Raw genomic sequence first — 54,958 nt, forward strand, 5'->3', positions numbered from 1 at the left:
GGCAACCGCCCAAGGACTGCATCCACCACACCGATCGCGGATCGCAATATTGTTCTCATGATTATCAGAAGATCCTGCGCCAGCACGGCTTTAAGGTGTCCATGAGCGGCAAGGGTAATTGTTACGACAATGCTGCCGTCGAAACCTTCTTTAAGACGATCAAGGCGGAGCTGATCTGGCGGCATCCTTGGGAGACACGGCGGAAGGCTGAGATGGCAATCTTCGAATACATCAACGGGTTCTACAATCCACGACGCCGTCACTCAGCACTGGGCTGGATAAGCCCGGTCGCTTTCGAACGGAAGGTGGCTTAAACGAGCACTTGGAGCGGCACGAAAGCGTGACAAGACCAATTCAACAGGTCAGAATGGAAGAACCCGGACGTGTTTTTCCACTCGCCATCTGCGGTTTTGTAAGCGCGGGTAATATCGACGGAGTATGACCCGTTATTTTTCCAGATGGTGGCGGTGGTCAGGCCCAGTTTGATTTTATGGGCGGGAAGATTGGACATGTTATGTCTCCTGAATTGATCGTGTGATTTTGGATGTGAGAAAGGCGCGGGATGCCATTTGACCCCGCGCCCTGTTGGAAGCCGTCCGGCCCCAAAATCCCGCGCGGCGCTGCCAACCCCAACGCGGGCAAAACTCATGCGGCGCTGTAGCCGCTGGTGCTGCCGTGGCGACGACCGTTGGCCCATTCCAAGAGATCGCTACGACGGTAGCGCACAGACCGGCCCGATTTATAGAACTTGGGGCCATAGCCGGTGACGCGCCATTTCTGGATGGTGCGGACACTCTGGCACAAGAAATCTGCGGTGGTTTTCTCGTCAATAAAGCCGTTCAGGTAGTCTTGAGCGGCGGTGTTGGCATCGGGGGTCATTTCAGGGTTGAGCATCATTTTGTTCCGTTGTTGGATTTGATGCTCCAGTCTTCGCTCAACTGATTTCCTCTAAATACTCCTATAAAAACGCAAGGAATTTATAGTTTGGAGGAATTCCTTAAGGTATTGAAAGAATGTGAAAAATGCTTCTGCATGGTTTTGTCTGAGATTTCCTCAGCTGGCACGCTGAGGTTCGGAACATTCTGTTTCAGCCATGCTCGGACCTTTGGGTAGTGGGATTGTTGGGAGGCGTCGACGTCGATTTCCCCGGCCTTTTGCAGGGCTGTGAATGCGGCCTTGATAGCGGGTCCAACTGTGGGGCGGCCAGCCGCTGGCGGGGTGGTATGATCCTCATTGCCTACGTTGAGAACGGTGTCGCGTAGCTGTCGCGAGACAACACGGATTTCAATAAACTCAAGCCCTTGAGACGACAGGTCGGCCTTGTCCCATTGAATACGACCGTTCCAATAGGATGCTGGGATCTCGACGGACTGGCTGTCCATTTTGCGGGGTGGCTCGAACCCATACCCAAACAGATTGCCCTGTTTCAGATGATACAAGATGAACCTGCGCATTCGATCATCCCATTCGGCCCGCGCGGACAGGATCTTTTGCGGTCCTTCCAGAATTTCTTGCACGACACTCGGGCCGTATCGCCCCTCTGCTTTCAAGTTGTCTACGGATGCTGCCATCGCGTCGATGGCAGATACTTTATGCAGGCGCTGGTATTCTTCCTTGTCGGCTTTGGGGGCGAAGGAATAGGGCGCTTGGTTCAGGCGAACGTCGCGTTGCCAAAGTGCCAGAATGGGCGTGGTCATGATGGTCTCTTATGTCTTTGTTCAAATGTCTGTCAGAGCGTTTCGGCAATAGGATACATAGGCAAATAGCCTTGGTGCGCGGCCTCATTCATCCTACGTAATGTAATGTAACGCGTGAAGCACACGGCAGGGTGGAAAATATCCCCTACGTATACGTAACGTACCACCACGACGTAACCTATGGATCGGGCGCAGGCTCCGCGCTGTAGGTATCGTTACGTATCGCTAGACGGCCCGCAACCTCGGACGTCCAATATCCCCGACCAGAGACCCCAAGCGCGCGGCGTTTTCTTCTGCGGCCTGTCGGACCGGATCATCCGCCAGATGCGCATAGCGCATGGTTGTCTGGATCTGGGTATGGCCCAGCAACCGCCCGACCATCTGGATCGGCATTCCGGCAGAGACCGCATTAGACGCATAGGTATGGCGCAGGTCATGAATGCGGACGCCACAGAGGCCCGTCCGGTCACGAATGCGCCGCCATGGGTGTTGCAGGTCGGTGGCATATTGGCCGGGGAGTTTCCCTTCGATCACATAAGGGTTGCCGGGGCTGCGCGGCAGGCGGGCCAGCACATCCCGCGCCGGTTGGGGCAGTGGGATGCGCCGCGCGCCGGTCTTACTGTCCGGCAGTTCCATGCCGTTGGCGGTGATATAGTCCCATTTCAGGGTCTGGATCTCACCCAATCGGCAACCGGTCAGGATCAGCAGGCGGAAGGCGGCGACCATATGCGGCGTTTCGCTGCCTTCGCGTTCCGCCTCGGTCAGAACCTGCCCCAGCCGTTGCAGTTCCTGCTGGCTGAGAAAGCGTTCTCGCTTCACCTCGCGATACTTCGGGACGTGGCGGCAGGGATTTGAGCCATCCGGGCGCAGGCCCCAGATCTCAGCCAGATTGAACATCTTCGACAGAACGCCCAGCGTCCGGTTCGCCTGATAGGGCTTATCACGGAATTTGTGGTGCAACTCGGCAATGTCCCGGCGCTCGACGTCTACGACCTTAAAGCTTCCCAGTGCGGGTGCGATAAACAGGTCGATGGCGCGTCGATATTCCTTTTGGGTGGAAGGCTTGCAGCGTTCTTTGGCGTGGGCCTCAAAGAAGCGCTCACAAAGCGCAGCCACGGTGGGGGCCTTGCGGTGCTGCGATATTTCCTCGGCAGGGTTCTCACCCTTTGCGACTTGTCCCATGATCTCCTTGGCCAGCTTACGGGCTTCATCCACGGTGATCTTGCCGTGCCGTCCAACCGAGACACGCCGGGTTCTGCCGCCCTTGCGATATTGCGCCTGATAGGTCTTCGCGCCGGAAGGCATAACCCGGACACCAAAGCCCGCAATCTGGCTGTCCCAGAGAAAGTAATCCTTCGCCTCCGGCATGAGGGCTTCAACGGTTCGCTTGGTCAGTTTGGGCATGCCCGGTCTCCTCTCTGCTTCGCTTCCGTGGAAGCACTGTGGAAGCAAATGAACGCATATCTTGGCGTAAGAGGTAGAAGTCGGTGAAGTTTGGCGTCAATGAAAAACGAGTGATACCAATAAGATAGGGTAGGTGGGCGCAAGTCGTGGCAGACCGTGCAGATCGCCCTAAGCGCTCTCATAACCTGAAGGTCGTAGGTTCAAATCCTACTCCCGCAACCAAATCACAACAATAATGCAACAACATTGCGCCCGCACCAGCGGGTGCTCTACGTGTTCGAACGCATAACACCGTAAGCACTGTTGCAGCATCTTGCGTTAGACTGCGCAAGGACCCACGCGTAGGGCCCGACTGGTGCGACGGCGACAGGATCAGGTGGCAGACGGTTGGGGGCATGGTCTGACGTTAGGTCTCAACGCCTGGCGGCGCGCTGTGGCATCGGCGCCGCTGGCAACGCGCGCTGTCTGTGAAGTGCTTTTGCATCGGAACCGGTTCTGTTAACGTTGGCTTAACAAAAAACCGCCGCAGGCAGGCAGTCGAGCATATGCAAACAGGCTTTCGAGGCACCTATGTCATTTCGTGGGGGCAGACTGAGATTGACGGTCTGCCGGGGGCACCGGTGTCTGCAGTGGCGGCCGGTGCCAGCTGGCGATGGGGGGGAGCACCGTTGCGCGTTGACGGGCCTGGGAATATTTTGCAGCTGGAGCAAAGCGACGGAGAGCGTGATTTGCGGCGCAGCGCGGCGCGCAGCGTTCGCCGGTTGGTGGGGCTGGCGATAGATCCTAAGGCTGACGAAACGGATTCGCAGGCTGCGGAGCCGGAGACCGGGACGGTGCTGCGGGATCGCCATTTTGTGGTCACGGACGGGTTGCGCAATTACACTGTCACCCTGATCGAGGTGGGGCAGGGTCAGCGTCCCCTGCTGATGTTCGTGGATTGCCATCCGCCGCAGGACACGGATCTCTGGATTGTGGATGTGCGGCTTGAGGGCTGCGAGCGGGCTGGCGTGACATTCCATACCGGGGTGATCTGTTTTACGCCCGGCACGATTTTGCGCACCCCTGCAGGTGTGGTGCCGGTCGAACACTTGCAGGAAGGGGATTGGATTCAGACCCGCGACAGCGGTGCCCAGCAGATCCAGTGGATCGGTGCGCGGCGGATGACTGGCGCGCGCCTGTTTGTGACGCCTGAACTGCGTCCGGTGCGGATCAGGGGCGGCGCGCTTGGCATGCAGCGGCCAGATGCCGATCTTCTGGTCTCGCCCAGTCACCGCGTGTTGTTGCGTGGGCCGCATGTGCAGAGCCTGTTCAACACGTCCGAGGTGCTGGTTGCGGCGCGTGATCTGATCAACGGGCGCGATATTGCCGTCGATACCCAGTTGCGTGAGGTCACCTATATCCATCTGTTGCTGTCGGATCATCAGGTTCTTTGGGCGAATGGGGTGGAGACAGAGAGTTTTCATCCAGCCCAGGCCGCGCTGAGTGCGCTGCGCTGTGAAGACCGGACGCGCCTGTTGCAGGTGCTGCCGGATCTGGAGGTGGATCCGATGCGATATGGCGATTTTGCACGGCGCAATCTCAGCCAGCCGGAGGCGGCAATCCTGCGTCACGCAGCCGCCTGATCCGTTGCGGATCCAAAGGTGCAGAACCTTGGATATTGCCCGGTTTTTCGGAGCAGGACATAGCGTAGGAAAAGCTGGTTGACTCTCTCCAGCCCTCGTCTATACACGCGGCTTCATTGGTGTTGGTGGCTCCCGCAAGGGAATGCCTGTCATGCCCGAGGCGCGCGAGTGAGTGCAACGCGGAGCAAGAGGACAACGCCCTTCGATGCAGCCATTTGGTTGCGATATAAACTGAAGGAGATCAGCCGTGACCAAACGCACGTCTGCCAAGTACAAAATTGACCGCCGTATGGGCGAAAACATCTGGGGTCGTCCGAAGTCGCCGGTGAACCGTCGTGAATACGGCCCCGGCCAGCACGGTCAGCGCCGCAAGGGCAAGCTGTCCGATTTCGGTATCCAGCTGCGCGCCAAGCAGAAGCTGAAAGGTTACTACGGCGACCTGACCGAGAAGCAGTTCCGCCGCATCTACTCCGAAGCTGAGCGTGTAAAAGGCGACACCGGTGAAAATCTCATTGGTCTGCTGGAGCGCCGCCTGGACGCGGTTGTCTACCGCGCCAAGTTTGTCGCAACCGTTTTTGCGGCTCGTCAGTTCGTGAACCACGGTCACGTTCTGGTCAACGGCAAGCGCGTGAACATCCCCTCCTACCGCGTGAAGGAAGGCGATGTGATCGAGGTTCGTGAGAAGTCCAAGCAAATGACCGCGCTGCTGGAAGCTGTTCAGCTGGCCGAGCGTGACGTGCCTGACTACGTTGAAGCCGACCACTCCAAAATGACCGCCACTTTCGTGCGCGCACCGGGCCTCTCCGACGTGCCGTACCCGGTTGTCATGGAACCAAACCTGGTCGTGGAATTCTACGCCAAGAACTAAGTCCTGTTCCAACCGGACGAGACAGAGAAGGGGCTGCCATCGGGCGGCCCCTTTTTTCGTTCTTGGGGCTGTGCTGTGTTTTTGGCTGTCTCGTGGTCGCGTTGCCGGGCTTGCGCCATTGGCATTAGCGATTGTCAGCTGCCCCCCCACAGACCTATCCTGTCCCCAGAGGCCCGTTCAGAGGCCATGGAACAGGAAGGTAGATGATGAAGATGACCCGTATTCTGGGGTTGGCTGCGATGGCGGCTGTGACGGCAACATTGACATGGGCCGCCCCTCTGCGCCTGACACCGGCGGATCCGCAGCCCCGAGGGCTGAAGCCCGGTCTGTCGGTGCGCTATGCCTATCCCGATGATGTGAAAACCCTGCGCAGCGCAGCCAAGGCGCTGGAGGCCGGTGCAGAAGCCGGTCCGCCGCTCAAAGGGCTGGACTATCGCGATACCAGCATTGGGCAGAAGGCGCTGACCTCGAAACGTTCTGAAAATGTCGCGGCGGATATTCGCGGCTATGTGCGGTTTGATGCGCCGGGCATTTATACCATCGATTTTCTGACCAATGACGGGATGCGCGCGGTGATCGGCGGCAAGGTTGTCGGCAAGTTCGATGGCCGCCAGACCTGTCAGGAGACCTTTGCCCAGAAGGTGGAGGTGCCCAAGGCGGGCTGGTATCCGCTACAGGTGCTGTATTTCCAGCGGCTGAACACCTCTTGCCTGCACATGCGGATGGGACCGGAAGGCAGCCGTGTAACCTGGATGCCGAACAAGGCCTTTGGCAGGTAACAGAGGGCGGCGATCATGATGCCACAGGGGGTGTGCCCGCCGTTACAATGGCAGCGGGCGCCCCTCTGCGATGGCTTCCATCGCGAAATATGAGGTGACGCTGTCCAGCTCGACCCCTTCGATCAGGCGCTGGTAGACTTTGTCGTAACTCGCCATATCCTCGGTCACGACCTTGAGCTGGTAGTCATAGTCCCCGCCAATACGGTGAAAATCCACCACCTCAGGGATGGTCAGCACATGGCGGCGGAAGGTCTGCAGCCAGTCCGCCGAATGATGCCGTGTGCGCAGCATCACAAATACCACCAGATCCAGCCCCAGCTGTTTGCGATCGAGCCGGGCGGTGGTGCCTTGCATCAGCCCGCTTTCCCCGAGGGTTTTTAGCCGTCGCCAGCAGGCGTTCTGCGACAGGCCGACCTTCTCTGCCAGATCGCGTTGAGAGAGGCTTGCGTCGCGCTGCAGCGCGCGCAGCAGGGCAAGATCTATGTGGTCCAGCTTATGCGTCATGGCGCCATCATAGGCAGGGGGCAAACGGGAGTTCAATCGCTCAGTGTTGCGGTGTAGCCCGGAACCGCAACACTGCAACCGAAAGCGGGACGTCTTGCCGCTTTCCCATTGCGGTCAAGGCGGTTATTACGAAGCGGCATCTAAGGAGCATCTATCATGACCCACATCGCGCCGCAGCCTGGCATTCTGGATATCGCTCTCTATGAGGGTGGGGCTGCCCATGTGAAGGGGATGAGCAATGTGACCAAGCTCTCCTCCAATGAAAACCCGCTTGGGCCAAGCCCGAAAGCCATTGAGGCAATGCAGGCGGCGGTTTCCGAGATGCATCGATATCCAAGCTCGGATCACAGTGGCCTGCGACAGGCCATTGGCGAGATCTACGGCCTGCCGATGGAACAGATCATCTGCGGTGCCGGCAGTGACGAGATCATCACCTTTCTCTGTCAGGCCTATGCGGGTCCGGGAGATGAGGTTCTGTTCACCGAGCATGGTTTTGCCATGTATCGCATCAGCGCACTTGCCGCCGGGGCGACACCGGTTGAGGTGGCGGAGCGCGATCGTGTTACGGATGTGGACGCGTTGTTGGCTGGATGCACCGAACGCACGCGGCTGGTGTTCATCGCCAATCCGAACAACCCCACAGGCACCATGATCGGCATGGCTGATCTGGCGCGTCTCGCCGATGGTCTGCCCAAGGGCGCGCTTCTGGTGCTGGATGGAGCCTATGCGGAATATGTCGAAGGGTATGACGCCGGTGCCGCGCTGGTCGCCAACCGCGACAATGTCGTGATGACGCGCACTTTCTCCAAGATCTACGGGCTGGGTGGCGCGCGGGTTGGCTGGGGCTATGCGCCGAAGCCGATCATCGAGGTGCTGAACCGGGTGCGGGGGCCATTTAACCTCTCCTCTACGGCGCTGGCTGGGGCAGAGGCAGCGGTGCGCGATACCGACTATACGGAGCACTGCCGTAAGGAAAACGCCAAATGGCGCACATGGCTGGCGGAGGCGCTGGCGGAACTGGGGGTGCCCTCTGATACCTCTTGTGCCAACTTCATTCTGGCGCGTTTCGCCAGCCCGGAAGAGGCCGGCGCCTGTGACGCATTTCTTCAGTCGCGCGGACTGATTGTGCGTCGGGTGACAGGCTATAAACTGCCTGCTGCTTTGCGGATTACCGTCGGGGATGAGACCGCCTGCAACGCGTTGGTTGCGGCGATGAAAGTGTTCAAGGATGGCCCAGCATGAGCGCGCCGATCTACAACCGCATCGCGCTGATTGGTCTTGGCCTGATTGCCTCCTCCATGGCGCATGCCATTCGCCGTGGCGGGCTGGCAAGCGAGATCACCGGCTATGCCCGCAGCGCTGAGACCCGCGACACCGCCCGCCGGATCAACCTGTGTGATCGTGTCTGCGATACGGCTGCGGAGGCGGCGCAGGACGCTGATCTGATCGTGCTCTGTGTGCCCGTGGGGGCGATGGATGCTGTGATGGCGGACATTGCGCCGGTGCTGAAACCCGGTGCCACGGTTTCCGACGTGGGGTCGGTCAAACGCCATGTGATCGACGCGGTGCAGCCGCATATCCCTGAGGGCGTGCATTTTGTGCCCGCGCACCCATTGGCCGGGACGGAACATTCCGGACCCGAGGCGGGATTTGCCGAGCTTTATGACAATCGCTGGTGCTTGCTGGTCCCGGTGGAAGGCAGCGATCGCGCGCCGGTGGATCGCTTGCGGCAGCTCTGGGAGGGGATGGGCGCCAATGTTGATGAGATGGATGCCGATCACCATGATCTGGTTCTGGCTGTCACCTCCCACGCGCCGCATCTGATCGCTTATACAATGGTTGGGGTCGCTGACGATCTGCGTCGGGTGACCGACAGTGAGGTGATCAAATATTCGGCTGCGGGGTTTCGGGACTTTACCCGGATTGCGGCCTCCGATCCGACCATGTGGCGCGATGTCTTCCTGACCAACAAGGAGGCGACTCTGGAGATTTTGGGCCGTTTCACGGAGGAACTGTTTGCCCTGCAACGGGCGATCCGCACCGGGGACGGCGAACATCTGCACCAGTATTTCACCCGCACCCGCGCCATCCGCCGCGGCATTATCGAGGCGGGGCAGGATACGGCCGCACCGAACTTCGGCCGCGAGACCAAGTCATGAGACGCGGCTGGACGGCTGGGCTGAGGGCCCTCTCAATCGCAGGTGGGCTGACCGCTCTGATCGCGGCCAGCGCCGGTGCTACGGCAGCCAATGCACCGGAAACCTCCCTGCGGCCCAATGCGCGCCCCGATCTAGTGTCGGGCGCGACGGTGACAGCTGCTGCGCTATCCGTTGCTGCGGAGCTGCGGCCTCAATCGCGTCCGCAGTCGGAGCAGGCTATCGCCCTGGCCGCGCTGAGCCTGCCGCTTGTGCCCGCAGGGCCCGACGCCTCTCTGCGTCCACATTTGCGGCCCGGTGATCTGGCGGAAAAAATCCTGTTCGGCAAACGCAAACGCCGCAAGACCTCTGTCTGCGGCGATATCGATATTCAGGGCAGCAAGGTTGGTACCGTGCCCGGTCGGCTGAACGGCTGCGGGGCTAAGAATGCCGTGCGCGTCCGCTCGGTCGCCGGGGTGACGCTCAGCCAGCAGTCGGTGATGACCTGCGACACCGCGCGTGCGCTCAAGAAATGGGTCGAACGCGATGTGATCAAAGCCTTTGGCCGCCGCGACAAAGTGGTCTCTCTGCGGGTGGCGGCGCATTATTCCTGCCGCACCCGCAACAATCGGCCAGGCGCAAAGATTTCCGAACACGGTCGTGGCAAGGCGATTGATATCTCAGGCTTTGTACTGGAAAGCGGTAAGGTGATTACCGTGCTGAAAGGCTGGACCGCGCGCGCCACGCGGAAGGGGCTGCGCAAGATGTGGAAAGGTGCCTGTGGTCCGTTTGGCACCGTTCTGGGGCCGCTGTCAGATCGCTACCATCTGGACCATTTCCATCTGGATGTGGCGCGCCATCGCGGCGGCCCATACTGCCGTTAACGCAGGACCAGACGTGGCGCCGGGCCAATTGGCAGCGGCCCGAGCGCGACATAGCCGGATTTGAGCGTCAGCGGCAGATCAAGGTCCCGGTGATTTCCGCCAAGACCGGCGAAGATCTGCAGCACCTGTTCGATGCCTGCGCGTGCGCGGGGCGGCAGGTTGCCTGCTGTCTCTGCCAATTGCAGAATGTCCTGCCAGTTCTCGACCTGCAGTGCGAGGTCGCCCTCCGGCAGGCCGGTTTCATCAAGGCTGATTTCACCAGTGGCTTTGATCCGCATCGGTCCCCAGCTGGCTTCGGCGAGATGGAGTTTGATGTGGCGGGGTTGCGGGCGCCGCAGTTCAATCGCATTGCGGTCCCAGCGTGTATCGAAGGTGACCGTCATCTCGGCAATGACTGTGTCCAGCCGTTCGGGCAGCCCCTCTGTTGCGGCAAGACGCTGGCGCAGGAGCGGATGTGGAGCCAGGCCGACCGCATCTGCGCGGATCTGGTAGCGGTTTGACGCGTCGGTCTGGGTCATATCCAGCTGAAAGGCCTGCGCGCCAAGATCGGTGTTGCCATCACTGCGTACCGTCCAGGGGTCGGCGGTGATGTGTAGCTGTTCCAACTCCCGTGCAGATCCGGGGGCCAGCCGCAAATCGGCCTGTAGCCCGTTTGCCTGAAGGATCGCCGTCTCATCGAAATATGACAGCCGCTGTGGTGTCTGTGGCAGATGCAGCGTCAGCGTGCCGGGCCAGAGTGCCAGGCTGCGGATATCCAGCCAGTCGGCGCGCCATGCGGTGCCGGTGCCCGGGTCAGCGAGGGTGGGGGTGGTGATGCGATGATGATGATAAAGCGGAAAGCCCGAGGTGCGCAGCGCCCCGTAGTCGGCCTGCCAGCCCTGTCGCCGCTGCTCGGCAAACCACTCGTCGAGCCCCTGACGCAGGCCCCAGCCCGCGATGGCCCAGTAGAGGCTCCAGCTGCAGACCATGATCAGCAGCAGTTTTGTCCATCGGATCATCATTCGGCCTCTTTTCTGGACGTGGGATTTGATGTTTATAGACCGCGATCGAAAAAGGGCCAGCGTCATGACCATGTGGGTATTTGGATACGGATCTTTGTTGTGGAACCCGGGCTTTCCGGTGGCCCGCCGCGAAGTGGCTACTCTGCCGGGCTATGCCCGATCCTTCTGCATGAAATCCATCCATCATCGCGGCAGTGAGGAGAAGCCGGGTCTGGTTCTGGCACTGGACGCGATAGATGGCGCCGCCTGCACGGGGATCGCGCTGGCGGTCGAGACCGGCCACGAAGAACAGACATTGCTGGAACTGCGGGCACGGGAGCTGATCTCCTCGGCCTATGTGGAAAAAGATCTGACTGTCCAGTTGGCCAGTGGTGGTGAGGTGACGGCCGTCACCTATGTGATTGACCCGGATCACAATCAATACTGCGGTGGCATCAGTCTGGAAACTCAGGCGCGGATCATAGCGGAGGCGGTTGGCGGGCGTGGTCCCAATACCGAATACCTCTTCAATACTGCGGAGCATCTGGCCGAGATCGGGTTGCGCGATGCTGATTTGGATTGGCTGTCAGCGCGTGTGCGGGACCTTGCATCATAAAGCCTTGGCTCTTCTGAGGTTTTGCCTATAGGCTCCGGTTCTGCAAGAACACCAAAAAAGTGTCAGGAGCCACAGCTATGGCGCAGCCAGACCGCGAAAGCAGACCGCAGTTTTCCCAACCGGTACGCCAGATCATCATGATGCTGATTGCCCTCGGGCTGTCGGGGTTTGGGGCGTTCGTGGCGCTGCCGCGGGTCTTGCCGGTGTTCGAGGCCAACCCCTGGCTCAACGGCTTTATCGGTCTGGTGTTTGTCTTTGGTGTGATGGCCTGTTTCTGGCAGGTGCTGCAGCTGATCGGGTCGGTGCGCTGGATCGAGGCGTTCGCTGCCGGGGTCGCCAGAGAGGATGTTCGTCCGCCGTCGATGCTGGCGCCGCTGGCCTCTCTGCTGCGCTCACGCGGGGCGCGGATGCAGCTGGGGTCTTCTTCGACCCGGTCGATCCTGGATTCCGTTGCCACCCGCATCGACGAAGAACGCGAGATCACACGCTACATCGTGAACCTGCTGATTTTCCTTGGCCTTTTGGGGACATTCTACGGCCTGGCCACCACAGTACCTGCGGTGGTGGACACCATTCGCAGCCTTGCTCCGCAGGAGGGAGAAGAGGGTATTGCGGTATTCAATCGCCTGATGACCGGGCTGGAGGCGCAGCTGGGCGGTATGGGCGTTGCCTTTGCCTCCTCATTGCTGGGCTTGGCGGGATCGCTGATCGTTGGCTTGTTGGAGCTGTTTGCGGGCCATGGTCAGAACCGCTTCTACCGGGAACTTGAGGAATGGCTTTCCTCCTTCACCCGGGTCAGTTTTTCCTCTGGCGAGGAAACGGGGGGTGGTGAGAACAGCGCGCTTGCCGGGGTGCTGGACAGTATGACCGAGCAAATGGATGCGCTGCAGGCGATGTTTGTGCAATCCTCTGAAGGGCGCGCCGGGGTGGATCAGAAGCTATCCGCGCTGGTGGATGCGATCACCGACATGAACCGGCGGCAGGATCAGTCCGAAGGCACGGCGCGCGCGCTTGAGCGGGTGGCCGTCGGGCAGGAGGCCCTGACCGAGCTGATGCGCGCTCAGGGGGATGTCGGTCTGGACGCCGAAAGCCGGATGCGGCTGCGCTCCATCGATGTGCAGATGTTGCGCATTCTTGAGGAAATCTCGGCCGGTCGTCAGGAAAGCCTTGCCGAGTTGCGCAAAGATATCGACCTCTTGGTCAAAGCCTTTGCCAGACCGCGTGGATTGGGCCGCAGCGCGCGCGGATCCGAGGATTAAGCCATGGCCCTGTCACGTCGCACCGGACAGCGTTTTCAGGCCTCAATCTGGCCGGGATTTGTGGATGCGATGACCGGGTTGCTGCTGGTCCTGATGTTCCTCCTGACCATTTTCATGGTGGTCCAATTTGTCCTGCGGGAGACGATTTCCGGGCAGGAAAGCCAGCTGGATGAGCTGGCAGCGGAGGTGGGGGCGCTGGCCGATGCGCTGGGCCTCGAAGAGCGAGCGAACAGCCAGTTACAGGCCCGGCTCGGTGCGCTGTCGGCCACGCTTGGGACCACCCAGGGTGCGTTGGAAACTGCGGAAGCAGAGCTTGCAGTAGCGCAGGGCGAGATCAGTGATTTTGAGGCACAGGTCGCCCAGTTGCTGCTGCAACAGCAGGAAGCCAACGCCACCATCAGTGATCTGACCGCGCAGCGCGCGGCGTTGCAGGCGGCGCAGAGCGATCTGGAAGGAGAGCGGGACGCGCTGTCGCAGGCTCTTGCGGTCAGTCGCGATGAAATCGATGCCCAGACTGAGGTCGCGCGCCTTGCCGCAGCCAGGCGGGAGGCACTGGAAGCGCTTGTCGCCGATCTCGAAGGGCAGGCGTCTGAGGCAACCGCAGCAGTCTCGCAGTTGGAAGCTGACCTAACCGACGCTGAGGCGGCGCGGCTTGCCGAGGCGGCTGCCGCGGAGGCGCTGCGTGATCGGCTGAAGACGGCAGACGCGGAATTAACGGCGATGACACTGGCGCTGGAAGAACAGCGTCAGGCCGCTGAAGATACGCTGACTTTGCTGGCGGCGGCGGAAACCGCCAAGGGGCAACTGGATGCGCAGCTGGCGGACGTGCTGGAGGCGCTGGATGTCGCAAAGGCCGCAAACGCGGACCGCGACGCATTGGCCGAGCGTCTCACGCGTGTTCTGGCGCAGTTGGAAACCACGCAGACCAGCGCCGATGCACAGGTCGCCGCCTTGCAGGCAGAGCTGGATCAGTTGCGTGAGAGCCGGGACGCGGCAAAATCCGAGCTGGAAAATACATCAGCAGCGCAGGCCGAGACAGAACAGCGTCTGCTGGACGCTTTGTCTCAGCTGGAGCAGGCTAGTGCCGCCGCCGCCGACCGGGAGGTGCTGCAACAACGTCTGCTGGCAGCGCTGACGGAGGGCGAAGAGCGGGCTGTGGAAACCGCAGAGCTGGCCAGCCTCGCCGAACAGCGTGCAGCCCTGCTGGCGCAGGCCCGTGCGAGCCTCAGTACGGAGCAGGCGGTTTCGGAGGAAGCGCAGCGACAGACGGCACTGCTGAACCAGCAGGTTGCGGCCCTGCGAGAGCAGCTCGGCGGGTTGCAGACGCTGCTGGATGACTACAAGGCCCGTGACGCCGCACAATCGGTGCAGATGCAGAACCTCGGCCAGGATCTGAATGCCGCACTGGCGCGGGCCGCCGCAGAGGAACGCCGCCGCCGTCTGCTTGAAGAGAGCGAGCGCAAGCGACTGGAAACCGAAGCAGAGCAGCTGAGCAGCAAGGCCCAGGATCTGGAGCAATACCGGTCGGAATTCTTCGGCCGCCTGCGAGATGTTCTGGGCAATCAGGAGGGGGTCCGGATTGAGGGGGACCGCTTTGTCTTTGCCTCTGAGGTATTGTTTGCTCCTGGGAGCGCAGATCTGTCACCGGCCGGACGGGCGGAAATTGGCAAGGTCGCCGGTATCCTGCAGGCTGTTGCGGCGGCGATCCCGCCTGAGATCAACTGGATCATCCGTGTGGATGGTCACACCGATGACACACCGCTTGGTATCCATCCGAAATTTGCCGACAACTGGGAGCTAAGCCAGGGCCGCGCCTTGTCGGTTGTACGCTACATGGTGCAGGCGCTGGGCATTCCGCCCGAGCGCCTGTCTGCCAATGGGTTTGGTGAGTATCAGCCGGTGAACCCTGCGCCGACGGCGGTGGCCCGGGCGCAGAACCGGCGGATTGAGCTGAAGTTCACCGAGCGCTGACGGGGCTGTATTATCGCTTTGGCGGTCTGCTCACTGGTCCGGCAGCTGTTGGATCAGGCCGTTGTTTGCGCCGTGCCGACAGGCGGGAGATCAGCGTTTTGGCCTCAGTCGGTGGTTCCTGCTCAATCCGCCTGTAGTTGCTGCCATCCCGCTGACGCGTCAGCAGTCCACAGGAAATCATCGTCCGCCGCAGGGTCGCGGGATCCTTGAAATCATGTTCGGCCAGCAGGATCCTGTTCACCTCCGCCTCGCTTAGCAATGTGTCAGTCGGGAATACCGCCCACAGACCAAAGAGCGCCAGCGTCTGCACCCCTCGCCGGGAGGGCCAGCGCAGCAGTCGTCCTGAAGCGTCAAATTGGGTGAGTGTGCGTTCAATCAGCCGGTGGTCAGCGGGGGCGGCCGTGTTGGCCTGCGCCAAACGTCCGGCAGCGGCCTGAACGGCGCGCTGGTGTTGCAGGTTCTGAAATCCGGCGGCGCGTGCCAGCATATTCATCAGCGTCAGATGGGGCGGGCTGGCCTCCCCCAATTGACGGGCCAGAGCACGGGAGAAATGCGACAGGTCATCGACCTGTAAGGGGAGAGATTTGCGGGTCATATTGCATCCAATTGGCGCCCGTCCTGGTCGTTGGTCGCTGGCTTAACGACGCGGCGCCATCTGCAATGGAAACCGTTCGATTGGATGGCAGGTTTAGCTCTCCCTTGCAGGAGCAGCGACGCCTCGGTGTCTGCCGACCGTGGCCATAGACTAGCGCGTCACCAAGGCGAGGCCAAGAGGGCTTTGCCATGGCCCTCCCTCTATTCGACGGTCATGTCCTGCCGGTGGTCATCAATGACCTCTCCGTCACGCAGCAGCGTCGCAGTGGCGGTGTAGCGACCGGGTTGCAGCCCGGCACCGTGGATCCGTTTGCCGGCCGCGCGAAACAATTGTGCTTGGGTCTTTTCCAGCCGTTCAGTCTGCTCCAGAACGGGGCCATCCGGCCCGTCGATCCGCAGCATCAGCTGATCACCACTGCGCGAGCCGAAGGCATAGGCCCAGAACACCACTGCGCCTGATCCGGCGGGCAGAGGGGCCTGATCCGCTGTTCCGGCCTTGATGGCGGCGAATTTTGGGACATGATCGGCAAACCCACTGCCGAGAAAGCCGCCGGCCTGATAGGTGATGTCGTCCGCCCAGAGCGGCGCGCCTATGTCTGTGCCGCAGTTTTGCTCCATGCGGGGGCCAAACGGATCAACAGTTTTGCCATCCTTGCGCACTGAGAGGTGCAGATGCGGGAACTGGGTGTTGCCGGAAAGGCCGATCTCCCCCAGGGGGGTGCCTGCGGTGACCCTGTCGCCCGATTGCACAAGAATGGAGCCGCGTTTCATATGGCAGTATTGGGTTTCCCAACCTTCGCCATGGCGCAGCAGAACCCCGTTGCCGCATTCGCGCCCCTTAATGGCTGGATCGCCGGGGCCGGTGGAATAGCGATCTTCCATCCCGTCGCGGCTGCCGACCACGGTGCCATCCGCCGCGGCAAAGACAGTGACGCCGGCCTCCATGTCGCTGAGATAGGGCAGGGCGATATCCGTACCCTTGTGGCCGTCATAGGTGAGGGGATTGCAGGTGAAATCCTGTGTCGCCGGTCCGATGGCGCGGTCGACATATTGCTGGATCTGGCAGCTGTCGCCGAGGGTGCAATCGACCGGCCAGTCCAGAACGAGATCGCTCGCCGCGACGGGCGCGGCGAGCGAGGAGAGAAATGCCAGGGGCAGAAGACGCATTGGCTGTTACTCGGCCGTAAGCAGCGGCGGCCTGTCCCCCGAGATACGAGGCTTGGCCGGGCCTTCGATCCTGAGATCCAATTTGCCATCCTTGATGCCGACCTTGACCAGGCCCCCCTTGGAGAGTTTGCCAAACAGCAGCTCTTCCGCCAGCGGTTTCTTGATGTGCTCCTGAATGACACGGCCCAGAGGACGCGCGCCCATGCGGTCGTCGTAGCCTTTGTCAGCCAGCCATTCTGCCGCCTTGCGGGTGAGTTCGATCGAGACATTGCGGTCCATCAGCTGGGCTTCCAGTTGCAGGACAAATTTCTCGACCACCTGCAGGATCACATCCTTTGGCAGCGGTGCAAAGGAGATCACCGCGTCCAGACGGTTGCGGAACTCCGGGGTGAACGTGCGTTCGATGGCGGCTGTATCCTCGCCTTCGCGGCGGTCACGACCAAAGCCGATGGCGGCCTTTGCCTGCTCGGATGCGCCGGCATTCGAGGTCATGATCAGCACGACATTGCGGAAGTTCACGGTGCGGCCGTTGTGATCGGTCAGCTGGCCATTATCCATGACCTGCAACAGGATGTTGAACACATCCGGGTGCGCCTTCTCGATTTCATCCAGCAGCAGCACGCAGTGGGGATGCTGGTCAACACCATCGGTCAACAGCCCGCCCTGATCAAAACCGACATAGCCCGGAGGCGCGCCGATCAGGCGGGAAACCGCGTGTTTCTCCATATATTCCGACATGTCGAACCGCAGCAATTCCACGCCGAGCGTATCGGCGAGCTGTTTGGCCACTTCTGTTTTGCCGACACCGGTGGGGCCTGCAAAAAGATAGTTGCCAATGGGTTTTTCTGGCTCGCGCAGGCCCGCCCGCGCCAGTTTGATGGCGCTGGACAGGGCGTCGATCGCGGCGTCCTGACCAAACACCACACGTTTCAGCGAGCGTTCCAGATCCTTCAGCACTTCGGCGTCGTCCTTGGAGACATTCTTCGGCGGGATACGGGCGATCTTGGCGACAACCGCTTCGATCTCCTTCACACCGATGGTTTTGCGGCGTTTGCTTTCGACCACCAGATGCTGTGCGGCACCGGCCTCGTCGATGACGTCAATCGCCTTGTCCGGCAGTTTGCGATCATTGATGTAGCGGGCGGAGAGCTCCACCGCAGATTTGATCGCATCGCTGGTAAAGCGGATGCCGTGATGGTCCTCGAAATAGGGTTTCAGCCCTTTCAGGATCTCGATGGAATCCTCAACCGACGGTTCATTCACATCAATTTTCTGGAACCGGCGGGACAGCGCGCGGTCCTTCTCGAAGTGCTGTCGGAACTCCTTGTAGGTGGTGGAGCCCATGGTGCGCAGCTTGCCGCCCTGAAGCGCGGGCTTCAGCAGGTTGGAGGCATCCATCGCCCCGCCGGAGGTCGCCCCGGCGCCGATCACAGTGTGGATCTCATCGATGAACAGCACCGCGTCGGGGTGATCCTCCAGCTCGGTCACCACAGCTTTCAGACGTTCCTCAAAGTCACCGCGATAGCGGGTGCCTGCCAGCAGCGCGCCCATGTCGAGCGAGTAGATGGTGGTTTCCGACAGGACCTCAGGGGTTTCACCGGCGACAATCTTGCGTGCCAGACCTTCGGCGATGGCGGTTTTGCCAACGCCGGGATCGCCGACAAGAAGCGGATTGTTTTTGCGACGGCGGCACAGCACCTGAATGCAGCGCTCAACCTCGTGGCTGCGTCCGATCAGCGGATCAATGTCGCCCTCGCGTGATTTCTCATTGAGATCGACGCAGTATTTCGCCAGCGCGCTCTCTTTCTTGTCACCCTCGGTGGTAGGCTGGGGCTCATCCTCGACCTCCGGGGAGCCGGAGACCGGGCGGGATTCACCGAAGGCCGGATCCTTGGCCACGCCGTGAGCGATGAAATTCACCGCATCATAGCGGGTCATGTCCTGATCCTGCAGGAAGTAGGCCGCGTCGCTCTCACGCTCTGCGAAGATGGCCACCAGAACATTGGCGCCCGTGACTTCGGTACGGCCGGAGCTTTGAACGTGGATGGCCGCGCGTTGGATCACGCGCTGGAAGGCAGCGGTGGGAACCGCTTCTGAGCCGTCGATATCAGTGACCAGATTGGCGAGATCCTCATCGACAAATTCAACAAGGGTCGCGCGCAACTCGGTGAGGTCCACGCTGCAGGCGCGCATGACGCGCGCCGCCTCAGGCTCGTCCAGCAGGGCAAGCAGCAGGTGTTCCAGGGTTGCAAATTCATGACGCCGTTCGTTTGCCAGCGCAAGCGCGGCGTGAATGGCCTGTTCCAAAGTGCTCGAGAATGAAGGCACGGGCGTGCTCCTCTTGGTCTTGGGTTGGCGGTGAGGCTGCGGGACGGATGCCTAGCCTTCCACAGTCCAACCATGTCCTGATAGTATTAGAGTTTGGTTGATACGTGCCCGGCTTCAAGTTCTTTCTTGCAATTTCTTGTCACATTTATCGTGACTGTGCCGTGAAAAGGGGCCTGGCGCGGTCAAAACTTGTCCTTTCGCGCCCGGATTTCGGCAAACACCTCCGCAGCGGAGGCCCCCGTCATGCCAACCGCCTGTTTGAGGCTGTCGAGATGGGCCCGCAGGAAAGGGTTGGTGTCCAGCTCCTCCTGCAACTGCGAGGGCACGGTTGCTTCTCCTTTGGCACGGGCGGCATCGATGGCTTTGCAGCGGTGTTGCAGCGCGGCGTTGTCCGGCTCGATCGTAAGTGCGAAACGGGCATTGGACTGGGTGTATTCATGGCCGGAATAGACCGTTGTTTCTCCCGGCAGGGCTGAGAGTTTCTGCAGACTCTGCCACATCTGGTCCGGTGTCCCCTCAAACAAGCGACCACATCCCAGCGCCATCAGGCTGTCAGCGGTGAAGACTGCGGCTGCGCTGGGAATGTGAAAGGCGATATGTCCGATCGTATGTCCGGAAACATCCAGCACGCTGACTTCCTCGTCTAGGCAGGTGAAGCTGTCGCCTTCTGCCACTGCCAGATCCAGATCGGGCAGGCGGTGGACATCGGCGCTGGCACCGATGACCTGCGGATCATAGGCCGTTCGCAGATCCGCGACGCCGTCGATATGGTCCCAGTGATGATGCGTTAGCAGGATCTGGTCCAGCCCCCATCCGCGCCGCTCCAGTTCGGATCGGATGGCCGCGGCTTCTGGGGCATCCACAAGCGCAGTGCGACCGGTTTCGGCATTGTGCAGCAAAAAGGCATAGTTGTCGGAGAGACAAGGCAGGGTAACGATCTCAAGGGGCATGGTCATTCGCTTCTCGATAGGTAAACTGACGGCGACTGGCCTCAGATTGGCCCAAGCAACGGACGCCCGCAATGCATCTTGATGTTCAGGATCTGAGGAATTTCTATTATCGCAGCACCCTGGGGCGGGCGGCGCAGGCGTCGATCCGTGGGCGGCTGCTGGAGTTGTGGCCCGAAGCCGCAGGGCAAACGGTTGCCGGTTTTGGCTTTGCCGCGCCGTTGCTGCGCCCCTATCTGGCCGAGGCGCGACGGGTGATTGCGCTGATGCCGGGACCACAGGGGGTGATGCAGTGGCCTGCGGGAATGCCCAATGTCTCGGTTCTCTGTGCGGAGACCGCCTGGCCGATTGAAACCGGGCATGTGGATCGGCTGGTGCTGCTGCACGGGCTTGAGACCTCGGACCGGCCGTCGCATCTTCTGGAGGAATGCTGGCGGGTGCTTGGTCCCGGCGGGCGGGCCGTCTTTGTGGTGCCCAACCGTGCCGGTCTCTGGGCGCGCTCGGATGTGACGCCGTTCGGGTTTGGGCGGCCCTATACGCTGAGCCAGGTGGAAAATCAGCTGCGCCTGCATCAGTTCACCGTGGAGCGGCATTCTGCGGCGCTCTACCTGCCGCCCAGTCAGCGCCGGTTCTGGCTGAAGTCTGGCCCATTGTTCGAACGTATGGGGGACCGGTTGCCGGCGATGCTGGGGGGCGGAGTGTTTTTGGTCGAGGTTAGCAAACAGGTGCATTCTCAACGTGGTGAGATGACCCGGCTGCGCCCGCCCAGTCCGATCCGGGTTCTGGAAGGGCTGTCCAACCCGCTTCCAGAACCGGCCTGAGCCTGCGCGATGTCTCGGACGTGATCACCTTGGCCGGTTTTTGCCCCGGTTGACGGTGGGTCGTCAGCGCAGGACGCTGCGTCGCGGGTGCCCTGGGCTGGACAGACGGCGCAAAATCGGGCGGCCTCAAATAGGCAGGTCTTAATCTCGGCGCTGTGGGTGAGGTGACGTGACGGGAGCCCGCCCCGAGCGGTTGGCGGCTTGATTCCCCGCTGATGGTTCAAAATCGCGCTTTCAGCGCTCATTTTCGACGGTTTGGAGGTTTTTTCACCTGCAAGGCGCGTTTTTTGCTGATTTGGAATCGCAAAATTGACCCCTAAAGTTGGTTTTTTTGACGCATGTTCTGTCGTTTCATCGGGTGTTATCGTCTAATCGTTTGAAAACGCTTGGAACTTCCTTTTTCGCCTTGCCGTCCAAGGCAGTTGATAGGTTGCCAACGCTCTGCTACATCCACGCTGATTTTGACGCCCCACCAAATTGTGGGGAGACCTCACGCCCCCGGACGCCGCCTGCACTAGGTCAGCCAACCGGGGCCAATATCGGAAGGGTGGACGTGTCCGAACCAGCTTCGATCTCCGCAGGCATTGCCGCGCGCTATGCCACCGCGATCTTTGAGATCGCCGAAGAGAGCAAGGCGCTTGATAGCCTTGAAACCAGCATCAATGATCTGTCTGCCGCTTTGGCGGATAGCGAAGATCTCCGCGACCTGATCACGTCACCCCTGGTGTCGCGTCAGGAGCAGGGAACAGCGATCACCGCAATTGCCAAGAAAATGGGCCTGGACCCGGTTTTGAGCAATGCGCTGACGCTGATGGCCGAAAAGCGCCGCCTGTTTGTGGTGCCTGCGCTGCTTGACGCCCTGCGCGTACGCCTGGCTGAAACCCGTGGTGAGATTACCGCCGATGTCACATCGGCCAAGGCGCTGACCAAGACCCAGAGCGAAAAACTGGCCAAGACTTTGGCCGAGCGCACTGGCAAGAAGGTCGTGATCAATGCAACCGTCGATGAAAGCATCATTGGCGGTCTCGTCGTTAAAGTGGGCTCGAAGATGATCGACAACTCGATCCGCTCCAAGCTCAACTCCCTACAGAACGCAATGAAAGAGGTCGGATAAATGGGTATCCAAGCAGCAGAGATTTCTGCGATCCTGAAAGACCAGATCAAGAATTTTGGTCAAGAAGCTGAGGTGGCAGAGATTGGCCGCGTGCTGTCCGTTGGTGACGGTATCGCCCGTGTGTACGGTCTCGACAATGTCCAGGCCGGCGAGATGGTCGAATTCCCCGGCGGCATCATGGGCATGGCGCTGAACCTCGAAGCCGACAATGTCGGTATCGTTATCTTCGGCTCCGACCGTGACATCAAAGAAGGTGACACCGTCAAGCGCACCAACTCCATCGTGGACGTTCCCGCTGGCCCCGAGCTGCTGGGCCGCGTTGTCGATGGTCTGGGCAACCCGCTGGATGGCAAAGGCCCGATCAACGCCAAGGAGCGCAAGGTTGCTGACGTAAAAGCACCGGGCATCATCCCGCGTAAATCGGTTCACGAGCCGATGGCAACCGGCCTCAAGTCCGTTGACGCGATGATCCCGATCGGCCGTGGCCAGCGAGAGCTGATCATTGGTGACCGTCAGACCGGTAAAACTGCCGTTGCTCTGGACGCGATCCTGAACCAGAAAGTCTACAATGACGCCGCTGGTGATGATGAGTCCAAGAAACTGTACTGTGTTTATGTTGCGATCGGCCAGAAGCGCTCGACCGTGGCTCAGCTGGTGAAAAAGCTGGAAGAAACCGGTGCGATGGAATACTCGATCGTGGTTGCCGCAACCGCGTCCGAACCGGCTCCTATGCAGTTCCTGGCGCCTTACGCCGCGACCGCGATGGCCGAGTACTTCCGCGACAGCGGCAAGCACGCGCTGATCGTTTATGATGACCTCTCCAAGCAGGCCGTGGCTTACCGCCAGATGTCCCTGCTGCTGCGTCGTCCGCCGGGCCGTGAAGCCTATCCTGGTGACGTTTTCTACCTGCACTCCCGTCTGCTGGAGCGTTCCGCAAAGCTGAACGAAGAATTCGGTGCAGGCTCGCTGACCGCGCTGCCCGTGATCGAAACCCAGGGGGGCGATGTATCCGCGTTTATTCCGACCAACGTGATCTCGATCACCGACGGTCAGATCTTCCTGGAAACCGAACTGTTCTATCAGGGCATCCGTCCTGCTGTGAACACCGGTCTGTCAGTGTCGCGTGTGGGTTCCTCGGCGCAGACCAATGCAATGAAATCCGTTGCTGGTCCGGTTAAGCTGGAACTGGCGCAGTACCGCGAAATGGCAGCCTTTGCACAGTTCGGCTCCGATTTGGACGCCGCGACCCAGCAGCTGCTGAACCGTGGTGCCCGCCTGACCGAGCTGATGAAACAGCCGCAGTACGCACCGCTGACGAACGCCGAGATCGTTTGTGTGATCTTTGCAGGTACCAACGGTTACCTCGACAAAGTCGACGTGAAAGCAGTCGGCCGTTACGAGGCTGGCCTGCTGGCGCATCTGCGCAGCAAGCATCAGGACCTGCTTGACTGGATCACCACCGAAGATCCGAAGATCAAGGGTGACGCAGCCGACAAGATCAAAGCAGCTCTGGACGCGTTCGCAGCTGACTTCGCTTAAGGGGGGATCAGGCGTTGCCTAACCTTAAAGACCTTAAAAACAGGATCGCGTCGGTCAAGTCGACCCGCAAGATCACCAAGGCCATGCAGATGGTCGCGGCTGCAAAACTGCGCCGCGCCCAAGAGGCTGCCGAGGATGCGCGTCCCTACGCCGAACGGTTCAACGCCGTTATGGCCGGGCTGGCCGCATCTGTTGGTGGCAGCGATTCTGCACCCAAACTGCTTGCAGGCACCGGTAGCGACCAGGTTCATCTCCTGGTCGTGCTGACCGCCGAACGCGGGCTTTGCGGGGGCTTCAATTCCAATATCGCCAAGCTGGCGCGGGCCAAGGCCCAGGCGCTGGTCGCGGCGGGCAAGACTGTCAAGATCCTGACGGTCGGCAAAAAAGGCCGGGACGCAATGAAACGCGACCTTGGCGACTATTTTGTCGGCCACGTGGATCTGAGCGAAGTCAAACGCCTTGGCTACGCCAACGCGCAGGACATCGCAAAGGATGTTCTGGCCCGCTTCGACGCCGGGGATTTCGATGTTGCTACGCTCTTCTACGCGAAGTTCGTGAACGTTGTGACCCAGGTGCCGACTGCCCAGCAGGTGATCCCGGCGTCCTTTGATGCCAAGGAAGACGACGCTGCGACCAGCTCTGCCGTCTACGACTACGAGCCCAGCGAAGAAGCCATTCTGGCCGATCTGCTGCCGCGCGGTGTCGCAACGCAGATCTTTGCAGCGCTGCTGGAAAACGGGGCCTCCGAACAGGGTGCCCGGATGAGCGCGATGGACAACGCCACCCGCAACGCGGGCGAGATGATCGACAAGCTGACCATCGAGTTCAACCGCTCGCGTCAGGCCGTGATCACCAACGAGCTGATTGAAATTATTTCGGGCGCTGAGGCGCTCTAAAAGAAAACCGGAGACGAAACATGGCAAATGCAAAAGGCAAGGTGACCCAGATCATCGGCGCCGTTGTGGACGTGCAATTCGACGGCCACCTGCCGGCGATCTTGAACGCGCTGACCACCGACAACAATGGCAAGACACTGGTTCTGGAAGTTGCCCAGCACCTGGGTGAAAACACTGTCCGTACCATCGCGATGGACGCGACCGAAGGTCTGGTTCGTGGTCAGGCCGTCGCTGACACCGACGCACCGATCTCGATCCCCGTCGGCAACGCAACCTTGGGCCGGATCCTGAACGTTGTGGGTGAGCCCGTTGACGAACAGGGCCCTGTTGTGGCTGCGGAAACCCGCGCCATTCACCAGCCCGCGCCCGAGTTCAGCGACCAGTCCACCGAATCCGAAGTGCTGGTTACCGGCATCAAGGTGATCGACCTGCTGGCCCCCTACGCCAAGGGTGGTAAAATTGGTCTGTTCGGCGGCGCCGGCGTTGGCAAAACCGTTCTCATCATGGAACTGATCAACAACATCGCAAAAGTGCACTCGGGCTTCTCCGTGTTCGCGGGTGTTGGTGAGCGGACCCGTGAGGGCAACGACCTCTACCACGAGATGATCGAATCCAACGTTATCAAACCCGATAACCTGGAAGAGTCGCAGGTTGCTCTGGTCTATGGCCAGATGAACGAGCCTCCGGGTGCGCGTGCCCGTGTTGCTCTGACCGGTCTGACCCTGGCGGAACAGTTCCGTGACCAGTCCGGTACCGACGTTCTGTTCTTCGTCGACAACATCTTCCGCTTCACTCAGGCGGGTTCCGAGGTTTCGGCTCTGCTTGGCCGTATCCCTTCCGCTGTCGGCTACCAGCCGACACTGGCCACCGACATGGGTGCGATGCAGGAACGCATTACCTCCACCAAGAACGGTTCGATCACCTCGATCCAGGCTGTGTATGTTCCCGCGGACGACCTTACCGACCCGGCACCGGCAACCACCTTTGCCCACCTGGACGCGACCACCGTTCTTAACCGTTCGATCTCGGAACTGGGTATCTACCCGGCTGTTGACCCGCTCGACTCCACTTCGCGTCTGATGGACCCGTCCATCGTTGGCGAAGAGCACTATGCCGTGGCGTCCGATGTTCAGCAGATCCTCCAGCGCTACAAGTCGCTGCAGGACATCATCGCGATCCTTGGCATGGACGAACTGTCCGAAGAGGACAAGCTGACCGTGACCCGCGCACGTAAGATCCAGCGCTTCCTGTCCCAGCCGTTCGACGTTGCAAAGGTCTTCACCGGCGCAGACGGCAAGCAGGTTCCGCTTGAGGACACCATCAAGTCGTTCAAGGCCGTTGTGGCCGGCGAATACGATCACCTGCCTGAAGGCGCTTTCTACATGGTTGGCGGCATTGATGAAGTGATCGCAAAAGCCGAAAAAATGGCTGCTGACGCGGCCTAAGGAGGGCCCTGATGGCTGATACGATGCAATTCGACCTCGTGAGCCCGGAGCGCCGCCTGGCGTCGCTCCCGGTGACCGCGGTAATGATCCCCGGCGCGGAAGGCGACATGACGGCTATGGCCAATCATGCGCCGACCATCACCACGCTGCGTCCGGGTGTCCTGCGGGTCGAAAGCCCGCAAGGCACATCGGAATATCTGGTCACCGGTGGCTTTGCTGAAATCGGCGCTGACGGTCTGTCTGTCCTTGCTGAGAAGGCAATCCCCATGGACCAGCTGACACGCGCGCAACTGGACGAGCTGATTGAAGAGGCCCGCACGACCTACAAGACCGTGCAGGACACCGATCAACCGCATGGTCTCGTTGAGGATGCGGCCAAGCTGCTCGCCGATATGGAAGCCCTGGGCACCCATATGAGCCTCTGACCTGTCAGAACCATGGCACAAGAAATTGAACCGGCCCCTTGCGGGCCGGTTTTGTTTTTTGGCACTCTTGCGGCGTAGATAATGCAAAGAGCAAAAAAACAGGCCGGGCGCAGTCCCGGGGGCAGGCACGCAGTATGAAACGGGTACACAGCCCCAGGCTTGGGGTGGATCAGGGGGATATTGAGGTTTTCTCGGAGTTCGAGAACGGCGGCCCCATGTGGACGGGGGCCGGCCCGCGTGAGCGTCGTCGCAGCGTGCGGTTTTCCGAACCCTTTGCCGAGCTGCCTGTGGTGCATCTTTCCAGTTCGCTGATGGACATCGATTCCGGGGCCGCGCTCCGGGCTGAACTGGTCGCCGATACCATCACGACAGAGGGGTTTGATGTGGTGTTTCGCACCTGGAACGACAGCCGTATCGCGCGCATCCGCGCCTCCTGGCTGGCGATTGGCAGCTTGCCCTTTGCGGATGATTGGGACGTGCTTTAGACGGCTCTAGTCGCCGTCTCTGTCCCTTTCGTAACAGGCTGTGTCCGTGAACTGTGGTAACCAGTGCTCGCGGCGGCGGCACCAGACCTCATAGTCAGGCGTCAGGCCGTCTGTGTTGTCCAGGCTACCCAGATGCACCTCGATTTCATCCCCGGATTGGGCAAAGACTGACGACCCGCAAGTGCTGCAGAAAGAGCGGCCCTGATATTGGTGTGGGCTGCCTTCAATGCGTACCGCCTGCTTGGGAAAGATCGCGGCGGCATAAAACAATGCCCCGTGGTGTCTGCGGCAGTCCCGGCAATGGCAGATGCCAACCCTGAGCGGCGGACCAGATGTGGTGATCCTGACGGCCCCGCACAGGCAGCCACCCTGATAGTGTTTCATGCTGCTCTCTCCGGCTTTGGGATATGTGGCAGCCTAGCAATTCTACCGGTGCGATGACAGGGCAGGGGGTGCCACGAAAAACCCCACGCGCCGGGTGCCGGACGTGGGGTTTGATTTCTCAGCGTTTGTAGACGAGGCTTAGCCGTTGCGCGACAGCGACTCGTAGATTGGCACCAGTGTCTTGTCCTCAAACAGCGAGGACACCGAGGTGCCGTGCCAGATGTTGAGGATCGCCTGAGTGAACAGGGGGGCGGTCGGCAGGATGCGGATGTTCGGCGCGCCGAGCACCGCATCGGTCGGCTGAATGGTATCGGTCAGCACCAGCGATTTCATCACGGAATTGGTCACACGTTCCACGGCAGGACCGCTCATCACCCCGTGGGTGATATAGGCGTGGACTTCCTTGGCGCCATTGTCGAGCAGCACCTGCGCCGCCTTACAGAGAGTGCCGGCGGTGTCGCACATGTCATCGATGATCAGGCAGATCTTGTCGGTCACATCGCCGATCACAGTCATCTCGGCAACTTCACCCGCCTTTTCGCGGCGCTTGTCCACGATCGAGAGCGGTGCGTTGATGCGTTTGGCCAACTCGCGCGCGCGGGCCACGCCGCCGACGTCGGGCGAGACCACCATGATTTCGTCCATGCTGTCCTTGAACTGGTTCTTCACATCCAGTGCAAAGATCGGCGACGCATAAAGGTTGTCCACGGGAATATCAAAGAAGCCCTGAATCTGAGCGGCATGCAGATCCATGGTCAGCACTCGTTCGATGCCCGCTCCGGTCAGCATATTGGCAACCAGTTTGGCCGAAATCGGGGTGCGTGCCTTGGTGCGGCGATCCTGACGGGCGTAGCCGAAATACGGAATGACAGCAGTGATACGCTGGGCCGACGAGCGGCGCAGGGCGTCAGCGATGATCAGCAGCTCCATCAGGTTGTCATTGGCCGGGTTTGAGGTCGGCTGAATGATGAACATGTCCTCGCCGCGGACGTTCTCATAGACTTCGACGAAGATCTCGCCGTCGTTGAACCGTTCGACTCGGGCATCAACTAGGCCCTGATCGACACCGCGGTGCATCGACATGCGGCGGGTAATGGTTTCGGCAAGCGGAAGATTGGCGTTCCCAGCAATCAGCTTGGGTTCGTTCAAGGTCGGCATTGGCTGTTATCCCCAGGCAGCAATGGCAGTGTGACAGATTCGTGATGTTGAACCCCGCTTAGCATGGGCGTACCCTCGCGCCTAGATTTAATGCGGGAGAACAGGCCCATGGTGGCAAACGACAGAGCAGGGGAAACCTGCTGGGGTTGCAGGGAGGCGCGGGAAACAATGGCGTTGGTTGAGGGTGGCCTCATAGCCACAACGCGGTGGCAATAATGGTGGCGATTTCTACCGGGCTGGCGCAGCCCGTTGCCAGCCATGTTTTTGGATGTGGCCCCAGAAAGGTGGTGGCCGTTCATTGCTCGCTTGCTCACTCGGGTGCCTGGCGTGGATTGGCTACTATTCTGGAAGAACAGGTGACGGTCTCCAGCTTCGACATGTTGTCCCACGGCCGGAGCCCGGACTGGGATGGCAAAGGATTGCTGCAGCTGCGCAACGCAGAGGCAGGTCTGGCTCTGATTGAGGCCGAGAACCTCGCCAAAGAGGGTCCGCTTGATCTCATCGGTCATTCTTTTGGCGCCACTGTCGTTCTGGCAATGGCCCAGATGCGCCCGGATCTGGTGCGATCGCTGGTGATGGTTGAGCCGGTGTTCTTTTCGCTGGCGACCGCAGCGGAGACCAGCGATCCGGAGGCGCTGGAGGCGCTGCGCAGGGATCATATGACGGTGCGCGAGACATATCTGAACGGCGACGTTGAACATGCGACACGGCTGTTCAACCGGGCCTGGGGGGCGGGCCATCCAAAGTGGAACGACCTGCCCGAAAGCGCCCGGGATGCCATGGTGCGCAGTTTTCCAGCGGTGATGGCCTGCGATACACAGGTCTATGAGGATATGCTGGGGGTGCTGACACCGGAAAAGCTGGCGCGCGTGACGATGCCCTGTCTGCTGATTGATGGCGGCAAGAGCCAACCCATCATGCATGAGGTCATTCGTGCGCTGGCAGCACGGCTGCCGGATGTCACCTGCCGCCGGATTGACAGCGCCGGACATATGCTGCCGATCACCCATCCTGCTGAAACCGCAGCGTTGCTGCAGGGTTTCTGGCCGGAGGTGGCGCCAGCTGAGGCGTAAGATATCCATCACGTCCCTTGCTGGGCTGACAGACCATACAAAGCCGAGGCCGCACTGTGCCCCGGCTTTGCATTTTGAGGGTCATTGGGCGAGATTGTAGGCTCAGATATCGTTCACCGTGGTGACGGTTTCGCGAAAATAGTCAATCTTGCCATCCGCTTGATGCGACAGGATGAAGGTGACGCTTTCCACCATGCGGCCGCGAACCGCGTAGTGATAGCGTTGGTGAAAGCGGGTGTTGTACCAGCCATCGCCCAGATCCTGCGAGCTAAGTCCGACGATCTTTGTACCCTGTGGAAACACCTCCGGCCCCAGCCGGGACAGGATCACGCCAAAGCCTTCAATATCCGTGGCCTGTTGCCAGCTGACGTCGACACCATCGCTGTCGCGATAATGATCGATGCGGAAATCAATGTCCGCTGCGATGAAGCCCATCAGCGCCGGATCACCCGCTTCAAACAGCCGGAGGAGCTGCTCGATTGCAGGTTGCGATGTGGTATCGGTGCCGGGGGCGGTGGCCAGATTGGTTGCGGACATGGTGCTCTCCTGTTGGGTGTGGAAACAGGATCGCAAAGAATTCAGGTATAGGGAATTGCTCTTATCCCTATCCTTGCTATAGTTTTGATCTATGGATGATCTTACACCGCTTCGATATTTCCGTGCCGCCTATGAGCTGGGGACCTTCAGCGCCGCAGCCCGCGCCTGCGATGTACGCCAGCCGTCGGTCTCCGCTGCAATTGCCCGGCTTGAAGACCGCTATGACGGGCCGCTGTTTCACCGCAGCAGAGATGGGCTGACGCCAACAGCGCTTGGCCATGAACTGTACAGTCAGGCCGGGGGCGTTCTGGCACAGGTGAGCCAGCTAGAGGCGCGGCTGAAAGGTCATGTGGCGCGGGTGGTGCGGGTGTATTGCGCACCGGATGTGATGATGGCGCCGTTTGATGCCGGACTGGCCCGGATCCGCCGTGCGGTGCCGCGGGCGCAGTTCCAATTCACCGATGATGCGCTGCAGGCTGATCTGCAGTTTGTCGCTGAAAGCTGTCTGCCGCGTGGTTGCGGGTTTCACCCGCTTTGGCAGGAGCGTTACGGCCTGGCGCTTCACAGCGCCCATCCGCTGTTGGCGAAGGCGAAGCTGACCCTCGCGGATCTTGCCGGGGAGGCGCTGATTGCACGCCCTTACTGTCCCAGCGCGGATCGCTTTCTGACCGAGCTGGGACAGGAGGAGGCGCCGGTGGCCGGGCTGCGGATGGCGGCCAGCGCGATCCATGATGCCCAGCTGATGGATCTGGTGGCAGCCGGGTTGGGGGTTGCGCTTATGCCGATCTCTCATGGCGAGGCCCAGCGTGGCATCGTGTTGCGTGAGATTTCGGACGTTGACCCGGTGACGCGCGTGGTTGGTGTCGGTTACCGCAAGACCGGGTTTGCAGGCGACATGGCCCGGCATTTCCTGAACCGTGAGAGCGTCATGGACGCCATGCCTCTGGCCTCAGTGGCGGTAATCTGAAGGCGGCCTTTGGCACTGCCGCCCTCAGGAAATGCGCTAAAGAAGCGCCAGAAACGCGTCGATCTGATCGTCACCAACAGACCAGTCACAGACAAAGCGCGCTGTGACCGCTTCCTCTGCAGCGCCGTCCAGGGTTCCGTCCCACAGATGATAGACGGCGCCTGCATCGAACAGCCGCTGATGGGTCGCGCGGGGCAGCGCGGCAAAGATCATATTGGCCTGCGGATCGTGACTGAAGTGGGCCCCCGCATTGCGCAAGCCCGCAGCCAGACGCGCGGCTTTTGCATTGGCGGCGCTGGCGTTTCGCAGCCACAAATCATCGGTCAGATAGGCCAGCATCTGCGCCGACAGATAGCGGTGTTTGGAGAACAGATGCGCGCCGCGCTTGCGTCGGTATTCAAACTCCTGGGCCTCTGCCGGATCGAAGAAGATCACCGCCTCGACGCCCATACAGCCGTTCTTGGTGCCGCCAAAGGACACGACATCGACGCCTGCTTTCCACGTCATCTCTGCCGGGGTGCAGCCGAGAGAGACCAGCGCATTGGTAAAACGGGCCCCGTCCAGATGTACTGGCAGACCATAGGATTTGGACACATCACAGAGCGCGCGCAGCTCATCCAAAGTGTAGACCGTGCCGAATTCCGTCACCTGGGTGATCGAGACGGGACCGCGCTGCGGCCCGTGGACGCCTCGATTTTCCTCGCCCTCAAGGGCTTGGCGCAGATCGGCGGGGGTCATCTTGTCAGCATCGCTCACCAGCGTCAGCTTGGCGCCACCGGTGTAAAACTCAGGCCCGTTGCATTCATCGACATTGATATGTGCCTGTCGGGTGCAGAACAGCGTCTGCCAGGGCTGCGACAGCGTTGAGAGCGCCAGCACATTGGCGGCAGTGCCGGTTGCGACGAGGTAGACTGCAGCCTGTGGTGCTTCAAAGATCTCGCGAATGCGGGACGTGACCTTGGCCATCTCCTCATCGGCGCCATAGCCCATGGCATAGCCGGTGTTCGCAGCACTCAGAGCCGTGAGGATTTCAGGATTGGCCGGGCCGGAGTTGTCAGAGGCAAAATGCATTTAGAGCGGCTCCTCGATAATATGCTCTTCCCAGTCTTCTTCGGGCGTGTCGAATTCGGAGACCGTCCAGCCGCGCACCGAGACGCCGGCCTCATGCACACTGGCCGGATTACCGGTGATCAAGGGATGCCAGTCGGGCAGGGGCTTGCCCTCCCAAAGTAGGCGATAGGCGCAGGTCTGTGGCATCCAATAGGCGTGCGTGTCCAGATTGTCCGGTTTCAGAACGATACATTCCGGGACGAACTGGTGACGGTTTTCATAGTGGGCGCAGCGGCAGGTGGCATCATCCAGCAGGCGGCAGGCAACACGGGTCAGCGCAACCTCGCCACTGTCTTCGTCTTCCAGCTTGTTGAGACAACACTTGCCGCAGCCGTCACAAAGCGCCTCCCACTCACGGTTGTTCAGCTTCGCCAGCGGTTTCTTTTCCCAGAACCGTTTGGCCAGCCCGTTGCGATCAATACCGTCGCTCATAGGGTCGCCAAAAGGCTGCGTGCCTGTGTGCAATCCGCGTCCATCTGCGCCAGCAACCCGTCCAGCCCGTCGAAAGTCATTTCCGGGCGCAGGTATTCGACCAGGCCTACTGACAGTGTCGCCCCGTAGAGGTTGCCGGTGAAATCAAACAGAAAGGTTTCAATGTTGGGGTGGCTGCCATCGAACATCGGGCGCACCCCGACGGAGGCCGCCCCGTGGTAGCTGCCCTGATGGGGCCCATCGAGCACATCAACCAGCACGGCATAGACGCCAAAGGCAGGCTGATGCAGCCCATCGATCGACATGTTTGCAGTGGGATAGCCCAATTCACGACCGCGCTGTTCGCCGCCAATCACTTCACCCTCAATCCGGTGCCAATGGCCCAACATATTGGCCGCATCCCGCGGGCGTCCGTCACTCAATGCACGGCGAATTGCGGTGGACGACACGGTATCCTCGGAGTATTCCATCAGCGGAGCGATGGTCACACCAAACCCCATATCTTCGCCAAAGCGTTTGAGATCTTCGGCTGTGCCCGCACGCCCTTTGCCGAAACAGAAGTCAGAGCCGACAACCACGTGCCGCAGTCCCAGCCCGTCAGCGATGACTTTGCGCGCAAAAGCTTCGGGTGTGAGGCCAGACAAAGCCGCGTTGAAGTTCAACTGATAGAGGCGCTCGACCCCCAGTTTTTCCAGCCGAGAGGCGCGCGCCTCTGCTGACATTAGCCGGAATGGCTTGGCATCCGGGGCAAAGAACTCTCGTGGGTGCGGCTCAAATGTCATCACTCCCAGCGGTGCTTGCGGCTCCGCCTCGCGAGCCAGGTCGATGACCGATTGATGGCCGCGATGAACCCCGTCGAAATTGCCGATGGCGGCGACGGCTCCACGATCCTTTGGATCTACGAATTGAAAGTCACGGATAATGCGCATGGCCACTGCCTAGCCGCGCCGACGCGCGCTTGCAAGAGCCATGCCGCGGGTTGGTGCCGGTTGCTGCCGGGCAGCCTTGGCTCAATCAAATTTGCGAGAGGGCGCCATCACCATGGCCTCACCAATCAACACCTTCTTGCCGTCGACCATGCAGCGGCAATCCAGCTTGACCCGCCGCTTGTCGATTTCGATGCCGGTCACCTCGACCTCCGCCAGAACCAGATCGCCTGGGCGCACCGGGGCAAGGAACTTCAGCGACTGGCTCATGTAGATGGTGCCGTGGCCGGGCAGCTGCTCTCCGATCACCGCAGAGATCAGCCCGGCTGTGAGCATCCCATGGGCAATGCGCCCCTGAAACATCGTATCCTGGGCGTAATCCTCATCCAGATGTACAGGATTATGATCGGTCGAGACTTCGGCGAACATTTCGATGTCCTTATCGGTTACCTCTTTGCGAAGGTAACGCACCATCCCCATTTCGATGTCTTCGATGCAGATGGTTCCGCGTGGAAAATTGTCCAACATGTGCCTCTCCCGGTTGCCGTAGATTTGCGGCCGATTGTTTCCTGTGCGCAGCTTCAATGCGGGTCGGAAACAATCGGGCAAATATTTACTCGTTACGGCAACTTTATTACTTCGCAACTGCAGAAAATCAAGTGCTTTCTGACTTAGCGCAATTTGCCGATGGAATAGGTCGGCGCAGAACTTTCCTTTTCCAAGTATTGGGTTAGCGCAGTTTCGTCCGGCTGATGATCTGTTTTGGTCTCTTTTGCTGCAAGTCCACCTGTGATGAACAGTGAGTCCAGACCCTCTCCCATGGCGCCGGCGACATCTGTATGCGGCCCATCGCCGATTGCCAGAATGTCGCGATCAGCGATGTCCTGACCCAGTTCCGCCAGACGCCGCCGCGCCAGATCATAGATCGGGGGATGGGGTTTCCCGAAATAGAGGCTCTCACCACCCATTTCGGTATAAAGCCGGGCCAGCGCACCGGCGCACCATTCCCGGGTTTCGCCTCGGTCGACCACGATGTCGGGGTTTGCGCAGAGCAGCTTCAGCCCCATCTGCTTGGCATAAAGAAAGTCGGGCCGGTTCACGTCAGGGTCCGCTTGGGTGTCAAAAGGACCGCAGCAGACGATGCCCTCAGCCTCCCTGAGCGGCACCCGGACAACGTCAAGCGGATCGTCCAGCATTTTCAAGGGTTCGAAGAACCCGGCGTCGCGCTCCCATTCACCCATGAAATAGACTTTGTTTCCGACCGCGCCATTGAACATCGCCGCCCGCGCAGAGTCGCCCGAGGTGGCGATGGTGTCATAGGCATCGCCCGGCACACCAAAGTCGCCCAGCTGGGCCGCAACCCCTGCGCGCGGTTTGGGTGAGTTGGTCAGTAGCACAACAATCCCGCCGTCCTTGCGATAGGTCTGCAGCGCGGCCACCGCTTCGGGGTAGGCGGTGATTCCATTGTGAACGCAGCCCCACAGATCGACGAACAGGGCTTTGTATTGGTTTGAGACCTCTGCGAGTGAGGAAATGATCTGAGTCATGGGGCTGATCTTTCGCATGATTTTCCGGTGCCTAAAGCTATGGCAGAGCGTGCGGTATTTGACCAGATTGGCCCCATTTCCAGTTTTTTAACGACCGAGGCGTAGAACGAGAAAGAGTTTCAACCCTGAGGTGTGCTGTGATGTTTCGAACTATTTCCACAAAAACCCGATTTATGATTTCGGGGGCGGTATCGGTTTTCACGATCCTGGTGCTTGCTTTGATATCTGTTTACAGCCTCTGGCAGAGCGAACTGGAATTGGAACGTCAGATTGATGTGACCAAAACGGTGCGCCATGAGTTGAAAGTCGACCTGCTACACGAAGAGCTGAACGCGGAGGTGCTCTACCTTGTGCTGGCGGGGGATCACGCGACGGCTGCTGAGCGAGAGGAGTTGCGTGCAAGAGTTGTAGAGGTCGGTGAAGAAATGCGCGCCAACCTCGAATTGCTGAAACGGGACACGTTGCCACCGAAAGCTCTTGCTCAGGTTGAGGGAATGGTGCCCGAAGTGGATGCGTTTTTGACACAAGGTGTTGCTCTGGCTGAGTTGGCAATGACGGATAGGGTCGCAGCTGAAGCGGGCCTCGATGCGTTCGAGGAGAGCTACAAGGCGCTGAACACAAAACTACACCCTCTCAGCGATTGGATTGAGCAGGCAGCAATTGAAACAGCCAATTCCGCGCGAGCCCATGATATAATGCTTCTCTATACACTGTTGGGAACGTCCGTCCTGCTGGTCTTGATCACCATCTACAACGCCCGCAAGATGACCTTGAATATCGTGCGCCCAATTGGCCGCATGCGCGAGGCCCTGCGAGAAGTCGCCGAAGGGGATTTTGGCCTGAAGGTCGAAGCCCGCATGCGTGGAGATGACTTTGGTCAGATCGCCCATGACATCGACCGGGTATCGGGACGCGTCATCTACGAGTTGGAAAAACAGAATGCGCTGCGGGGCGAGAGCGAAAAGGTGATCGACCGGTTGCGTCAGGGCTTGCAGCGGCTCGCGGCGGGCGATTTCAGCGATCAGATCAACGAGAGCTTTGGTTCCGACTACGATCCGCTCAGGATCAACTACAACGAAACTGTAGATAAGCTGAACGAGGTTATGGCGCAGGTGGTCAAGGCAAGTGCAGCTATTCAGGCTCAGTCGGACGAAATCCGGAGCGGTGCCGAGGATATGTCTGCCCGCACGGAAAGCCAGGCGGCCACGCTGGAAGAAACGGCAGCTGCGCTGGAAGAGATGACCGTCAGTGTCAGTAACTCCGCGAAAAATGCCAAAGCGGTGGAAGGTGCGGTGGATTCCGCGCGCAAGGATGTTGAAAACAGTGGTCGGGTTGTCGAAGGTGCAATCGAAGCGATGAACGAGATTGAGCGATCCTCGGGTCAGATCTCCCAGATCATCGGCGTCATTGATGATATCGCCTTCCAGACCAACCTGCTCGCCCTGAACGCAGGTGTTGAGGCCGCCCGGGCCGGTGAGGTTGGCCGTGGCTTTGCGGTGGTGGCCTCCGAGGTGCGCGCATTGGCACAACGGTCCTCGGATGCGGCCAATGAAATCAAAACGCTGATCACAGCCAGCACCAGAACGGTCGAGGAGGGCGTTGAAAAGGTCGATAGCGCTGGCAAGGCCCTCTCGCAGGTTGTCGGCGAAGTGGTCAATATCGCCACCTTGGTTTCCGGAATATCATCGGAGTCCGGTGAGCAGGCGCAGGGGTTGAATGAGATCAATATCGGGGTTGCACAGCTGGACAATGTTACCCAGCAGAATGCTGCAATGGTTGAGGAATCCGGTGCGGCCATTCTGAAGATGAACAGCGAGACCTACGGTCTCAATCAGATCGTCAGTCAATTTATCCTGCTGTCATCCGATGGGGTTGAGGGCGGGTCCTCCTCTACGGCCAAACGCGCGGCGGCGGCGGTCGAGGCGGGCCATCCGGATGAGGAACGTTGGGAAGATTACAACGAGGTCTCCGCACATGGGTCCGTTTCAGGCGACGGCATCGATGACTGGAACAATCACGGTAAGTCATCACAGAAATCGGCGGCGCCGACAGGCGGTGATGGCTGGGCTGATGACGATGCAGTCGCCAATTTCGCATGACACTGATCGGACCAAGGCGCGCGGCTGACACTGCGCGCCTTGGTTGCGCCCTCCTGGGGTGCAGGCACTTCACATGACGCCGATGTGAACGTGGACGGGATCTGGTCGGTTCGAATGAGGCCGGTCTATGCGTAGCCTGGGATGGTGGTGTGTGAAAACCTGCGCACCATGGGAATCCCCGGCAGAGGTGTACGTCGCGGCGAGGACAGCTGGCGGAGTGCTTTGAGACGATGGCCCCTCTGCGGGGATCGTTCCAAAAAAACGAAAAATGCGAAGCTCGCTACAAGCTCCGCATTCTAAAAATCAGATTGCGGCAGCAGCAGACAGCTGCCTTAACCACAGTGCTTTCAGATCCAGCGACCTCAGATTGCCAGATTGGGGATAATCTGTTTCTTACGGCTCATCACGCCGGGCAGAACGACGGTATCGCCTTCGGCTGTGGCATCAAAGCTTTTGGAGGCGAGGGTGCGGACCAGATCATTGGGAACCAGCAGCGTGGCCTCTTCCTTTAGGATATCCACGACGAACAGCAGGACCTGATCAACACCGTCCTCTTCGGCCACAGATGTCATGGTCTCCATCAGCGACGCCTTGCGGTCCAGAACCACGGCGGGAGCGGTGGTTTCCAGAACGGAGACGCGGAACTTGGTGCCTTCGACCGCATATTCTTTTGAATCCATCCGCAGGAGTTCCGCGTCGGAAAAGGCCGAAACGTCGGATTTTGCGGCAAACATCTCGGCGGCATAGGCGGCGATATCCACGCCCAGATCTTCGGCCAGGCTATAGGCCACGGCCTTGTCTTCCTGGGTTGTGGTGGGGGAGCGGAACTCCAGCGTGTCGCTCAGGATGCAGGTCAGCATCGCGCCTTTGATTTCGCGCGGGGCCTGGGCCAGATCTGCGCCGATCATCTTCCACATGATGGTCGCGGTGCAGGCGACCGGCTCGATGCGGATGTTGATCGGGCTTTTTGTTTCCAGGCCGCCAACCAGTTTATGGTGATCAATGATCGCCTGGATATCGGCGCCGTTGATATTGGCGGGCAGTTCGGCGGGGTTGTTGGTGTCGACGATCACGACAGGCTGATCATCGCCGACGTCTGCGATGATCTCCGGCTTGTCCAGCCCCCAGTGCTGCAACATGAAGGCCGCCTCAGTGTTGGGTTCGCCCAGCAGTTTCGGCGCCGCTCCAACAGCTTTGATCTGGTTCAGATACCAAGACCAGATGATCGCGGAGCCGGTGGAGTCGGTGTCAGGGGATTTATGGCCGAAGACGAAGGTGGTCATGACATGTGTCCTATGCAAGTGCCGGAATTTTGCGCGTCTTATAGGCACGGGGAGGGGGCTTGTCACCCCGGGCCGGAGTCTGATCAAGGCGGCTATGTTGTTTGTGCAAATCTGTGCCGACGGGTCCCGGCCTAAGGCAACAGGCTGGCGATCGTGGCGAACTGCTTTTCCTTCGGCGCAGTCGCGGCTACCATCGTGCTATGGACCGCGAAGATCAGCTCTACCCGCCTGTAAAGGCCCTGTTCGAGAGCCAGGGTTACACCGTCAAAGGTGAGGTTGGTGCAGCTGATGTGGTTGCCTGTCGTGGTGATGAGCCGCCGGTCATCGTGGAGCTGAAACTGCGGTTTTCGCTGTCCCTGTTTCATCAGGCGATCACCCGGCTCGCGCTGAGCGATCTGGTCTATGTCGCGGTGCCCAAACCATCGGGACGTCAGGCGCGGCGAATGCTAAAGGACAATCTGTCGATGTGCAGGCGTCTGGGGCTGGGGCTGATTACGGTGCTGCCGGACGGGCGAACCGAGGTGCAGTGCGATCCGGGGCCATATGCGCCGCGTAAGTCAGCGAAAAAACAAACGCGCCTGCTGCGCGAGTTTCAGCGCCTTCAGGGCGATCCCAACGCAGGCGGCGCCACACGGCACGGCATTGTCACAGCCTATCGTCAGGATGCCCTGCGCTGTGCCGCCCATCTGGCCGAACACGGGCCAAGCAAAGGCGCGGTTGTGGCCAAGATGGCAAATGTTCCCCAAGCGACGCGGATCATGGCGAGCAATCACTATGGCTGGTTCATGCGGGTGCAGACCGGTGTCTATCAGCTGACGGAGGCAGGCCGGGCAGGGCTGGTCCATTGGGCGCATAGCTGGGAGCCGACGGAGCCGATTGATGCGACGCGCTCGGGTGCGGAGCAGGGCTGACGCGCAGGTCAGAAAATTGCCACAAAATTTCCCAACCAACCTGTTGACAGGCGCGCGTACCCTGCCTAGCTATTCCTTCGTTAGCACTCAGATGTGTTGAGTGCTAACACCTCCTGCGGGGAGCAGGGGGGCGAGACAACAACCTTTGAGCCTTTAAGGAGCTACAAAGATGGCATTGAAACCGCTTCATGACCGCGTGCTGGTCCGTCGCACCGAAAGCGAAGAAAAAACCGCTGGTGGTCTGATCATCCCTGATTCCGCCAAGGAAAAGCCGAGCGAAGGCCAAGTGGTCGCAACCGGCGAAGGCGCACGCAAGGACAGCGGCGAGCTGATCGCGATGGCTGTTTCCGCAGGCGACAAGATCCTGTTCGGCAAATGGTCGGGCACTGAGGTCACCGTCGATGGCGAAGAGCTGCTGATGATGAAAGAAAGCGACATCATGGGTATCATCGAGTAAATCTCCAGGATTTTCCTGAGCTCTACTCTGAATCCCATTCCTCGCTTAAACACACGAATTTCTCTAGGAGAGTAAACAATGGCTGCTAAGGACGTCAAATTCGACACCGATGCCCGCAACCGTATGCTGAACGGCGTCAACATTCTGGCTGATGCTGTGAAAGTGACCCTGGGCCCCAAAGGCCGCAACGTTGTGCTGGACAAATCTTTTGGCGCACCGCGCATCACCAAAGACGGTGTCTCGGTTGCCAAAGAAATCGAACTGGAAGACAAGTTCGAAAACATGGGCGCCCAGATGGTAAAGGAAGTTGCTTCCCGCACCAACGATGAAGCTGGCGACGGCACCACCACTGCCACCGTTCTGGCACAGGCGATCGTTAAAGAAGGCCTGAAGCAGGTTGCTGCTGGCCTGAACCCGATGGACCTGAAGCGCGGCATCGACCTGGCAACAGCCAAAGTGGTCGAAGGCATCAAGGCAATGGCCCGCGAAGTCAAAGATTCCGCAGAAGTTGCACAGGTCGGCACAATTTCCGCCAACGGCGAATCTGAAATCGGTCAGCAGATTGCTGACGCGATGCAGAAAGTCGGCAATGAAGGCGTGATCACCGTCGAAGAAAACAAGGGTCTGGAAACAGAGACCACTGTTGTCGAAGGCATGCAGTTCGACCGCGGCTACCTGTCGCCCTACTTCGTGACCAATGCCGACAAGATGGTTGCAGATCTCGAAGACTGCATGATCCTGCTGCACGAAAAGAAACTGTCCTCGCTGCAGGCCATGGTGCCGCTGCTGGAGCAGGTGATCCAGTCGCAGAAGCCGCTGCTGATCATTGCAGAAGATGTTGAAGGCGAAGCGCTGGCGACTCTCGTGGTCAACAAACTGCGCGGCGGCCTGAAAATTGCTGCTGTTAAGGCACCGGGCTTTGGCGACCGTCGTAAGGCCATGCTGCAGGACATCGCGATCCTGACCGGCGGCCAGGTGATCTCCGAAGATCTGGGCATGAAGCTTGAGTCCGTGACCATGGACATGCTGGGCACCGCCAAGAAGATCGAAATCACCAAGGACGAAACCACCATCGTTGACGGTGCAGGCGAAAAAGCCGAGATCGAAGCACGTGTTGCCCAGATCCGCGCTCAGATCGAAGAGACCACCTCGGACTACGACCGTGAAAAGCTGCAAGAGCGCGTTGCCAAACTGGCAGGCGGTGTTGCCGTGATCCGCGTCGGTGGTATGACCGAAGTTGAAGTGAAAGAGCGCAAAGACCGTGTGGACGATGCTCTGAACGCAACTCGCGCAGCTGTGCAGGAAGGCGTGATCGTCGGCGGTGGTGTTGCTCTGGTTCAGGCCGGCAAAGCGCTGGAAGGCCTCGAAGGCGCCAACGCAGACCAGAACGCTGGTATCGTGATCGTGCGTAAAGCAATCGAAGCGCCGCTGCGCCAGATCGCTGAAAACGCCGGTGTCGACGGTGCTGTTGTGGCCGGCAAGGTCCGCGAAAGCTCCGACAACAATTTTGGCTTCAACGCTCAGACCGAAGAATATGGCGATATGTTCGCCTTTGGTGTGATCGATCCGGCCAAAGTGGCGCGTACCGCTCTGGAAGACGCAGCATCGGTTGCCGGTCTGCTGATCACCACCGAAGCCATGGTTGCCGACAAACCGTCCAAAGACGGTGCAGGCGCCGGTGGCGGCATGCCCGACATGGGCGGCATGGGCGGCATGGGCGGCATGATGTAATCACAAATCCCATTGGGATTTGGGATGAGGCAAAAGGCGATTGGCCGCATAGGCCAATCTGCCAGACGTCCGTCGCTTATGATGTTGAGAATTGGGGCTGCCTTCGGGCGGTCCTTTTTTGTTTTGCTGGAGAGCGAAGGCCCGCCTTGCGGACCTGCCTGCGGCGCGAGTATTTTAGGAAAGGTGATTGGGGGCAGGTTTGCGATGGTTGTGGGGCCTGATTTTTCGACTAGCGTCAACGAAGAACACTATGAAGAAGTGGATAGGTTGCTGAAGTCGGCATTCCCAACTGATGCCGAAGCGCGGCTCGTGCGGCAGTTGCGGGCCGATGGTGACATGCTTCTAGAGTCCCGTAAGCCTTGGAATGGAAAGACCGGTGGCTATTTTGCGCTGAGCCGGATGTATGCGCCTGAAGGCTGGGCCTGTCTGGCGCCGATGGCGGTGCGGCCTGAATGGCAGGGTGGCAGGCTGGCGGAGCGCAATCCGAATATTGCCGTTGGCGGGCCTAAGGATGAGATGTATCGCAGCCCATGGCGGTTCGGCACCCGGATGCTGCAGGAGTTGGCAGCCATTTATGAAATTCCACTTGAAAGACTACCGGCCAATGTGCCCAAGACCATTGTGGTTCTGGGCAAGCCCTCCTTTTATGGCCGGTATGGTTTCAGCTGGCAGCGGGCTCAGAAGCTCAAGAGCCCCTGTCCACTGGAATCCACGCTAATCTTGCGCTGCGGCGATGACGTGCCAGAAGCAGAGCTGGTTTACCCACGGGCCCTTTCGGACCTTTGACACAAAAATATCAGTGGCCCCGCGCATCCCGGCGGGGTAGCCCTAGCGCATGCGTCTGATTGTTCTCGTCTCTCTCACCATGGTGGCCTTTGCTGCGAACTCCATTCTGGGCCGGTTGGCCATTGGTGGGGGCTATATGGAAGCCACGAGCTTTGGTCTGCTGCGGCTGTTTTCCGGCGCGGTAACGCTGATTACGCTTTGCGTTTTCAGCGGACTGTCGTTGCGGCGCGATCTGCGGCAGGCGCTTTGGGGGGCGGCGGCGCTTTCGATCTATATCGTCGGGTTTTCCGTGGCCTATCAAGATCTTGATGCGGGCCTCGGCGCCCTGATCCTGTTTGGTGTTGTGCAGGTTTCAATGTTCCTCTGGGGGGCCTGCAGTGGCAGCCCGGTGTCTGCGGGACAGATCGGCGGGGCAGGGATTGCGCTGGCCGGGCTTGCGTTTGTGGTCTGGCCGACCGATGGCGCATCTGTCGCGCCCCTTGGGGCGTCGCTGCTGATGGCGCTTGGGGGGCTTGGATGGGCGGCGTATAGTTTGCTCGGGCGCGGAGCGAGGGCGCCGCTTGCGGCAACGGCGGTGAACTTTGCTGTGGCAACTTTGATGATGGTGCCGGGGGTCATGCTGTTTGGTGGTGATATCGTGTTCACGCGGGCGGGGGTTTTTTTGGCGGTCCTGTCTGGGGCGGTGACCTCGGGACTTGGCTATGCGCTTTGGTATCATGTGCTTCCCCAGCTGTCGCCTGCGGTGGCGGCGACGGTGCAATTGTCCGTGCCGGTGATTGCAATCCTCGCAGGCGCTGCATTGCTGGGAGAGGATATCGCCGTTGCGCTGGTGATCGGATCGGCAGCTGTCCTCGGCGGTATTGCCGTTGTTGTCTTGTCTGCGCCCGGTCGCAGGGCGGCTGCGCGCAGCAAGACGGTGGCGGAGCGCTGACACGTCGCGTCACAGCAGACCCCTGTGCGCTCCACCCTTCCCGTTGCAGCGCTTTGGCCCTATGTGCAGTGTTCCATGATGCCAGTGAGGTCGCGAGACACCATGATCCGTTCCTTTATCTCCTCTGCGCTGGCGGGCGCTGTTTTGTGTTTCTCCACAGTCGTGGCGCGTGCGGATTGCGCGATCCTGCTGCATGGGCTGGCCCGCAGTGAAATCTCGCTGGCGGTGATGGGGCAGGTGCTTGGGGCGCGCGGTGTCAAGGTTGTTATCCCCGGCTACCCCTCGACTGACAAAGCGGTGGCGGATCTTGCGGCGCAGACGCTGCCCGCTGCAGTGGATCAATGCACGGCTCTAATCTCAGAAGGCGAGCGTATCCATTTTGTCACCCATTCCATGGGAGCCATCCTGCTGCGTCACTGGCTTCAGGGCCACCGGCCAGAGGCGCTGGGTCGCACGGTCATGCTGGCCCCGCCCAACCATGGCAGTGAGCTGGTGGATGAGCTGGGCGATTGGGAGGTGTTTGGCCTTTTGAACGGGCCCGCTGGCCTGCAGCTGGGAACGAATGCAAACAGCCTGCCCAACCGGTTGCCGCCGGCCAGTTTTCCGGTGGGTGTGATTGCCGGGGATCTTTCGCTCAACCCGATTTTCTCTGCGATTATTCCGGGAGCAGATGATGGCAAAGTCTCCGTGCAGAGCACTTATCTGGACGGTATGGCGGATCATATCGTACTGCCCGTCACGCATACGTTCATGATGAACAACCCGCAGGTCATCGCACAGGCGCTGCATTTCCTCGACGCCGGGCGCTTTGATCCCGATATCACATGGCTCGACTCGATCACGGGACAGATTGAGGAGGCCTGTGCGCAAGGCCAGTGCAGTGATGATGGGAACCAGCCGCAGGGGGAGGCGCAGCCATGACCATGCTCGAACTGACATTGACCGGGGCAGACGTACTGCGCCCGGATGGAATGGAGCACGGCGGCGCGCTGACCTTCGCTGGAGGTGAGATCCAGACAGCGCGCGCCGGGAAGGCGATTGATCTGTCAGGCTACCGTATATTGCCCGGCATCGTGGATTTGCACGGCGACGGGTTTGAGCGCCATCTCGCGCCGCGCCGTGGCGCCATGAAACAGATGGGCGAAGGGGTAATTGCAGCCGAGGCTGAACTGGCCGCAAATGGCATCACCACGGCTGTGTTGGCACAGTTCTATTCCTGGGAAGGCGGGCTGCGCGGCCCAGAATTTGCAGACCAGGTGTTCGAAGGGATCAAAGCGGCCCGACCCCGGGTGGTGACGGAGCTGATTCCGCAACTGCGGTTCGAGATCCATCTGTTGGATGCCTATGATGATCTGCCCTCTCAGATTGCGCAATGGCAGGTGCCTTATGTGGTGTTCAACGACCATCTGCCGCATGACCGGCTGGCACAGGGAAAAAAACCGCCGCGCCTCACCGGGCAGGCGCTGAAAGCCGGGCGCAATCCGGACGTCCATTGGCAGATGCTGAAGGATATGCATGCTCGGAGGCTAGAGGTGCCCGCAGCACTCGATAAACTGGCAGCAACGCTTGGGGCTGCGGGGATCTGTCTTGGCAGTCATGATGACCACAGCGCAGGGGACCGGATCACCTGGCGCAATCGTGGCGCACGAATTTCGGAATTCCCGGAAACGATGGAGGCCGCAGAGGCGGCCAAAGCCGCAGGCGACGCTGTTATTCTTGGCTCACCCAATGTGGTGCGGGGCGGCTCGCATAAGGGTAACGCCTCAGCATTGGACCTGATTGCCATGGGGCTGTGTGATGCGCTGGCGTCGGATTACCACTATCCCAGCCCGCGCCGGGCGGCTTTGATGCTGGAACGCTCTGGTTTGCTGGATCTGGCAGGCGCCTGGAGGTTGGTGTCGGAGGGGCCCGCGCAGATCCTCGGCCTTGAGGATCGGGGGCGCTTGGCCGCAGGGCTGCGGGCCGATCTGGTGATCCTTGATGCCAATGGTCAGATTGCGGCGACTTTTTCAGGCGGGCGGGTCAGCTATATGAGTGGTGATGTCGCTGCTCGTTTTCTCACCTGACGGCGGAAGATAACGCGGGAGCGCAGCCCATCAGGCTGGATAGCCCTCTGTGCCGCGCGTAAAACCGGCGGGGCCGCTTTTACCGCCCTGCCGCGCCTTTTGGTGTATTTTCTTTCTGAAAATATCCCGGGGTTTGGGGCAGCGCCCCGATACCTAAGCCCCGCAGCTCAAGTCTGCGGTTTTTGCACTCGGTTCACATGGCCCATCTTGCGTCCCGGCTTTGCCTCGGCCTTGCCGTAGAGATGGAGTGCGGTGTTTGGTTCGCGCGCGAGCTCCGGTACCCGGTCCATATCGGCGCCAATCAGGTTTTCCATCACAACATCGCTATGCCGCTGCCCGTCACCAAGACTCCAGCCCGCAACCGCACGAATATGCTGCTCGAACTGATCAATGGCGCAACCGTTCTGGGTCCAATGGCCGGAGTTATGGACGCGCGGGGCGATCTCGTTCACGATCAACCCTTGAGGGGTGACAAACAGCTCGACGCCGAGGACGCCGACATATTCCAGCGCATTCAGGATTTTGCCCGCCATCAATACCGCATCCATGCGCTGCCCCGCGCTGAGCCGGGCAGGAACGGTTGTGGTATGCAGGATACCGTCGCGGTGGATGTTCTCGCCTGGGTCGAAGCAGGCGATTTCACCGCTGACGCCACGGGCTGCGATGACTGAGACTTCATGGCTGAAATTCACGAACCCTTCAAGGATTGAGGGCGCACCTGCCATGGCAGCCAAGGCTTCGGCTGCGTCATCAGGTGTCTTGATCCGGGCCTGCCCCTTGCCGTCATAGCCAAAACGTCGGGTCTTCAGGATCGACGGGGCGCCGATCTGCGTCAGCGCCGCGTCGAGGCTTGCCTGATCAGAGATATCGGCAAAAGCGGCAGTTTGCAGGCCCAGATCCTGCAGAAAAGTCTTCTCGGTCAGGCGATCCTGACTGATGCGCAGTGCCTCGCGGCCCGGGCGGATCGGCTTCAGTGTTTCAAGCAGATCAAGGGCCGAGGTCGGGATGTTTTCAAACTCATAGGTGATCACATCGACGGAAGCGGCGAATGCCGCCAGTGCTTCGGCATCTTCGTAGCTGGCGGTGGTGATCCGGTCGGCAACATGGGCTGCAGGCGGCGTGGCGCTGGGCTCAAAGATATGGGTTCTGAACCCGAGGCGCGAGGCCGCGACCGAGAGCATCCGCCCCAGCTGACCACCACCGAGGATGCCGATGGTTGCGCCGGGCTTCAGAGCGTTTTCAGACAGATCAGTCATCGGCAGGTTCCTCCGGGATGGAGGCTGAGAGGGCCGCGCGCCAGTCGTCGAGGCGCTGGGCGAGGTCTGCGTCCTGCAGCGCCAGTATACCAGCCGCCATCAGACCTGCATTGGCCGCCCCGGCGGCACCGATGGCCATGGTGGCAACGGGAAACCCCTTGGGCATCTGCACGATGGAATAGAGCGAATCCACACCGGAGAGGGCGCGGGTCTGGACCGGTACGCCAACAACGGGCACACGGGTTTTGGAGGCGACCATGCCGGGCAAGTGAGCGGCCCCGCCGGCGCCGGCGATAATCACCTGCAGACCACGTTCGGCAGCGGATTTTCCGTAGCTCCACAGCCGGTCGGGGGTACGGTGGGCCGAGACGATCTTTGCCTCATAGGGGACGCCCAGGTCATCCAGAAGGGTGGCGGCCTCTTTCATAGTGGGCCAATCCGACTGGCTGCCCATGATGATGCCCACTTTGATGTCGGCGGTATGCTCTGGCATAGGCTCAGATCCTGTCATGCCGCGGGCCTGCGAACCCGCTGGGTTGGAGGAAGCGCGCACTATAGAGAACCCTGTGCATCACGCAATGCGGCAATGAACCCTTTTGGGCGCAGTGTTTGGAGGTCTAGATCAGGCGATGATATCCGGTGTCAGCCGGTCTTCGATCAGCGCGATCTTATCCTTCAGGATCAGCTTCTGCTTTTTCAGCCGCTGAATGGTCAGCTGATCGCTGGTGCCACGGTCCTGCAGGGCGGTGATTGCCTCGTCCAGATCGCGGTGTTGCCTGCGAAACACCTCCAGCTCCACCTGTAAAACATCGTCGGTTTTCATGGAGATATCGGTTGGTGCGTTCATTGGCGACTCGGCTTCTGGCGGGTTAAGACTTGGCGAATATTACGCTTTTAGGGGCTTTTGCGCCAGCGCTGCGGTGCCTTGGGCTTGTGAAAACGCATAAAACACCCATATTCTTAGGAAAGCGGTCGCCATAATGGGGCCGCCACCATACGTCGCTTTAGAATCAAGGACGAAACCCGTGTCTAAACTCACACTCGGCTCGTATCCGCATATGTTGGGATTTGAGCAATTGGAACGCCTTCTGGAACGCTCGGCCAAATCCGGGAATGAAGGCTACCCCCCTTATAACATTGAACAAACCTCAGATCATTCCTATCGTATTACGCTGGCCGTAGCCGGTTTTGCCGAGGCAGATCTGGCGATCACCGTAGAGGACCGGCAATTGGTCATCCGGGGTCGGCAGAGCGATGACAGCGACGGGCGCGTGTTTTTGCACCGGGGCATTGCCGCGCGCCAGTTTCAGCGCATGTTTGTATTGGCAGATGGTGTCGAAGTGGGCGAGGCGATTATGGAAAATGGCTTGTTACACGTCGACCTGACCCGCTCGCGGCCGGAAACCGTGGTTCAGACAATCAACATCAAGAAGGGGTAAGACAGATGCATACAGCCTACCAGTTCAACGATGCGGACAGCCGTATTGTCTACGTGAAGGCAGTTGATGTGGCCGATCTCCCTGCTGAGGTTCAGGCCGGCGCTGACGGGCGCACACAGCTTTATGCGGTGCATGATGCGGCGGGGGAGCAGTTGGCCTTGGTCAGTGACCGCAAGATGGCCTTCGTGCTGGCGCGGCAACATGATTATGCGCCGGTGCCTGTGCACTGACAACATTGCTGACGGCTAAGGGGCGCGAGCGGTATCGCTGATACCAATCTTGCCGCAGTTCAAGGATCGGGCGCCCTCGTGGCGCCCTTTTTCGTGCTGACGACAGGGGCTCGGATCTGGCTATGATGCCAGAACCCAGGGCGTTCTCATGGGCCGTGCTATGTCGGAACCCGCAACCAAATGCCCCTTGCGATGCCGCCATCGGCGTGGTTTTGCTTGGGCGTGACGGGATTGATTGCGGGAGAGAGGCATGCGCTACGATTTCGATTGGGTTGATGCGTTTTCGGCGCGCGCCTTTGGCGGCAATGGTTGTGCGGTCGTGCATGGTGGCGCGGAACTGAGCGATGAGACCTGCATGGCCTATGTGCGTGAAACCTCGCTGGTGGAATGTACGTTTACCGGGCCATCTGAGGTTGCCGACGTGCGAGTGCGCTATTTCCTGGCCAGCCGGGAGATTCCCTTTGCCGGTCATCCGACCATCGCGACCGTTGCAGCGCTGCGGGATCGCGGCCTTATGACCGAGGATACGATTACGCTGGAAACCGGCGCTGGCCTCGTACGCGTAACCGTTGTGGATGGTCTGATTGAAATGACACAGGTCGCGCCTGAGTTCGGTGCCTTTGCCGATCCGGAGCTGGTAGCAGCGGCCGTCTCTTTGCCGCTGGACGCTATTGTCGGACAGCCACAGCGAGTGTCCACCGGGTTGCCCTTCTGCATCACGGTGCTGCGGGACCGGGCCTCTCTAGAGGCGGCGCAGCTGGATATCCCGGCGCTTACTTGGTTGGGGGAGACGATGGGGGCTGAGGGCATCGACATGATGGAGCCGTTTCTGGTGACCCTGGACGGCGCCACGGCGGAGGGCGATACGTTTTCACGGCTGCTGATGGCGCCGCCCAGTCCGCCGGAGGATCCGTTCACCGGTTCGGCAACCGGGGCGATGGCTGCCTACCTGTGGCGGCATGGTCTGATGACGTCGGATCAGTTCATCGCCGAGCAGGGGCATGGGCTGGGGCGACCAGGTCAAGCCGTCGTAACCCGGGTTGGCCCGGCGGATGCGCCCAGCGGTATCCGGGTTGCGGGGCGGGGCTATGTGCTGATGCGCGGCACCGTCGATTTGCCCGACGCCAGCTAAGCAGGGGGCGGCAGCGCCATGAATGTCACGCGGGAACCCGCCGTTGCGGTGGTGCCTTATGGTGTCAGACTCAATCGTGATTTCGCCAATCGCAAGCTGGCCTCGCTGCATTGGCCGCTTGGCTGCCCTGCGGATCTGATCAGCGGGTGTGTTGCGGACCTGACAGCGCGGGACCATCTGATCGTCTGGGCCAAAACGGCGATGCATTTTCAACCTCGCTGGCCCTGCGCTGCGCGGATCTCCATGATGGTGATGGAGCCGAAAATCATGTCGGCGCTGCATCATCGGTTGTTGCCCTGGACCGGGCGGCGATTTTACCGGGTGTTCAGCTATGACGATGATCTTCTGGGCCGGACCGGCAATGGTGTGTTTCTGCCTTTTGGCACCACCTGGGTGCCGGAGTGGCGGGATCTGACCGTTGAGAAATGCGCGGATCTGTCCCTGATCGCCTCGGCCAAGCGGGATCATCCGGGGCATAGGCTGCGCCACGACATCGCCGAACATCTGAACACCAGTCAGCGCGAGGTGGCCATTCTGGGGCGCGGATACCAACCTTTCGACGCGAAGTCCGACGGGCTGGCGCCCTATCGATATAGTGTGGTGATCGAGAATGTGCGTGAGCGGAATTATTTCTCTGAAAAACTTATCGATGCGATCCTGTGTGAAACGGTGCCGATTTATTGGGGGTGTCCCAACATCAGCGACTTCTTTGATCCTGCTGGCATGATGGTCTGTACCTCGGCGGAGGAACTGCGCGCTTCCATTGCGATGATCTCCCACGGAGACTATGCCACGCGGCTGCCAGCGCTTCGGGCGATCAAACCGGCGGCTGCATACTATGGAGAGATCGAGCGGCGCGCGGCGGAGGCGCTGTTGGCAAGCCTTTGATACCGCTTTGGCGCATATGACAAAGGCCGCCCGGACAGGCGGCCTTTGTCGTGTTTGTTGGGGGGCGATCAGCCTGCGATCAGCCCCATGTTTTCCAGTTTCAGCAGAACCTGATGGGCGCAGTTGTCGACGTCGACATTCTCGGTCTCGACGCGCAATTCAGGATCTGTTGGCACATCATAGGGATCGGAGATCCCGGTGAATTCCTTGATCTTGCCTTCGCGTGCCAGTTTATACAGACCCTTACGGTCCCGGCGCTCGCATTCCTCGATCGAGGTGGCGACATGCACCTCAAGGAAGGCTCCGAACTGTTCCACATCCTCGCGAACGGCGCGGCGGGTGGTGGCGTAGGGTGCGATGGGCGCGCAGATGGCGATGCCACCGTTTTTGGTGATTTCAGACGCCACATAGCCGATACGACGGATGTTCAGATCGCGGTGCTCTTTCGAGAAACCCAGCTCGGAGCTGAGGTTTTTCCGCACGATGTCGCCATCCAGAAGGGTCACCGGGCGACCGCCCATTTCCATCAGCTTGACCATCAGCGCGTTGGCAATGGTGGATTTTCCGGAGCCGGAGAAACCTGTGAAGAACACGGTGAAGCCCTGCTTGGAGCGCGGCGGCTTGGTCTTGCGCAGCTCATTCACCACCTCGGGGAAGGAGAACCACTCGGGGATTTCCAGGCCTTCGGCCAGACGGCGGCGCAGTTCTGTGCCGGAGATGTTTAGGATGGTGACGTTGTCGCGATCTTCGATCTCGTCATTCGGCTCATACTGGGCGCGCTCCTGCACATAGACCATGTGCTTGAAGTCGACCATTTCGATGCCGATTTCTTCCTGATGCTCGCGGAACAGGTCCTGCGCGTCATAGGCACCATAGAAATCTTCACCGGCGGAGTTCTTGCCGGGGCCTGCGTGATCGCGACCAACGATGAAATGGGTGCAGCCGTGGTTCTTGCGGATCAGGCCGTGCCAGACCGCCTCGCGCGGGCCGGCCATGCGCATTGCCAGATTGAGCAGCGACATGGAGGTGGTTGCCGCCGGGTATTTGTCCAGCACTGCCTCATAGCAGCGCACGCGGGTGAAGTGATCAACATCGCCCGGTTTAGTCATGCCAACAACCGGGTGGATCAGCAGGTTGGCCTGGGCTTCGCGCGCGGCGCGGAAGGTCAGTTCCTGATGGGCACGGTGCAGCGGGTTGCGGGTCTGGAAGGCCACGATACGGCGCCAGCCCAGCTTGCGGAAATAGGCGCGCAGCTCGTTCGGGGTGTCGCGACGGCCACGGAAATCATAATGGACCGGCTGTTGGATGCCGGTCACCGGGCCACCGAGATAGATCTTGCCTGCGGTATTGTGCAGATAGTTCACTGCCGGATGGGCGTCGTCATCGGCGCCGAATACTTTTTCCGCTTCATGCGATTTATTGGGCTCCCAGCGGTCGGTCACAGTCATTGTGCCCAGGATCACGCCTTCCTGATCGCGTAGCGCGATGTCTTCGCCAATCTCAAGCGATGCGGCGAAGTCTTCGGACACATCCAGCGTGATCGGCATCGGCCAGAGGGTGCCGTCCGCAAGGCGCATGTTTTCGACGACGCCGTTGTAGTCTGCTTCGTTGAGAAAACCCTTCAGCGGGTTGAAGCCACCGTTCATCAGCAGCTCCAGATCACAGATCTGGCGCGGGCTCAGGTCGTGGCTTTTCAGCTCTGCGGCTTCGACCTTCAGCTTTTGTGCGGAGTCATAGGAGACGTAAAGCTCCGGGATGGGGGCGAGATTATTTTGCATCAACTTGGTCCTGTACTTAAATGGGACGAGGCCACTGGTGGTTCCGGTGAGTTCCGCATGCAGCGCGTCATATTCAGCGAACTTGCGGGCGAGAAACTGATCGGTGAGCCGGATCTTCTCGGCGGCACCGCGGGTGGTGAGGGCGTAGGCAAAGCGTTGGCGTTTGTCCGGGCCGGCGCGTTCGCTGACCTTGACCAGCCCCGCCTCAGCAGCTGCGCGCAGCTGCGCATTGAGGCGACCCAGAGAGGTGCCCACCGCCGCCGCCGTTGCCCGCTGCGAAGCGTCTGGCGCCTTGTCGAGCTGGCTGAGGATACGAAAGAGCAAATCTTCGTCCTCATGGCTTGGGGTGGTGGGGGTAGCTGGCATCGGGTCGACTCAAGATGTGTTCACGCGTGAACACATCTCATGGTTTGCAGTCGCAGCAAAGGCAAAACCACTACGCTTTGAGTGAAAAAGACCGCCGTTCCCAAATTGCAACGCAAGCGGAACGGGCGGCCTAATGCGATCTCTGCTCGGGAACAGAGATCTGATTGTCTGAGGCGGGCAGGGGGGTTAGCCCTCTGCAAATCCCCAACCATCGGGCCGAAAGCCATGATCGATTGCTACGCGGGTTGCAACCTCTTCGACCATCCAGATTGCGGAAGCTGACAGGATCTGATCCGGCATTGTCGCAATGAGCGTTGCAGGTTCGTCCCCTTCTGCCTCGGCCCATTGGGTGTGAAACCCAATGTCGGCCAGCGCTTCGGCGAGTGGCATCCATTCTTTGTCGGCTTCGCCAGACACAAAAAACAGGTCCAGATCAGCCTCAAACGGCAGATCGCCTTCTGCCTGAAGATCTGAGAAGGCCGAGAATGTCTCGGCCTTCTGGATGTCAAAATCATGCGCCACGGCGCTCACTCCTGTTCTGCCAGAAAGCGTTCGGCGTCCAGCGCAGCCATGCAGCCCATGCCGGCCGAGGTGACAGCCTGGCGATACTTGTGATCGGTCAGGTCTCCGGCGGCAAAAATACCGGGGATTGAGGTTTCGGTGGTGCCGGGCGTCACCTTTACATAGCCGCCGTTGTGGGTTTCCAGCACATCCTTCACCAGTTCGGTGGCCGGGGCATGGCCAATAGCGACAAAGACGCCTTTACAGGGGATCTCGGTGATCTCGTCAGTTTTCACGTTCTTCACACGGACGGCTTCGACGCCCAGCGGATTTTCGGTACCGACCACTTCTTCCAGCTGGTGGAACCACAGGGGTTCGATCTTCGGATTCTTCATCAGGCGGTCTTGCAGGATCTTTTCCGCGCGCAGCTCATCGCGGCGGTGTATCAGGGTCACCTTGGAGGCAAAATTGGTAAGGAACAGCGCCTCTTCCACGGCGGTGTTGCCGCCACCGATCACGACGATTTCCTGACCGCGATAGAAGAAGCCATCACAAGTGGCGCAGGCGGAGACGCCGAAGCCTTTAAATTTCTCCTCAGACGGCAGACCCAACCATTTTGCGCGCGCGCCGGTCGCGAGGATTACCGCATCCGCAGTATAGATGGTGCCGCTGTCGCCCTTGGCCACGAATGGGCGCGAGGTGGTGTCGAGGTCGGTGATGATGTCCCCAATGATTTCACAGCCCATGGCCTTTGCGTGGTCCTGCATCCGCACCATCAGATCCGGACCCTGAACCTCGGTATCGCCGGGCCAGTTCTCAACCTCGGTGGTGGTGGTCAGCTGGCCACCCGGTTCGATGCCCTGGACCAGGATCGGCTCCAGCATGGCGCGGCTGGCATAGACACCGGCAGTATAGCCTGCCGGGCCGGACCCGATGATCAGAACCTTGGTGTGGCGCGTGTCGCTCATCTCATTTCCCCAATAGATGAAAAGGGCGGTCTTGCCGCCGTCAGGCAATGCATATAACTGCACCCGGCGGCGTCTTAAAGCCCCGGCTTGGCCGAAGTCGGGCGCCCTTGATCTTGGCAGGTATAATAAGATGCTGAGGTCTCATCTTATCATTGGCAAATATTGTTGCGCGCAACTGAAATAATATTGCGTGCGATTTGGATGCTGGTATAACAAACGGAAATTTCAACAGGAGCTTCCAGATGGTCACAACACGCCTTGATCCGATTGATCGCAAGATTTTGTCGGAATTACAGGCCGACGGTCGCATGACCAATGTTGAGCTGGCCAAGCGTGTCGGTATTTCCGCACCACCCTGCCTGCGCCGGGTGCGCTCGCTTGAGGAGGCGGGGTTGATCCGGGGCTATCATGCCGAAGTCAATGCGCGCGAACTGGGGTTCGAGGTGCAGGTTTTCGCCATGGTGGGGCTGGAGAGCCAAGCGGAGGCTGAGCTGAGCGCCTTTGAAGCGAAATGCCGCGACTGGCCGCTGGTGCGGGAGTGCCACATGCTGAACGGCGAGGTGGATTTCATCCTGAAATGCGTCGCGCCCGATCTCAGCACCTTCCAGAGTTTTCTGACCAGTGATCTGCTGACCACTCCGAATGTGGCCAGCGTCAAGACATCGCTGGTCATCCGGGGTGCCAAGGATGAGCCGGGTGTGCCGTTTGACGTTCTCGAGCAGCGTCTTGCGCGTGAGGCCTGACCAAGGCCGGTAGCCCTGGCCGCGACGATGAAAAAGGCGCCCCGCAAGCGGGCGCCTTTTGCGTCGGGTTGACTACCCCCTTGCCGCGCGCAGGTGGGCCTCAGACCATATCAGGATCTGAGGGTTCGACGCGCGGATAGGCCAGCGAGCCAAAGCCCGCAATCGACTCAACATGGGAAAACAGGTTGAGATAGAGTGTGCGGATTGCGTGGCTCACCAGTTTCAGCGCCTCGGGACCCGGGTGATAGGTCTCAAACGGCAGGCCGCCGACATTGATCACCGCATGCCGTGGAAGGCAGATATGGTAGAGATCCACTGCCGTTGGGGGGGCAGTTTCGACAATGCTCATGCCGTCGTGGTATTGCTGTACCGGGACCAGTGAGGCGCCGTTTTCCAGCTGAATACCGGGTAGCGGTGCGCGCTGCAGCAGCCGCGCAGCTGGGCCAGTGACAACCGTTGACATTGGTTTCGCCTCGCCCAGGCTATCGGCAGTGAAGCTGGTCAGGCGATGGCTGCGCCCGTTCTGGCAGCTGCGGGAGGGAATCAGGCTGGTGCAGCCTTTCCACAGGAGCGGCTGCCTATCGCCGTCAAAGGTCATCAGCTCATCGCCTGGCAACAGATCTTCGATTGCGATGGGGCCTTGGGAGGTCTCAATCAGCGAGCCGCGGCAAAAGGCGGTAAAGGCCTCCTCAAAAAGCGGCAGAGAGGGGGCCACGTGGCGGGTTTCGGCGATGGAGCCATTGGGCAACAGGCTGCAGACGTCATAACGGCGCAGCTGA

At 60.1% G+C, this 54,958-nt stretch carries 58 protein-coding genes (1 of these 58 cut by a window edge); 32 read left to right on the top strand and 26 right to left on the bottom strand.

What is annotated here, in order from left to right; genetic code table 11:
- On the top strand, positions 1–314 hold a 314-nt coding region (locus INHI_RS0103560; protein WP_027246760.1), incomplete at its 5' end, for an integrase core domain-containing protein.
- On the opposite strand, the gene INHI_RS20305 is transcribed toward INHI_RS0103560, so the two are convergent.
- The 4 genes from INHI_RS20305 to INHI_RS0103585 form a co-directional block, all read right to left on the bottom strand.
- Positions 311–511, bottom strand: a complete 201-nt coding sequence (locus INHI_RS20305; protein WP_036766899.1) for a hypothetical protein — start codon at positions 509–511, stop codon at positions 311–313. The two genes, INHI_RS0103560 and INHI_RS20305, sit on opposite strands and share 4 nt — an antisense overlap.
- A gap of 134 nt (positions 512–645) precedes the next feature.
- Positions 646–894 (bottom strand): helix-turn-helix transcriptional regulator, encoded by a 249-nt coding sequence (locus INHI_RS20310; RefSeq protein WP_027246761.1) that lies wholly within the window; start codon positions 892–894, stop codon positions 646–648.
- A gap of 83 nt (positions 895–977) precedes the next feature.
- Positions 978–1,697, bottom strand: coding sequence for a hypothetical protein (locus INHI_RS0103580; RefSeq protein WP_027246762.1), 720 nt, complete (start codon positions 1,695–1,697; stop codon positions 978–980).
- Positions 1,698–1,922: 225 nt separating this feature from the next.
- A complete protein-coding gene (locus INHI_RS0103585) occupies positions 1,923–3,101 on the bottom strand; it encodes a site-specific integrase (RefSeq protein ID WP_027246763.1) in 1,179 nt (392 codons plus the stop codon).
- 545 nt (positions 3,102–3,646) lie between these two features.
- On the opposite strand from INHI_RS0103585, the gene INHI_RS0103590 reads away from it, so the two are divergent.
- The 3 genes from INHI_RS0103590 to INHI_RS0103600 all read left to right on the top strand — a co-directional run bounded on the left by INHI_RS0103590 (position 3,647) and on the right by INHI_RS0103600 (position 6,370).
- Entirely contained in the window at positions 3,647–4,723 is a 1,077-nt protein-coding gene (locus INHI_RS0103590) for a Hint domain-containing protein (protein ID WP_027246764.1), read from the top strand.
- A gap of 247 nt (positions 4,724–4,970) precedes the next feature.
- Entirely contained in the window at positions 4,971–5,591 is a 621-nt protein-coding gene (gene rpsD / locus INHI_RS0103595; protein WP_014875431.1) for a 30S ribosomal protein S4, read from the top strand.
- Positions 5,592–5,797: 206 nt separating this feature from the next.
- Positions 5,798–6,370 carry a PA14 domain-containing protein gene (locus INHI_RS0103600; RefSeq protein WP_024096346.1) on the top strand — a complete coding sequence of 191 codons (573 nt, stop codon included), beginning with the start codon at positions 5,798–5,800 and terminating at the stop codon, positions 6,368–6,370.
- A gap of 42 nt (positions 6,371–6,412) precedes the next feature.
- Here the strand turns inward: INHI_RS0103600 and INHI_RS0103605 are convergent, their stop codons facing one another.
- Positions 6,413–6,874: an Lrp/AsnC family transcriptional regulator gene (locus tag INHI_RS0103605; protein WP_027246766.1), complete on the bottom strand. Its 462-nt coding sequence runs from the start codon at positions 6,872–6,874 to the stop codon at positions 6,413–6,415.
- Between the two features lie 156 nt (positions 6,875–7,030).
- Here INHI_RS0103605 and hisC point away from each other — a divergent pair, with 156 nt between their 5' ends.
- From hisC to INHI_RS0103620, 3 genes are read left to right on the top strand one after another with little or no spacing between them, the layout of a single operon-like run.
- Positions 7,031–8,116 (top strand): histidinol-phosphate transaminase, encoded by a 1,086-nt coding sequence (gene hisC / locus INHI_RS0103610; protein WP_027246767.1) that lies wholly within the window; start codon positions 7,031–7,033, stop codon positions 8,114–8,116.
- Positions 8,113–9,033 carry a prephenate/arogenate dehydrogenase family protein gene (locus INHI_RS0103615; RefSeq protein WP_027246768.1) on the top strand — a complete coding sequence of 307 codons (921 nt, stop codon included), beginning with the start codon at positions 8,113–8,115 and terminating at the stop codon, positions 9,031–9,033. The genes hisC and INHI_RS0103615 overlap by 4 nt, the downstream gene beginning before the upstream one ends.
- Positions 9,030–9,893 carry an extensin-like domain-containing protein gene (locus INHI_RS0103620; RefSeq protein WP_027246769.1) on the top strand — a complete coding sequence of 288 codons (864 nt, stop codon included), beginning with the start codon at positions 9,030–9,032 and terminating at the stop codon, positions 9,891–9,893. Before INHI_RS0103615 ends, INHI_RS0103620 begins: the two co-directional genes overlap by 4 nt.
- On the opposite strand, the gene INHI_RS0103625 is transcribed toward INHI_RS0103620, so the two are convergent.
- Positions 9,890–10,891, bottom strand: a complete 1,002-nt coding sequence (locus INHI_RS0103625; protein WP_254656837.1) for a DUF2125 domain-containing protein — start codon at positions 10,889–10,891, stop codon at positions 9,890–9,892. The two genes, INHI_RS0103620 and INHI_RS0103625, sit on opposite strands and share 4 nt — an antisense overlap.
- A 67-nt stretch (positions 10,892–10,958) precedes the next feature.
- Between INHI_RS0103625 and INHI_RS0103630 the strand changes: the two genes are divergently transcribed.
- From INHI_RS0103630 to INHI_RS0103640, 3 genes are all read left to right on the top strand, one after another.
- Positions 10,959–11,489: a gamma-glutamylcyclotransferase gene (locus INHI_RS0103630; protein WP_014880764.1), complete on the top strand. Its 531-nt coding sequence runs from the start codon at positions 10,959–10,961 to the stop codon at positions 11,487–11,489.
- Between the two features lie 77 nt (positions 11,490–11,566).
- Positions 11,567–12,748: a hypothetical protein gene (locus INHI_RS0103635; RefSeq protein ID WP_014880763.1), complete on the top strand. Its 1,182-nt coding sequence runs from the start codon at positions 11,567–11,569 to the stop codon at positions 12,746–12,748.
- Between the two features lie 3 nt (positions 12,749–12,751).
- Positions 12,752–14,719, top strand: a complete 1,968-nt coding sequence (locus INHI_RS0103640) for a peptidoglycan -binding protein (protein WP_027246771.1) — start codon at positions 12,752–12,754, stop codon at positions 14,717–14,719.
- A gap of 10 nt (positions 14,720–14,729) precedes the next feature.
- On the opposite strand, the gene INHI_RS0103645 is transcribed toward INHI_RS0103640, so the two are convergent.
- From INHI_RS0103645 to gloB, 4 genes are all read right to left on the bottom strand, one after another.
- Positions 14,730–15,314, bottom strand: coding sequence for a DUF2087 domain-containing protein (locus INHI_RS0103645; RefSeq protein WP_027246772.1), 585 nt, complete (start codon positions 15,312–15,314; stop codon positions 14,730–14,732).
- A 200-nt stretch (positions 15,315–15,514) separates the two neighbouring features.
- On the bottom strand, positions 15,515–16,480 hold the full coding sequence (locus INHI_RS0103650; RefSeq protein ID WP_027246773.1) for a M23 family metallopeptidase: 966 nt from the start codon (positions 16,478–16,480) through the stop codon (positions 15,515–15,517).
- Between the two features lie 6 nt (positions 16,481–16,486).
- Entirely contained in the window at positions 16,487–18,808 is a 2,322-nt protein-coding gene (gene clpA / locus INHI_RS0103655; RefSeq protein WP_027246774.1) for an ATP-dependent Clp protease ATP-binding subunit ClpA, read from the bottom strand.
- A 182-nt stretch (positions 18,809–18,990) separates the two neighbouring features.
- A complete protein-coding gene (gene gloB / locus INHI_RS0103660) occupies positions 18,991–19,764 on the bottom strand; it encodes a hydroxyacylglutathione hydrolase (RefSeq protein ID WP_027246775.1) in 774 nt (257 codons plus the stop codon).
- Positions 19,765–19,829: 65 nt separating this feature from the next.
- Between gloB and INHI_RS0103665 the strand changes: the two genes are divergently transcribed.
- From INHI_RS0103665 to INHI_RS0103695, 7 genes are all read left to right on the top strand, one after another.
- The gene (locus tag INHI_RS0103665) at positions 19,830–20,576 is read left to right on the top strand and encodes a class I SAM-dependent methyltransferase (RefSeq protein WP_014880758.1); all 747 of its coding nucleotides are present in this window, start codon (positions 19,830–19,832) and stop codon (positions 20,574–20,576) included.
- 553 nt (positions 20,577–21,129) lie between these two features.
- Entirely contained in the window at positions 21,130–21,690 is a 561-nt protein-coding gene (locus INHI_RS0103670; RefSeq protein WP_014875416.1) for a F0F1 ATP synthase subunit delta, read from the top strand.
- Positions 21,691–23,229, top strand: a complete 1,539-nt coding sequence (atpA, locus tag INHI_RS0103675) for a F0F1 ATP synthase subunit alpha (RefSeq protein WP_014875415.1) — start codon at positions 21,691–21,693, stop codon at positions 23,227–23,229.
- Between the two features lie 14 nt (positions 23,230–23,243).
- Positions 23,244–24,125, top strand: a complete 882-nt coding sequence (locus INHI_RS0103680; RefSeq protein ID WP_014875414.1) for a F0F1 ATP synthase subunit gamma — start codon at positions 23,244–23,246, stop codon at positions 24,123–24,125.
- A 20-nt stretch (positions 24,126–24,145) separates the two neighbouring features.
- Positions 24,146–25,570: a F0F1 ATP synthase subunit beta gene (gene atpD / locus INHI_RS0103685; protein ID WP_014875413.1), complete on the top strand. Its 1,425-nt coding sequence runs from the start codon at positions 24,146–24,148 to the stop codon at positions 25,568–25,570.
- A gap of 11 nt (positions 25,571–25,581) precedes the next feature.
- Entirely contained in the window at positions 25,582–25,995 is a 414-nt protein-coding gene (locus tag INHI_RS0103690) for a F0F1 ATP synthase subunit epsilon (protein WP_014875412.1), read from the top strand.
- Positions 25,996–26,129: 134 nt separating this feature from the next.
- On the top strand, positions 26,130–26,480 hold the full coding sequence (locus INHI_RS0103695; protein ID WP_027246776.1) for an H-type lectin domain-containing protein: 351 nt from the start codon (positions 26,130–26,132) through the stop codon (positions 26,478–26,480).
- 6 nt (positions 26,481–26,486) lie between these two features.
- Here the strand turns inward: INHI_RS0103695 and INHI_RS0103700 are convergent, their stop codons facing one another.
- Both INHI_RS0103700 and INHI_RS0103705 read right to left on the bottom strand, forming a co-directional pair.
- Entirely contained in the window at positions 26,487–26,864 is a 378-nt protein-coding gene (locus INHI_RS0103700) for a GFA family protein (RefSeq protein ID WP_027246777.1), read from the bottom strand.
- 138 nt (positions 26,865–27,002) lie between these two features.
- Positions 27,003–28,022 carry a ribose-phosphate pyrophosphokinase gene (locus INHI_RS0103705; protein WP_014875409.1) on the bottom strand — a complete coding sequence of 340 codons (1,020 nt, stop codon included), beginning with the start codon at positions 28,020–28,022 and terminating at the stop codon, positions 27,003–27,005.
- A gap of 215 nt (positions 28,023–28,237) precedes the next feature.
- Here INHI_RS0103705 and INHI_RS0103715 point away from each other — a divergent pair, with 215 nt between their 5' ends.
- Positions 28,238–29,095, top strand: coding sequence for an alpha/beta fold hydrolase (locus tag INHI_RS0103715; protein WP_014880754.1), 858 nt, complete (start codon positions 28,238–28,240; stop codon positions 29,093–29,095).
- A gap of 102 nt (positions 29,096–29,197) precedes the next feature.
- Here INHI_RS0103715 and INHI_RS0103720 read toward each other — a convergent pair whose 3' ends face one another.
- Positions 29,198–29,632: a hypothetical protein gene (locus INHI_RS0103720; protein ID WP_014875407.1), complete on the bottom strand. Its 435-nt coding sequence runs from the start codon at positions 29,630–29,632 to the stop codon at positions 29,198–29,200.
- A gap of 91 nt (positions 29,633–29,723) precedes the next feature.
- On the opposite strand from INHI_RS0103720, the gene INHI_RS0103725 reads away from it, so the two are divergent.
- Positions 29,724–30,599 (top strand): LysR family transcriptional regulator, encoded by an 876-nt coding sequence (locus INHI_RS0103725; protein WP_014880753.1) that lies wholly within the window; start codon positions 29,724–29,726, stop codon positions 30,597–30,599.
- 36 nt (positions 30,600–30,635) lie between these two features.
- Here INHI_RS0103725 and INHI_RS0103730 read toward each other — a convergent pair whose 3' ends face one another.
- The 5 genes from INHI_RS0103730 to INHI_RS0103750 all read right to left on the bottom strand — a co-directional run bounded on the left by INHI_RS0103730 (position 30,636) and on the right by INHI_RS0103750 (position 34,614).
- Entirely contained in the window at positions 30,636–31,670 is a 1,035-nt protein-coding gene (locus INHI_RS0103730; protein WP_027246778.1) for a threonine aldolase family protein, read from the bottom strand.
- Entirely contained in the window at positions 31,671–32,141 is a 471-nt protein-coding gene (locus tag INHI_RS0103735) for a YcgN family cysteine cluster protein (protein ID WP_027246779.1), read from the bottom strand.
- Complete coding sequence (locus INHI_RS0103740; RefSeq protein WP_014875403.1) at positions 32,138–33,070, bottom strand: bifunctional riboflavin kinase/FAD synthetase; 933 nt, start codon at positions 33,068–33,070, stop codon at positions 32,138–32,140. The genes INHI_RS0103735 and INHI_RS0103740 overlap by 4 nt, the downstream gene beginning before the upstream one ends.
- Before the next feature lie 81 nt (positions 33,071–33,151).
- Positions 33,152–33,595 carry a MaoC family dehydratase gene (locus tag INHI_RS0103745; RefSeq protein WP_014875402.1) on the bottom strand — a complete coding sequence of 148 codons (444 nt, stop codon included), beginning with the start codon at positions 33,593–33,595 and terminating at the stop codon, positions 33,152–33,154.
- A 143-nt stretch (positions 33,596–33,738) separates the two neighbouring features.
- The gene (locus tag INHI_RS0103750) at positions 33,739–34,614 is read right to left on the bottom strand and encodes a TIGR01459 family HAD-type hydrolase (RefSeq protein WP_027246780.1); all 876 of its coding nucleotides are present in this window, start codon (positions 34,612–34,614) and stop codon (positions 33,739–33,741) included.
- A 140-nt stretch (positions 34,615–34,754) separates the two neighbouring features.
- On the opposite strand from INHI_RS0103750, the gene INHI_RS0103755 reads away from it, so the two are divergent.
- Positions 34,755–36,713: a methyl-accepting chemotaxis protein gene (locus INHI_RS0103755; RefSeq protein ID WP_027246781.1), complete on the top strand. Its 1,959-nt coding sequence runs from the start codon at positions 34,755–34,757 to the stop codon at positions 36,711–36,713.
- 362 nt (positions 36,714–37,075) lie between these two features.
- On the opposite strand, the gene INHI_RS0103760 is transcribed toward INHI_RS0103755, so the two are convergent.
- Positions 37,076–37,996 carry a manganese-dependent inorganic pyrophosphatase gene (locus INHI_RS0103760; protein WP_027246782.1) on the bottom strand — a complete coding sequence of 307 codons (921 nt, stop codon included), beginning with the start codon at positions 37,994–37,996 and terminating at the stop codon, positions 37,076–37,078.
- Positions 37,997–38,196: 200 nt separating this feature from the next.
- On the opposite strand from INHI_RS0103760, the gene INHI_RS0103765 reads away from it, so the two are divergent.
- The 7 genes from INHI_RS0103765 (at position 38,197) to INHI_RS0103795 (ending at position 44,878) form a co-directional block, all read left to right on the top strand.
- Positions 38,197–38,907, top strand: a complete 711-nt coding sequence (locus INHI_RS0103765; protein ID WP_014875398.1) for a DUF2161 domain-containing phosphodiesterase — start codon at positions 38,197–38,199, stop codon at positions 38,905–38,907.
- Between the two features lie 169 nt (positions 38,908–39,076).
- Positions 39,077–39,364 (top strand): co-chaperone GroES, encoded by a 288-nt coding sequence (locus INHI_RS0103770; protein WP_014875397.1) that lies wholly within the window; start codon positions 39,077–39,079, stop codon positions 39,362–39,364.
- Between the two features lie 78 nt (positions 39,365–39,442).
- Complete coding sequence (gene groL, locus INHI_RS0103775; RefSeq protein ID WP_014875396.1) at positions 39,443–41,095, top strand: chaperonin GroEL; 1,653 nt, start codon at positions 39,443–39,445, stop codon at positions 41,093–41,095.
- A 24-nt stretch (positions 41,096–41,119) separates the two neighbouring features.
- Entirely contained in the window at positions 41,120–41,881 is a 762-nt protein-coding gene (locus INHI_RS0103780) for a GNAT family N-acetyltransferase (RefSeq protein WP_254656838.1), read from the top strand.
- A gap of 49 nt (positions 41,882–41,930) precedes the next feature.
- Positions 41,931–42,812 (top strand): DMT family transporter, encoded by an 882-nt coding sequence (locus INHI_RS0103785; protein WP_014880747.1) that lies wholly within the window; start codon positions 41,931–41,933, stop codon positions 42,810–42,812.
- A 102-nt stretch (positions 42,813–42,914) separates the two neighbouring features.
- On the top strand, positions 42,915–43,733 hold the full coding sequence (locus INHI_RS0103790; RefSeq protein ID WP_027246784.1) for a lipase family protein: 819 nt from the start codon (positions 42,915–42,917) through the stop codon (positions 43,731–43,733).
- Positions 43,730–44,878: an alpha-D-ribose 1-methylphosphonate 5-triphosphate diphosphatase gene (locus INHI_RS0103795; RefSeq protein WP_027246785.1), complete on the top strand. Its 1,149-nt coding sequence runs from the start codon at positions 43,730–43,732 to the stop codon at positions 44,876–44,878. Before INHI_RS0103790 ends, INHI_RS0103795 begins: the two co-directional genes overlap by 4 nt.
- A gap of 167 nt (positions 44,879–45,045) precedes the next feature.
- Here INHI_RS0103795 and INHI_RS0103800 read toward each other — a convergent pair whose 3' ends face one another.
- The 3 genes from INHI_RS0103800 to INHI_RS0103810 form a co-directional block, all read right to left on the bottom strand.
- Positions 45,046–46,134 carry a 5-(carboxyamino)imidazole ribonucleotide synthase gene (locus INHI_RS0103800; protein ID WP_027246786.1) on the bottom strand — a complete coding sequence of 363 codons (1,089 nt, stop codon included), beginning with the start codon at positions 46,132–46,134 and terminating at the stop codon, positions 45,046–45,048.
- On the bottom strand, positions 46,127–46,627 hold the full coding sequence (gene purE, locus INHI_RS0103805) for a 5-(carboxyamino)imidazole ribonucleotide mutase (protein ID WP_014880743.1): 501 nt from the start codon (positions 46,625–46,627) through the stop codon (positions 46,127–46,129). The genes INHI_RS0103800 and purE overlap by 8 nt, the downstream gene beginning before the upstream one ends.
- A 129-nt stretch (positions 46,628–46,756) precedes the next feature.
- Positions 46,757–46,981, bottom strand: coding sequence for a YdcH family protein (locus INHI_RS0103810; protein WP_014875389.1), 225 nt, complete (start codon positions 46,979–46,981; stop codon positions 46,757–46,759).
- Positions 46,982–47,159: 178 nt separating this feature from the next.
- Between INHI_RS0103810 and INHI_RS0103815 the strand changes: the two genes are divergently transcribed.
- From INHI_RS0103815 to INHI_RS0103830, 4 genes are all read left to right on the top strand, one after another.
- Entirely contained in the window at positions 47,160–47,573 is a 414-nt protein-coding gene (locus tag INHI_RS0103815) for an Hsp20 family protein (RefSeq protein WP_014880742.1), read from the top strand.
- A 5-nt stretch (positions 47,574–47,578) separates the two neighbouring features.
- Positions 47,579–47,803: a DUF1150 family protein gene (locus INHI_RS0103820; protein ID WP_014875387.1), complete on the top strand. Its 225-nt coding sequence runs from the start codon at positions 47,579–47,581 to the stop codon at positions 47,801–47,803.
- Between the two features lie 250 nt (positions 47,804–48,053).
- Positions 48,054–48,935 carry a PhzF family phenazine biosynthesis protein gene (locus INHI_RS0103825; protein ID WP_027246787.1) on the top strand — a complete coding sequence of 294 codons (882 nt, stop codon included), beginning with the start codon at positions 48,054–48,056 and terminating at the stop codon, positions 48,933–48,935.
- A gap of 18 nt (positions 48,936–48,953) precedes the next feature.
- Entirely contained in the window at positions 48,954–49,823 is an 870-nt protein-coding gene (locus INHI_RS0103830; RefSeq protein WP_027246788.1) for a hypothetical protein, read from the top strand.
- Between the two features lie 68 nt (positions 49,824–49,891).
- On the opposite strand, the gene INHI_RS0103835 is transcribed toward INHI_RS0103830, so the two are convergent.
- From INHI_RS0103835 to trxB, 3 genes are all read right to left on the bottom strand, one after another.
- On the bottom strand, positions 49,892–51,967 hold the full coding sequence (locus INHI_RS0103835; protein WP_014875384.1) for a bifunctional sulfate adenylyltransferase/adenylylsulfate kinase: 2,076 nt from the start codon (positions 51,965–51,967) through the stop codon (positions 49,892–49,894).
- Between the two features lie 186 nt (positions 51,968–52,153).
- A complete protein-coding gene (locus tag INHI_RS0103840; RefSeq protein WP_027246789.1) occupies positions 52,154–52,489 on the bottom strand; it encodes a ribonuclease E inhibitor RraB in 336 nt (111 codons plus the stop codon).
- A 5-nt stretch (positions 52,490–52,494) separates the two neighbouring features.
- Positions 52,495–53,436, bottom strand: coding sequence for a thioredoxin-disulfide reductase (gene trxB / locus INHI_RS0103845; RefSeq protein ID WP_014880737.1), 942 nt, complete (start codon positions 53,434–53,436; stop codon positions 52,495–52,497).
- A 242-nt stretch (positions 53,437–53,678) separates the two neighbouring features.
- On the opposite strand from trxB, the gene INHI_RS0103850 reads away from it, so the two are divergent.
- Positions 53,679–54,179: an Lrp/AsnC family transcriptional regulator gene (locus INHI_RS0103850; protein ID WP_014875381.1), complete on the top strand. Its 501-nt coding sequence runs from the start codon at positions 53,679–53,681 to the stop codon at positions 54,177–54,179.
- A gap of 100 nt (positions 54,180–54,279) precedes the next feature.
- Here the strand turns inward: INHI_RS0103850 and INHI_RS0103855 are convergent, their stop codons facing one another.
- Positions 54,280–54,958 carry the 3' portion of a Hint domain-containing protein gene (locus tag INHI_RS0103855; protein ID WP_027246790.1) on the bottom strand. 98 nt of this gene lie beyond the right edge of the window, so 679 of the gene's 777 nt are visible here — the last part of the coding sequence; its start codon lies beyond the right edge, outside the window; its stop codon occupies positions 54,280–54,282.

Source organism: Phaeobacter inhibens DSM 16374, from assembly GCF_000473105.1.
GTDB classification, from domain to species: domain Bacteria; phylum Pseudomonadota; class Alphaproteobacteria; order Rhodobacterales; family Rhodobacteraceae; genus Phaeobacter; species Phaeobacter inhibens.

Excerpts from the sequence above, each read along its gene's own strand:
- INHI_RS20305 (WP_036766899.1), bottom strand. The coding sequence starts at position 511 with ATGTCCAATCTTCCCGCCCATAAAATCAAACTGGGCCTGACCACCGCC.
- INHI_RS20310 (WP_027246761.1), bottom strand. The coding sequence starts at position 894 with ATGCTCAACCCTGAAATGACCCCCGATGCCAACACCGCCGCTCAAGAC.
- INHI_RS0103580 (WP_027246762.1), bottom strand. The coding sequence starts at position 1,697 with ATGACCACGCCCATTCTGGCACTTTGGCAACGCGACGTTCGCCTGAAC.
- INHI_RS0103585 (WP_027246763.1), bottom strand. The coding sequence starts at position 3,101 with ATGCCCAAACTGACCAAGCGAACCGTTGAAGCCCTCATGCCGGAGGCG.
- INHI_RS0103590 (WP_027246764.1), top strand. The coding sequence starts at position 3,647 with ATGCAAACAGGCTTTCGAGGCACCTATGTCATTTCGTGGGGGCAGACT.
- INHI_RS0103600 (WP_024096346.1), top strand. The coding sequence starts at position 5,798 with ATGAAGATGACCCGTATTCTGGGGTTGGCTGCGATGGCGGCTGTGACG.
- INHI_RS0103605 (WP_027246766.1), bottom strand. The coding sequence starts at position 6,874 with ATGACGCATAAGCTGGACCACATAGATCTTGCCCTGCTGCGCGCGCTG.
- hisC (WP_027246767.1), top strand. The coding sequence starts at position 7,031 with ATGACCCACATCGCGCCGCAGCCTGGCATTCTGGATATCGCTCTCTAT.
- INHI_RS0103615 (WP_027246768.1), top strand. The coding sequence starts at position 8,113 with ATGAGCGCGCCGATCTACAACCGCATCGCGCTGATTGGTCTTGGCCTG.
- INHI_RS0103620 (WP_027246769.1), top strand. The coding sequence starts at position 9,030 with ATGAGACGCGGCTGGACGGCTGGGCTGAGGGCCCTCTCAATCGCAGGT.
- INHI_RS0103625 (WP_254656837.1), bottom strand. The coding sequence starts at position 10,891 with ATGATCCGATGGACAAAACTGCTGCTGATCATGGTCTGCAGCTGGAGC.
- INHI_RS0103630 (WP_014880764.1), top strand. The coding sequence starts at position 10,959 with ATGACCATGTGGGTATTTGGATACGGATCTTTGTTGTGGAACCCGGGC.
- INHI_RS0103635 (WP_014880763.1), top strand. The coding sequence starts at position 11,567 with ATGGCGCAGCCAGACCGCGAAAGCAGACCGCAGTTTTCCCAACCGGTA.
- INHI_RS0103640 (WP_027246771.1), top strand. The coding sequence starts at position 12,752 with ATGGCCCTGTCACGTCGCACCGGACAGCGTTTTCAGGCCTCAATCTGG.
- INHI_RS0103645 (WP_027246772.1), bottom strand. The coding sequence starts at position 15,314 with ATGACCCGCAAATCTCTCCCCTTACAGGTCGATGACCTGTCGCATTTC.
- INHI_RS0103650 (WP_027246773.1), bottom strand. The coding sequence starts at position 16,480 with ATGCGTCTTCTGCCCCTGGCATTTCTCTCCTCGCTCGCCGCGCCCGTC.
- gloB (WP_027246775.1), bottom strand. The coding sequence starts at position 19,764 with ATGACCATGCCCCTTGAGATCGTTACCCTGCCTTGTCTCTCCGACAAC.
- INHI_RS0103665 (WP_014880758.1), top strand. The coding sequence starts at position 19,830 with ATGCATCTTGATGTTCAGGATCTGAGGAATTTCTATTATCGCAGCACC.
- atpA (WP_014875415.1), top strand. The coding sequence starts at position 21,691 with ATGGGTATCCAAGCAGCAGAGATTTCTGCGATCCTGAAAGACCAGATC.
- atpD (WP_014875413.1), top strand. The coding sequence starts at position 24,146 with ATGGCAAATGCAAAAGGCAAGGTGACCCAGATCATCGGCGCCGTTGTG.
- INHI_RS0103690 (WP_014875412.1), top strand. The coding sequence starts at position 25,582 with ATGGCTGATACGATGCAATTCGACCTCGTGAGCCCGGAGCGCCGCCTG.
- INHI_RS0103695 (WP_027246776.1), top strand. The coding sequence starts at position 26,130 with ATGAAACGGGTACACAGCCCCAGGCTTGGGGTGGATCAGGGGGATATT.
- INHI_RS0103700 (WP_027246777.1), bottom strand. The coding sequence starts at position 26,864 with ATGAAACACTATCAGGGTGGCTGCCTGTGCGGGGCCGTCAGGATCACC.
- INHI_RS0103705 (WP_014875409.1), bottom strand. The coding sequence starts at position 28,022 with ATGCCGACCTTGAACGAACCCAAGCTGATTGCTGGGAACGCCAATCTT.
- INHI_RS0103715 (WP_014880754.1), top strand. The coding sequence starts at position 28,238 with ATGGTGGCGATTTCTACCGGGCTGGCGCAGCCCGTTGCCAGCCATGTT.
- INHI_RS0103720 (WP_014875407.1), bottom strand. The coding sequence starts at position 29,632 with ATGTCCGCAACCAATCTGGCCACCGCCCCCGGCACCGATACCACATCG.
- INHI_RS0103725 (WP_014880753.1), top strand. The coding sequence starts at position 29,724 with ATGGATGATCTTACACCGCTTCGATATTTCCGTGCCGCCTATGAGCTG.
- INHI_RS0103730 (WP_027246778.1), bottom strand. The coding sequence starts at position 31,670 with ATGCATTTTGCCTCTGACAACTCCGGCCCGGCCAATCCTGAAATCCTC.
- INHI_RS0103735 (WP_027246779.1), bottom strand. The coding sequence starts at position 32,141 with ATGAGCGACGGTATTGATCGCAACGGGCTGGCCAAACGGTTCTGGGAA.
- INHI_RS0103740 (WP_014875403.1), bottom strand. The coding sequence starts at position 33,070 with ATGCGCATTATCCGTGACTTTCAATTCGTAGATCCAAAGGATCGTGGA.
- INHI_RS0103745 (WP_014875402.1), bottom strand. The coding sequence starts at position 33,595 with ATGTTGGACAATTTTCCACGCGGAACCATCTGCATCGAAGACATCGAA.
- INHI_RS0103750 (WP_027246780.1), bottom strand. The coding sequence starts at position 34,614 with ATGACTCAGATCATTTCCTCACTCGCAGAGGTCTCAAACCAATACAAA.
- INHI_RS0103755 (WP_027246781.1), top strand. The coding sequence starts at position 34,755 with ATGTTTCGAACTATTTCCACAAAAACCCGATTTATGATTTCGGGGGCG.
- INHI_RS0103760 (WP_027246782.1), bottom strand. The coding sequence starts at position 37,996 with ATGACCACCTTCGTCTTCGGCCATAAATCCCCTGACACCGACTCCACC.
- INHI_RS0103765 (WP_014875398.1), top strand. The coding sequence starts at position 38,197 with ATGGACCGCGAAGATCAGCTCTACCCGCCTGTAAAGGCCCTGTTCGAG.
- INHI_RS0103770 (WP_014875397.1), top strand. The coding sequence starts at position 39,077 with ATGGCATTGAAACCGCTTCATGACCGCGTGCTGGTCCGTCGCACCGAA.
- groL (WP_014875396.1), top strand. The coding sequence starts at position 39,443 with ATGGCTGCTAAGGACGTCAAATTCGACACCGATGCCCGCAACCGTATG.
- INHI_RS0103780 (WP_254656838.1), top strand. The coding sequence starts at position 41,120 with ATGAGGCAAAAGGCGATTGGCCGCATAGGCCAATCTGCCAGACGTCCG.
- INHI_RS0103785 (WP_014880747.1), top strand. The coding sequence starts at position 41,931 with ATGCGTCTGATTGTTCTCGTCTCTCTCACCATGGTGGCCTTTGCTGCG.
- INHI_RS0103790 (WP_027246784.1), top strand. The coding sequence starts at position 42,915 with ATGATCCGTTCCTTTATCTCCTCTGCGCTGGCGGGCGCTGTTTTGTGT.
- INHI_RS0103795 (WP_027246785.1), top strand. The coding sequence starts at position 43,730 with ATGACCATGCTCGAACTGACATTGACCGGGGCAGACGTACTGCGCCCG.
- INHI_RS0103800 (WP_027246786.1), bottom strand. The coding sequence starts at position 46,134 with ATGACTGATCTGTCTGAAAACGCTCTGAAGCCCGGCGCAACCATCGGC.
- purE (WP_014880743.1), bottom strand. The coding sequence starts at position 46,627 with ATGCCAGAGCATACCGCCGACATCAAAGTGGGCATCATCATGGGCAGC.
- INHI_RS0103810 (WP_014875389.1), bottom strand. The coding sequence starts at position 46,981 with ATGAACGCACCAACCGATATCTCCATGAAAACCGACGATGTTTTACAG.
- INHI_RS0103820 (WP_014875387.1), top strand. The coding sequence starts at position 47,579 with ATGCATACAGCCTACCAGTTCAACGATGCGGACAGCCGTATTGTCTAC.
- INHI_RS0103825 (WP_027246787.1), top strand. The coding sequence starts at position 48,054 with ATGCGCTACGATTTCGATTGGGTTGATGCGTTTTCGGCGCGCGCCTTT.
- INHI_RS0103830 (WP_027246788.1), top strand. The coding sequence starts at position 48,954 with ATGAATGTCACGCGGGAACCCGCCGTTGCGGTGGTGCCTTATGGTGTC.
- INHI_RS0103835 (WP_014875384.1), bottom strand. The coding sequence starts at position 51,967 with ATGCCAGCTACCCCCACCACCCCAAGCCATGAGGACGAAGATTTGCTC.
- trxB (WP_014880737.1), bottom strand. The coding sequence starts at position 53,436 with ATGAGCGACACGCGCCACACCAAGGTTCTGATCATCGGGTCCGGCCCG.
- INHI_RS0103850 (WP_014875381.1), top strand. The coding sequence starts at position 53,679 with ATGGTCACAACACGCCTTGATCCGATTGATCGCAAGATTTTGTCGGAA.